Annotated in this window: 47 protein-coding genes and 2 pseudogenes (2 of these 49 running past the window's edge); 34 read left to right on the top strand and 15 right to left on the bottom strand. The window is 63.9% G+C overall.

Features of this window, described 5'->3' with window-relative positions; genetic code table 11:
• Positions 1-2048, top strand: the 3' portion of a protein-coding gene (locus SBP01_RS17395) for an FdhF/YdeP family oxidoreductase (RefSeq protein ID WP_320536693.1). 328 nt of this gene lie to the left of the window's left edge; 2048 of the gene's 2376 nt are visible here — the last part of the coding sequence; the start codon falls outside the window, past its left edge; it ends in the stop codon at positions 2046-2048.
• 82 nt (positions 2049-2130) lie between these two features.
• Here the strand turns inward: SBP01_RS17395 and SBP01_RS17390 are convergent, their stop codons facing one another.
• A complete protein-coding gene (locus SBP01_RS17390; RefSeq protein WP_320536692.1) occupies positions 2131-3399 on the bottom strand; it encodes a LuxR C-terminal-related transcriptional regulator in 1269 nt (422 codons plus the stop codon).
• Between the two features lie 202 nt (positions 3400-3601).
• On the opposite strand from SBP01_RS17390, the gene tkt reads away from it, so the two are divergent.
• From tkt to SBP01_RS17360, 6 genes are all read left to right on the top strand, one after another.
• Positions 3602-5755: a transketolase gene (tkt, locus tag SBP01_RS17385; protein ID WP_320536691.1), complete on the top strand. Its 2154-nt coding sequence runs from the start codon at positions 3602-3604 to the stop codon at positions 5753-5755.
• Positions 5756-5864: 109 nt separating this feature from the next.
• Complete coding sequence (gene tal / locus SBP01_RS17380) at positions 5865-6986, top strand: transaldolase (RefSeq protein ID WP_320536690.1); 1122 nt, start codon at positions 5865-5867, stop codon at positions 6984-6986.
• A gap of 35 nt (positions 6987-7021) precedes the next feature.
• Positions 7022-7741: a ribulose-phosphate 3-epimerase gene (rpe, locus tag SBP01_RS17375; protein ID WP_320536689.1), complete on the top strand. Its 720-nt coding sequence runs from the start codon at positions 7022-7024 to the stop codon at positions 7739-7741.
• 10 nt (positions 7742-7751) lie between these two features.
• Positions 7752-8225, top strand: coding sequence for a ribose-5-phosphate isomerase (locus SBP01_RS17370; protein ID WP_320536688.1), 474 nt, complete (start codon positions 7752-7754; stop codon positions 8223-8225).
• Between the two features lie 89 nt (positions 8226-8314).
• Positions 8315-9334, top strand: coding sequence for a class II fructose-bisphosphate aldolase (gene fbaA, locus SBP01_RS17365; RefSeq protein WP_320536687.1), 1020 nt, complete (start codon positions 8315-8317; stop codon positions 9332-9334).
• Between the two features lie 33 nt (positions 9335-9367).
• Positions 9368-10360, top strand: a complete 993-nt coding sequence (locus SBP01_RS17360; RefSeq protein WP_320536686.1) for a Gfo/Idh/MocA family oxidoreductase — start codon at positions 9368-9370, stop codon at positions 10358-10360.
• Positions 10361-10390: 30 nt separating this feature from the next.
• Here the strand turns inward: SBP01_RS17360 and SBP01_RS17355 are convergent, their stop codons facing one another.
• The 3 genes from SBP01_RS17355 to SBP01_RS17345 form a co-directional block, all read right to left on the bottom strand.
• Positions 10391-11416 carry an ATP-dependent 6-phosphofructokinase gene (locus SBP01_RS17355; RefSeq protein WP_320536685.1) on the bottom strand — a complete coding sequence of 342 codons (1026 nt, stop codon included), beginning with the start codon at positions 11414-11416 and terminating at the stop codon, positions 10391-10393.
• A gap of 147 nt (positions 11417-11563) precedes the next feature.
• Positions 11564-11797 (bottom strand): hypothetical protein, encoded by a 234-nt coding sequence (locus SBP01_RS17350; protein ID WP_320536684.1) that lies wholly within the window; start codon positions 11795-11797, stop codon positions 11564-11566.
• A gap of 14 nt (positions 11798-11811) precedes the next feature.
• The gene (locus SBP01_RS17345) at positions 11812-13269 is read right to left on the bottom strand and encodes a glyceraldehyde-3-phosphate dehydrogenase (RefSeq protein ID WP_320538377.1); all 1458 of its coding nucleotides are present in this window, start codon (positions 13267-13269) and stop codon (positions 11812-11814) included.
• Between the two features lie 283 nt (positions 13270-13552).
• On the opposite strand from SBP01_RS17345, the gene SBP01_RS17340 reads away from it, so the two are divergent.
• Entirely contained in the window at positions 13553-13915 is a 363-nt protein-coding gene (locus SBP01_RS17340) for a cupin domain-containing protein (protein WP_320536683.1), read from the top strand.
• Positions 13916-14048: 133 nt separating this feature from the next.
• Here the strand turns inward: SBP01_RS17340 and SBP01_RS17335 are convergent, their stop codons facing one another.
• Complete coding sequence (locus tag SBP01_RS17335; protein ID WP_320536682.1) at positions 14049-14285, bottom strand: hypothetical protein; 237 nt, start codon at positions 14283-14285, stop codon at positions 14049-14051.
• A gap of 10 nt (positions 14286-14295) precedes the next feature.
• Complete coding sequence (locus SBP01_RS17330; RefSeq protein WP_320536681.1) at positions 14296-15162, bottom strand: sugar phosphate isomerase/epimerase family protein; 867 nt, start codon at positions 15160-15162, stop codon at positions 14296-14298.
• Between the two features lie 277 nt (positions 15163-15439).
• Between SBP01_RS17330 and SBP01_RS17325 the strand changes: the two genes are divergently transcribed.
• The 14 genes from SBP01_RS17325 (at position 15440) to SBP01_RS17260 (ending at position 31242) form a co-directional block, all read left to right on the top strand.
• Positions 15440-16402, top strand: a complete 963-nt coding sequence (locus SBP01_RS17325) for a substrate-binding domain-containing protein (RefSeq protein WP_414004308.1) — start codon at positions 15440-15442, stop codon at positions 16400-16402.
• A gap of 54 nt (positions 16403-16456) precedes the next feature.
• Positions 16457-17518, top strand: coding sequence for an ABC transporter permease (locus tag SBP01_RS17320; protein ID WP_320536679.1), 1062 nt, complete (start codon positions 16457-16459; stop codon positions 17516-17518).
• 14 nt (positions 17519-17532) lie between these two features.
• Entirely contained in the window at positions 17533-18459 is a 927-nt protein-coding gene (locus SBP01_RS17315) for an ATP-binding cassette domain-containing protein (RefSeq protein ID WP_320536678.1), read from the top strand.
• A 31-nt stretch (positions 18460-18490) separates the two neighbouring features.
• Positions 18491-19921, top strand: coding sequence for an aldehyde dehydrogenase family protein (locus tag SBP01_RS17310; protein WP_320536677.1), 1431 nt, complete (start codon positions 18491-18493; stop codon positions 19919-19921).
• A 26-nt stretch (positions 19922-19947) separates the two neighbouring features.
• Positions 19948-21897, top strand: coding sequence for a 3D-(3,5/4)-trihydroxycyclohexane-1,2-dione acylhydrolase (decyclizing) (gene iolD, locus SBP01_RS17305; protein ID WP_320536676.1), 1950 nt, complete (start codon positions 19948-19950; stop codon positions 21895-21897).
• On the top strand, positions 21894-22682 hold the full coding sequence (locus tag SBP01_RS17300) for an HpcH/HpaI aldolase family protein (RefSeq protein WP_320536675.1): 789 nt from the start codon (positions 21894-21896) through the stop codon (positions 22680-22682). The genes iolD and SBP01_RS17300 overlap by 4 nt, the downstream gene beginning before the upstream one ends.
• Before the next feature lie 28 nt (positions 22683-22710).
• A complete protein-coding gene (locus tag SBP01_RS17295) occupies positions 22711-23922 on the top strand; it encodes a Gfo/Idh/MocA family oxidoreductase (RefSeq protein ID WP_320536674.1) in 1212 nt (403 codons plus the stop codon).
• A 2-nt stretch (positions 23923-23924) separates the two neighbouring features.
• Positions 23925-24950, top strand: coding sequence for a LacI family DNA-binding transcriptional regulator (locus SBP01_RS17290; RefSeq protein WP_320536673.1), 1026 nt, complete (start codon positions 23925-23927; stop codon positions 24948-24950).
• Between the two features lie 71 nt (positions 24951-25021).
• Positions 25022-25954: an NAD(P)-dependent oxidoreductase gene (locus SBP01_RS17285; protein WP_320536672.1), complete on the top strand. Its 933-nt coding sequence runs from the start codon at positions 25022-25024 to the stop codon at positions 25952-25954.
• An 83-nt stretch (positions 25955-26037) separates the two neighbouring features.
• Positions 26038-27051, top strand: coding sequence for an inositol 2-dehydrogenase (iolG, locus tag SBP01_RS17280; RefSeq protein WP_320536671.1), 1014 nt, complete (start codon positions 26038-26040; stop codon positions 27049-27051).
• 3 nt (positions 27052-27054) lie between these two features.
• A complete protein-coding gene (locus SBP01_RS17275) occupies positions 27055-27840 on the top strand; it encodes an SDR family oxidoreductase (RefSeq protein ID WP_320536670.1) in 786 nt (261 codons plus the stop codon).
• The gene (locus tag SBP01_RS17270) at positions 27837-28724 is read left to right on the top strand and encodes a sugar phosphate isomerase/epimerase (RefSeq protein WP_320536669.1); all 888 of its coding nucleotides are present in this window, start codon (positions 27837-27839) and stop codon (positions 28722-28724) included. Before SBP01_RS17275 ends, SBP01_RS17270 begins: the two co-directional genes overlap by 4 nt.
• A complete protein-coding gene (locus tag SBP01_RS17265; protein ID WP_320536668.1) occupies positions 28721-29746 on the top strand; it encodes a Gfo/Idh/MocA family oxidoreductase in 1026 nt (341 codons plus the stop codon). Before SBP01_RS17270 ends, SBP01_RS17265 begins: the two co-directional genes overlap by 4 nt.
• Positions 29747-29748: 2 nt before the next feature.
• The gene (locus SBP01_RS17260) at positions 29749-31242 is read left to right on the top strand and encodes a CoA-acylating methylmalonate-semialdehyde dehydrogenase (RefSeq protein ID WP_320536667.1); all 1494 of its coding nucleotides are present in this window, start codon (positions 29749-29751) and stop codon (positions 31240-31242) included.
• A 94-nt stretch (positions 31243-31336) separates the two neighbouring features.
• Here SBP01_RS17260 and SBP01_RS17255 read toward each other — a convergent pair whose 3' ends face one another.
• Positions 31337-32785, bottom strand: coding sequence for an SLC13 family permease (locus SBP01_RS17255; RefSeq protein ID WP_275214888.1), 1449 nt, complete (start codon positions 32783-32785; stop codon positions 31337-31339).
• A 12-nt stretch (positions 32786-32797) separates the two neighbouring features.
• Complete coding sequence (locus tag SBP01_RS17250; RefSeq protein WP_275214889.1) at positions 32798-33916, bottom strand: PrpF domain-containing protein; 1119 nt, start codon at positions 33914-33916, stop codon at positions 32798-32800.
• A gap of 240 nt (positions 33917-34156) precedes the next feature.
• On the opposite strand from SBP01_RS17250, the gene SBP01_RS17245 reads away from it, so the two are divergent.
• Positions 34157-35095, top strand: coding sequence for a LysR family transcriptional regulator (locus SBP01_RS17245; RefSeq protein WP_320536666.1), 939 nt, complete (start codon positions 34157-34159; stop codon positions 35093-35095).
• A gap of 48 nt (positions 35096-35143) precedes the next feature.
• Here the strand turns inward: SBP01_RS17245 and SBP01_RS17240 are convergent, their stop codons facing one another.
• From SBP01_RS17240 to SBP01_RS17225, 4 genes are all read right to left on the bottom strand, one after another.
• Positions 35144-36328, bottom strand: coding sequence for a cation:proton antiporter (locus SBP01_RS17240; RefSeq protein ID WP_320536664.1), 1185 nt, complete (start codon positions 36326-36328; stop codon positions 35144-35146).
• A 61-nt stretch (positions 36329-36389) separates the two neighbouring features.
• Positions 36390-37064 (bottom strand): DUF5134 domain-containing protein, encoded by a 675-nt coding sequence (locus SBP01_RS17235; RefSeq protein ID WP_320536663.1) that lies wholly within the window; start codon positions 37062-37064, stop codon positions 36390-36392.
• 128 nt (positions 37065-37192) lie between these two features.
• Entirely contained in the window at positions 37193-38680 is a 1488-nt protein-coding gene (locus SBP01_RS17230; RefSeq protein ID WP_320536662.1) for an APC family permease, read from the bottom strand.
• 201 nt (positions 38681-38881) lie between these two features.
• A complete protein-coding gene (locus tag SBP01_RS17225) occupies positions 38882-40822 on the bottom strand; it encodes a primary-amine oxidase (protein ID WP_320536661.1) in 1941 nt (646 codons plus the stop codon).
• A gap of 629 nt (positions 40823-41451) precedes the next feature.
• Between SBP01_RS17225 and SBP01_RS17220 the strand changes: the two genes are divergently transcribed.
• The 5 genes from SBP01_RS17220 (at position 41452) to SBP01_RS17200 (ending at position 48045) form a co-directional block, all read left to right on the top strand.
• Positions 41452-42924 (top strand): APC family permease, encoded by a 1473-nt coding sequence (locus tag SBP01_RS17220; protein ID WP_320536660.1) that lies wholly within the window; start codon positions 41452-41454, stop codon positions 42922-42924.
• Positions 42925-42986: 62 nt separating this feature from the next.
• Positions 42987-43664, top strand: a complete 678-nt coding sequence (locus SBP01_RS17215) for an IclR family transcriptional regulator (RefSeq protein ID WP_320536659.1) — start codon at positions 42987-42989, stop codon at positions 43662-43664.
• A gap of 95 nt (positions 43665-43759) precedes the next feature.
• A complete protein-coding gene (locus tag SBP01_RS17210; RefSeq protein ID WP_275214891.1) occupies positions 43760-44152 on the top strand; it encodes a nuclear transport factor 2 family protein in 393 nt (130 codons plus the stop codon).
• 123 nt (positions 44153-44275) lie between these two features.
• Positions 44276-46024, top strand: coding sequence for an ABC transporter ATP-binding protein (locus tag SBP01_RS17205; RefSeq protein WP_275214892.1), 1749 nt, complete (start codon positions 44276-44278; stop codon positions 46022-46024).
• Positions 46021-48045: an ABC transporter ATP-binding protein gene (locus SBP01_RS17200; protein ID WP_320536658.1), complete on the top strand. Its 2025-nt coding sequence runs from the start codon at positions 46021-46023 to the stop codon at positions 48043-48045. The genes SBP01_RS17205 and SBP01_RS17200 overlap by 4 nt, the downstream gene beginning before the upstream one ends.
• Before the next feature lie 69 nt (positions 48046-48114).
• Here SBP01_RS17200 and SBP01_RS17195 read toward each other — a convergent pair whose 3' ends face one another.
• From SBP01_RS17195 to SBP01_RS17185, 3 genes and pseudogenes are all read right to left on the bottom strand, one after another.
• The gene (locus SBP01_RS17195) at positions 48115-49227 is read right to left on the bottom strand and encodes a low specificity L-threonine aldolase (protein WP_320536657.1); all 1113 of its coding nucleotides are present in this window, start codon (positions 49225-49227) and stop codon (positions 48115-48117) included.
• Complete coding sequence (locus tag SBP01_RS17190) at positions 49224-49982, bottom strand: SDR family oxidoreductase (protein ID WP_320536656.1); 759 nt, start codon at positions 49980-49982, stop codon at positions 49224-49226. The genes SBP01_RS17195 and SBP01_RS17190 overlap by 4 nt, the downstream gene beginning before the upstream one ends.
• Positions 49979-50674: pseudogene (locus tag SBP01_RS17185) on the bottom strand (DUF6421 family protein); the annotation flags it as partial. The pseudogene SBP01_RS17185 and the gene SBP01_RS17190, both read right to left, overlap by 4 nt.
• Between SBP01_RS17185 and SBP01_RS17180 the strand changes: the two are divergent.
• From SBP01_RS17180 to SBP01_RS17155, 6 genes and pseudogenes are all read left to right on the top strand, one after another.
• Positions 50648-52072 carry a PucR family transcriptional regulator gene (locus tag SBP01_RS17180; protein ID WP_320536655.1) on the top strand — a complete coding sequence of 475 codons (1425 nt, stop codon included), beginning with the start codon at positions 50648-50650 and terminating at the stop codon, positions 52070-52072. The pseudogene SBP01_RS17185 and the gene SBP01_RS17180 overlap by 27 nt on opposite strands.
• A 1-nt stretch (position 52073) precedes the next feature.
• A pseudogene (locus tag SBP01_RS17175) lies at positions 52074-52828 on the top strand (ABC transporter ATP-binding protein); the annotation flags it as partial.
• Positions 52829-52933: 105 nt separating this feature from the next.
• A complete protein-coding gene (locus tag SBP01_RS17170; RefSeq protein ID WP_320536654.1) occupies positions 52934-53641 on the top strand; it encodes a hypothetical protein in 708 nt (235 codons plus the stop codon).
• Entirely contained in the window at positions 53638-54156 is a 519-nt protein-coding gene (locus SBP01_RS17165) for a hypothetical protein (RefSeq protein ID WP_320536653.1), read from the top strand. The genes SBP01_RS17170 and SBP01_RS17165 overlap by 4 nt, the downstream gene beginning before the upstream one ends.
• Complete coding sequence (locus tag SBP01_RS17160) at positions 54153-56567, top strand: hypothetical protein (RefSeq protein ID WP_320536652.1); 2415 nt, start codon at positions 54153-54155, stop codon at positions 56565-56567. Before SBP01_RS17165 ends, SBP01_RS17160 begins: the two co-directional genes overlap by 4 nt.
• 143 nt (positions 56568-56710) lie before the next feature.
• Positions 56711-57671, top strand: the 5' end (the start) of a protein-coding gene (locus SBP01_RS17155) for a P-loop NTPase fold protein (RefSeq protein ID WP_320536651.1). It continues 1097 nt past the right edge of the window; the window shows 961 of its 2058 coding nt (coding positions 1-961); its start codon is at positions 56711-56713; its stop codon lies beyond the right edge, outside the window.

The following is a 57671-nucleotide window of genomic DNA, read 5'->3' as shown; positions in this document are numbered from 1 at the left end:
AACTCTCAACCAAGACCGAATACTGGCTGGGTAACCAGGGACGGATCAGCGAACCGGTAGTGATCCGGGAGGGGGAGTCCCACTATTCGCCGATCTCCTGGGCCGAAGCCTTCGACCTGATCGGCGAACACATCCGGGCCTCCACCCCGGACCGCTGTGTTTTTTATACCTCCGGGCGGACCGCGAACGAGACCGCGTTTATGTACCAGCTCTTCGCCCGCGCCCTGGGCACCAACAACCTGCCGGACTGCTCCAACATGTGCCACGAGTCCTCCGGTTCGGCTCTGAACCCGACCATCGGCATCGGCAAGGGCACCGTTTCCTTGGAGGACATCCACGATTCCGAACTCATCTTCGTGGTGGGGCAGAACCCGGGAACCAACCACCCCCGCATGCTGTCCGCGCTGAAGGAATGCAAGGACAAGGGCGGCAAGGTTGTGGCCGTTAACCCGCTCCCGGAAGCCGGCCTGTTCAATTTCAAGGACCCCCAGACCGTCTCGGGCGTGGTGGGCGGCGGCACGCCGCTGGCCGATGAATACCTGCAGATCAAGGTAGGTGGTGACCTCGCACTCTTCCAGGCACTGGGCCACCTGCTCCTGGCGGAGGAGGAACGCAACCCGGGCACCGTCGTCGACCGTTCCTTCATTGACGCACAAACCGATGGGTTCGACGCCTACACCGACGCCCGCAAAGAATTGGACTGGGATGAGACGGAGAAGGCCACCGGGCTGTCCCGCGGACAGATCGAAACCGTGGCCGGAATGCTCATCAAGTCCAAGGCCACCATCTTCTGCTGGGCCCTGGGCGTGACCCAACAGCCGCACTCGGTGGACACCATCAAGGAAATGGTCAACGTCCTGCTCCTGCAGGGCAACTTCGGCAAGCCCGGCGCCGGTGCCTGCCCCGTCCGCGGACACTCCAACGTCCAGGGTGACCGGACCATGGGTATCTGGGAAAAGCCCAAGGAATGGCTCCTCGACGCACTGGACGCCGAGTTCGGAATCCAGTCGCCGCGGCATCACGGCCACGACGCCGTCGAGTCCATGGAGGCTTTTGAGCGCGACGAGGTGGACGTTTTTGTGTCCATGGGCGGCAACTTCTCGCTGGCCTGCTCGGATACCGAAACCCTGGAAGCGGGCATGCAGCGGATCGGCCTGACCGTGCACATCTCCACCAAACCCAACCGGTCCCACATCGTGCATGGCCGCACCTCGCTGATCCTGCCCACCCTGGGCCGGACAGACAAGGACGACAAGCACCCCAAGGGCGCCCAGTTCCTGTCCGTGGAGGACTCCATGTCCGTGGTCCACTCCACCCAGGGCAGGCTCCAGCCGGTCTCGGACCACCTGCTTGCCGAGCCCGTCATTGTGGCGCGGATGGCCGAGGCGACCTTCGGGCCGGACCACCCGGTGGACTGGAAAGCCATGGCCGAGGACTACGACGTGGTCCGTGACCACATTTCCCGGGTCCTGCCCGGGTTCGAAGACTTCAACACCAGGGTCCGCACCAAGAACGGGTTTGTGCTGCCCAACCCGCCGCGCGATACCCGCTCCTTCAAGACGGACATCGGCCGCGGCCGCTTCACCGTGAGTCCGCTGGAATACCTGACCCCGCCGGACGGCCACCTGGTGCTCCAGACCATCCGCAGCCACGACCAGTACAACACCACCTTCTACGGCCTGGACGACCGGTACCGCGGCATCTCGGGCGGCCGCCGGGTGATCCTGGTGCACCCCGAAGACCTTGCCGAACTCGGCTTCGAGGACCGGGACCTCGTGGACGTGGTCAGCACCTTCCGCGGCCACGACCGGCAGGCCGACAAGTTCCGCCTGGTGGCCTACCCGACGGCGAAGGGCTGCGCCGCGGCGTACTTCCCCGAAGCCAATGCCCTGGTCCACAAAGAGAACGTGGCCCGGGAATCGAACACTCCGGGTTTCAAGGCGATGTTTGTCCGGTTTGTGCCGCACCTGGCGGAGCCGGACGGAACAGAGTCGGACGCAGCGGGGGCGGAAGCAGCCCATTCTGCTGCGCTGGCCGCTGCCGGCTGAACCAATAACGCAACGGCCCCGTCTCCCAGTGAATCAGGGAGGCGGGGCCGTTGCGCGTTGGCCGGTCAGCGGGCTTGCCTCGTCACCGGAGTCCGTGGCTGTGTGCCAGCGCGATCGCCTCGGTGCGGGAGCCGACGTCGAGCTTCCTGAACAGGTTCCGCACATGGAACTTAACCGTGTTCTCGCTGATGCCCAAGGTGGAGGCGATGGTCCGGTTGCGGTGCCCGGCCACAAGGTGCTCGAGTACCTCGAGCTCCCGGGCGGCAAGGTCCCAGCCGGCCACATCCCCGGCCGGGCTTGTCTTCTTCAGGTCCAACGGGAGGGTGACAAAAACGTCCGCACCCCAGCCCGGCATCACGTCGATCCGCAGGGTTCCGGTGAGGGCCTGCACGCGGCGGTCCAGGCGGGCGATGCTCGGGGAGTCGGCCTTAAGTGCACCCCGGCCGTCGTCGCGGACGTTGATCAGCAGGTTGTCGCCGTCGCAGTCCCACTGCGTCCGCACCCTGCTGACATCCGGCTGCTCCGTCATGGCCAGCACCAGCCCGCGGACGATGGCCCGTGCCGCGTGCGCAACTTCGCCAGGCAGGGCCCTTCCGTTCAGCGGCGGTTCAATAAATTCGATCTCGATGCCGCTGTAGCGTGTGAGCGGCCGCAGGTCCTCCCGCAGGCGTTCGAAGGCCTTGGCGACGGGCTCCTTCACCAGGTCGGTGGTGCGGTCGCTATGCGTCCGCAGCCCGATCAACGCTTTGGCAGTGAGGTCGGTGACGGTGGTGCGCGCCGCCGCATCGTCCAGGGAGGATGACCTTAGGGCTGCCAGGAGGGTCTCCAGGGTGGTGGAGTGCACATCCGTCAGTTCCGCCGTCACCCGGAGGCGTTCGGCGGATGCCGCGCGCGATTCAAGCAAGTACGACGGCGGCGCATCGGCCACCTTCTCCTGGATGCGCCGCGCGGTGAGGCGCCACAGATACGTCACCAGTTCCAGCCCGTCGCTGCGCCCCGGATCGGCAGGGGGATCGGTGAGGATTAGGAGGGCGTTGCTTGCTGCGTGCTTCAGGGCGAGCACGGGGCGGGTCTTGCCGGCGAGCTCGGCTTCCCCGAACCATGGGCCCTCATCCTTAAGGGTGGCGCGGAGCGTGTCCAGCTCGGTGATGGAGACGCGGGAGATGATGTCCTCATCGCCCGCCTTCTTCTGCGGGCGCCCGGTGCAGTCTTCCGTGAAGATGACCAGGGCGCTGCTTCCCATGGAGGGCAGGGTTGCATCCCGAAGGCGTTCTGCAATCTGGGAAAGGGGGGCATCGGCCAAGGCTGCCACGCTCTGTAGCAGCGGCCACGGCAGGTCTGGAAGAGGCATGGTGAGTTCCTTCACGGGCTGATGGGCAACGTTGCCCATCCGGACAGACTACCCGGTCCGAAATGCCTGTCCAACCCAAAAGGGTAGGAAGAACCGTCAGAAAACAGTGTTACCCCTACCCCTTTGGTTCGCAATCATGGATATCAACCAGAAAACATCCGTCCGGCCGCTGTATGCCGACCAGATCCACAAAGGACACACCATGAATCCGACAACAAATGTGACGCTCCCGGGCGCTGCAACTGAAACAACACTTAACTGGACGCCCGTAGACGACCGCGCGGTTGATACCGCCCGCGTTTTGGCCGCGGACGCCGTGGAGAAGGTCGGCAACGGCCACCCGGGCACGGCCATGAGCCTGGCCCCGGCCGCGTACCTTCTCTTTCAGAAGATGATGCGTCACGATCCCCGCGACCCGGACTGGCTGGGACGTGACCGGTTCATCCTCTCACCCGGCCACTCCTCGCTGACCCTGTACATCCAGCTGTTCCTCTCCGGCTACGGCCTGGAACTGGACGACCTCAAGGCACTGCGCACCTGGGATTCGCTGACCCCGGGCCACCCCGAGTACAAGCACACCGCCGGCGTGGAAATCACCACCGGCCCGCTGGGCCAGGGCCTGGCCTCCTCGGTGGGCTTCGCCTACTCCCAGCGCCGGATGCGCGGCCTGTTCGACGCCGACGCCGCCGAGGGAACCTCCCCGTTCGACCACACCATCTGGGTCATCGCCTCCGACGGCGACATCCAGGAAGGTGTCACGTCCGAGGCTTCCTCGCTGGCCGGGCACCAGGAGCTGGGCAACCTCGTGGTGGTCTACGACGAGAACCACATCTCCATCGAGGACGACACCGACATCTCCTTCACCGAGGATGTCCTGAAGCGCTACGAGGCCTACGGCTGGCACACCCAGCGCGTGGACTGGACCGAGACCGGCGAATACGTCGAAGACGTGCAGGAACTGTACTCCGCGCTGCTGGCCGCGAAGGCCGAGACGTCCAAGCCGTCCATCATTTCGCTGCGCACCATCATCGGTTACCCGGCCCCGAAGAAGCAGAACACCGGCAAGATCCACGGCTCGGCCCTGGGCGCCGACGAGGTTGCAGGCCTGAAGTCCGTGCTCGGCTTCGACCCGGAGAAGTCCTTCGACGTGGACCAGGACGTCCTGGCGCACGCCCGAGCCGTCGTTGACCGCGGAGCTGCCGCCCGCAGCGAATGGGACTCCTCGTTCCAGGCATGGCAGCAGGCCAACCCTGAGGGCGCTGCCCTGTTGGAGCGCATTGAGGCCCGCGAACTGCCCTCCGGTCTCGACGCCGTCCTTCCGGTCTTCGAAGCCGGCAAGGACGTCTCCACCCGCGCAGCCTCGGGCAAGGTCCTGAACTCACTCGGACCGGTCATGCCGGAACTCTGGGGCGGTTCGGCTGACCTCGCCGAGTCCAACAACACCACGATCGAGGGCTCGCCGTCCTTCATCCCGGTCTCCCGCTCCACCGATACGTGGAAGGGCAATCCCTACGGCCGTGTCCTGCACTTCGGCATCCGCGAGCACGCTGCGGCGTCGATCGTGAACGGCATTTCGCTGCACGGCCGCACCCGTGCGTTCTCCGGTACGTTCCTGATCTTCTCCGACTACCAGCGCCCGGCCATCCGCCTCTCCGCCCTGATGGGCGTCCCGTCCATCTACGTCTGGTCGCATGACTCCATCGGCCTCGGCGAGGACGGCCCCACCCACCAGCCGGTGGAGCAGCTCGCCACCCTGCGCGCCATCGTGGGCCTGGACGTGGTCCGCCCCGGTGACGCGAACGAGGTGGGCATCGCGTGGAAGACCATGCTGGAGAACCACTCCAACCCGGCCGGCATCGTCCTGACCCGTCAGAACGTCCCGACCTTCGCCCGCGGTAACGGTGCAGCACAGGGTGACACCTTTGCCTCACCGGCCGGCGTCGCGAAGGGCGGCTACGTCCTGGCCGAAGCGTCGAAGGACGGCGCCACCGTTCCGGCCGACGTTCTGCTGATCGCCACCGGTTCCGAGGTGCAGCTGGCCGTCCAGGCCCGCGAGGCGCTCCAGGCCGAAGGCATTGCCGCCCGTGTGGTTTCGATGCCGTGCGTTGAGTGGTTCACCAAGCAGGACGCTGCCTACCGCGAGTCCGTGCTGCCCGCCGCCGTCAAGGCCCGCGTCTCGGTCGAGGCCGGCCTGGCGCTGGGCTGGAGGGAGTTCGTCGGCGACGCCGGCCGCTCCATCTCGCTTGAGCACTATGGTGCATCGGCAGACTACAAGCGCCTGTTCCAGGAGTTCGGCATCACGGCTGAGGCAGTCACTGCCGCAGCCAAGGATTCCCTGGCCGCCGCCCGCAACTGACCTCCACCAGAGCTGCGGCCAGCGCCGCGGGACGGCCTCATGGGGGGACGTCCCGCGGCGCGGCCGCGAACTGTCACCCACCACAATTTTGAAGGAAGAAGCAAAAGTCATGACCAACGCAACCCCCACCGCCCAGCTGTCCGACGCCGGCGTGTCCATTTGGCTCGATGACCTCTCGCGTGAGCGTCTCGCCAGTGGCAGCCTGCAGAAGCTCATCGACGAAAAGAACGTGGTGGGCGTGACCACCAACCCCTCGATCTTCCAGGCCGCGATCACCTCCGGCTCGGACTATGACGCCAAGATCGCCGAACTTGCCGCGCAGGGTGCGGGCGTCGAGGAGACCATCTTCGAAATCACCACCACCGACGTCGCCGACGCCTGCGACCTGTTCGCTCCGATCGCGGCCGCCACCAAGGGTGTTGATGGCCGGGTGTCCATTGAAGTTGATCCCCGGCTGGCCTGGGACACGGCCGGCACCATCGCGGAGGCCAAGAACCTCTACAAAAAGGTGGACAAGGACAACGTCCTTATCAAGATCCCCGCAACGCTCGAAGGCCTCGAAGCCATCACGGCAACCCTGGGCGAAGGCATCAGCGTCAACGTGACCCTGATCTTCTCCCTGGACCGCTACCGCGCCGTCATCAATGCCTTCCAGTCCGGCCTGGAACTGGCCAAGGAAAACGGCCACGACCTGTCCACGATCCACTCGGTGGCCTCCTTCTTCGTCTCCCGCGTGGACTCCGAGATCGACAAGCGCCTTGACGCCATCGGCACCGACGATGCCAAGGCGCTCAAGGGCAAGGCCGGCGTAGCCAACGCGCGCCTGGCCTACCAGATCTATGAGCAGCTGTTCTCCACCGACCGGTGGGAGGTCCTGGCCGAGGCGGGCGCACGTCCGCAGCGTCCCCTGTGGGCATCCACCGGCGTCAAGGACCCCGCCTACCCCGACACCCTGTACGTCACCGAACTGGTTGCTGCCGACGTGGTCAACACCATGCCGGAGAAGACCCTCGACGCCACGTTCGATCACGGCGTGGTCACGGGGGACACCATCACCGACGCGTATGCCAAGTCCAAGGCCGTCCTGTATGCGCTGGACGCGCTGGGCGTCTCCTACAACGACGTGGTGGCCCTCCTCGAATCCGAGGGCCTGGACAAGTTCGTGGCCAGCTGGAAAGAACTGCTGGCCGACGTCGAAGGCGCCCTCGCCGCGGCACGGAAGGCGTCCTAACCCGAGCTCCGACTGCTAATCGAAAGGCAGACATCATGTCCGCTTCACCTCTTAACTGCTGCATCAACCCCAGCATCCTCTCGGCCGACTTCGTCAACCTTGAGGCCGAACTCGCCCGCATCAGCAACGCCGATGCCGTGCACGTGGATGTTATGGACAACCACTTCGTGCCAAACCTGACTATCGGCCTGCCGGTAGTGGAGCGGCTGCAGAAAGTCAGTCCCGTGCCCTTGGACGCCCACTTGATGATTGCCAATGTGGACCGCTGGGCGCCGCAGTATGCCGACGCCGGCCTGAGTTCGGTGACCTTCCACGTGGAGGCGTCAGATGCTCCCATCAAACTCGCCCGCGAACTCCGGGCACGCGGGGCAAAGGCGGGCATGGCGCTCCGCCCGGCCACCCCGGTGGAACCGTACCTGGACATGCTTCCCGAGCTGGACATGCTGCTGATCATGACGGTGGAGCCGGGCTTTGGCGGCCAGGCGTTCCTGGACGTTATGCTGCCGAAGATCCGCCGTGCCCGCGCTGCGGTTGACGGTTCAGGGGTGAACGTGGCCATTCAGGTGGACGGCGGCATCACTGAGGAGACCATCACCCGTGCAGCTGAAGCCGGCGCCAACGTTTTCGTGGCCGGATCGGCCGTTTACGGCAAGCCCTCCCCTGAGGACGCCATCGAGTCACTGCGCGCGAACGGGCAACTCGCCTTCGGCCCGCGTGGTGTCCACCGCAACAACACCGCATCCCAACCAGCCTGAAGGACCAAACATGCGCGTTCACATCGCAACCGACCATGCCGGGATGGAGCTAAGCTCCCACCTTATTACTGCCCTCTCTGCCAGCGGCTACGAGATGGTGGACCACGGTCCGGCCGTCTATGACGCCGAGGATGATTACCCGTCGTTCTGCATCAATGCCGCGGCCGCCGTTGTGGCTGACCAGGCCGAGGGAGTGGACGCGTTGGGGATTGTCCTGGGCGGCTCGGGGAACGGTGAACAGATCGCCGCGAACAAGGTCAGGGGCGTCCGCGCCGCCTTGGCCTGGAACCTCGACACGGCGAAACTTGCCCGCGAACACAACAACGCCAACGTGGTCGCAGTGGGCGGCCGGCAACACACCGTTGAGGAGGCCACGGAGCTGATCAAAGCGTTCCTGGCAGAACCCTTCACCAAAGCTGAGCGGCACGAACGCCGCATCGGTAAGATCGCCATTTACGAAACCACCGGCGAGGTAGCCGAATAGTAACTCCGGCCACGTCATAGCCCCGTCCCCTGCGGCGAGGCTATGACGTGGTCGCCTTCTTTTTAACAAAACTCACCATAGGAGTCAGCATGCCCATTGCAACCCCAGAGATCTACTCCGAAATGATCGACCGCGCCAAGGCCGGCGGCTATGCGTTCCCGGCCGTCAACGTCACCTCTTCGCAGACGCTGAACGCGGCACTGCGTGGCTTCGCCGAGGCGGAGTCCGATGGCATTGTCCAGGTTTCCACCGGCGGTGCGGCCTACTGGTCCGGCGCTACCACCAAGGACATGGTGGCCGGCTCGCTCGGCTTCGCGGCGTTCGCCCGCGAAGTGGCCAAGAACTATGGCGTCAACATCGCACTCCACACGGACCATTGCCCGAAGGACAAGCTGGACGGCTTTGTCCTGCCGCTGCTGGCGGCCTCGGAGGCCGAGGTCAAGGCCGGCCGGAACCCGCTGTTCAGCTCGCACATGTGGGACGGTTCCGCCGAGACCCTGCAGGAGAACCTGAAGATCGCCCGCGACCTGCTGGCCCGCACCGCTGCCGCCAAGATGATCCTCGAGGTGGAGATCGGCACCGTCGGCGGCGAGGAGGACGGCGTGGAGAACGCCATCAACGACAAGCTCTACACCACGGTGGAGGATGCCCTGGCCACCATCGAGGCCCTTGGCGCCGGCGAAAACGGCCGCTACATCACCGCCCTGACCTTCGGCAACGTGCACGGCGTCTACAAGCCCGGCGGGGTGAAGCTGCGCCCGGAGATCCTCAAGGACATCCAGGCCCAGGTGGGTGCGAAAATCGGTAAGGACAACCCGTTCGACCTCGTGTTCCACGGCGGCTCCGGCTCCTCGGACCAGGAAATCGCCGACGCCGTCTCCTATGGTGTGATCAAGATGAACATCGACACCGACACCCAGTACGCCTACACGCGTCCGGTGGCGGATCACATGTTCAAGAACTACGACGGTGTGCTGAAGGTCGACGGCGAAGTGGGCAACAAGAAGACCTACGACCCCCGCGTCTGGGGCGCGTCCGCCGAAGCCGGCCTGTCCGCCCGCGTGGCTGAGGCCACCAAGCAGCTCGGCTCCGCCGGAAAGACGTTCTAAGATGTCCGACGAGTTCCGCAAAAGGAGTGTTCGATGAGCGACAAACTGCGTTGGGGCGTTCTAGGTACCGCCCGGATCGTCCGCAAGACCATTCCGGCGTTGCAAGAGACAAAAAACGGTGAAGTCCTCGCCATAGCTTCGCGGAGCCCGGAGAAAGCCGCGGAGTATGCCCATAAGCATGGCCTCCCGCAGGCATATGGCTCATACGAGTCGTTGCTTGCCGCCCCCGACATCGACGCCGTCTACATCGCGCTGCCAAACGCGCTGCACCTCGAATGGATCCTCAAATCCTTGGATGCAGGCAAGCACGTCCTCTCCGAAAAACCCCTGGCGATGAGCGCCGCCGAGTGCCGGGAGATTGCCCGCAAATCCGCCGAGACCGGGCGCAAAGTCCTGGAAGGCTTTATGTACCGCTTTCACCCGCGTTTCGAGAAGCTGCAGGAACTGCTCGCCGCAAATATGGTGGGCACCTTGACGTTTGTCCATGTGGCGCATTCATTCGATGCGGGGGACGAGGACAACATCCGCTGGTACACCGGACTCGGCGGCGGCGCCCTCTTCGATACGGGGTGCTACTGCGTCAACATAAGCCGTATGGTCACCGCGCAGGAGCCGGCTCAGGTCGCCGCCTTTGGCAACTACCGGGATGCCAAGGACGGAGGCCGCATCGACACCAGCATTGCGGGCATGCTGCGCTTTCCCGGCGGCGCCACGGCTCTCTTTGACACCGGAGTAAACCTCGAGCGCCGCAACTATCTGGAGATTAACGGCACCCAGGGCCGGCTCTACCTCGACAATCCTCTTGGACTCCTGGAGGAGGACTCGGTCCTGGAGGAGCATCATTTCGGGCAGGAGACCATCTATCACAAGATCAAGGGCGAAAATCACTTTGTCCGGATGGGCGAACACTTCGCTGACAGTATCCTCAACGGTAGGCCGCTCCGCTACGACCTCACGGATGCGACAAACAACGCGCAGGTGTTGGAAGCGCTCGACAAGGCAGCACGGACACCGGAAAGCGTCTGAAGAAGGAGATCGTTTTCGGCGCCCGACCGGTCAGCCGAACAGGACCGCTGCTTCGTCGTAGCGGTCCTGGGGGACCGTCTTGAGCTTGCCCAAGGCTTCCTGGAAGTTCACGTGCCTGATATCAGTGCCCTTGAGCGCCACCATGGTGCCCCAGTAACCTTCCACCACCGAATCGATGGCGGCCATGCCCAGCCGGGTGGCCAGGACGCGGTCGAAGGCGGAGGGAACGCCGCCGCGCTGGATGTGGCCGAGGATGGTGGCTCTGGTTTCGATGCCGGTGCGGGCTTCCAGTTCCGGGGCGAGCCGGTCAGCGATGCCGCCCAGGCGGGGCCGGCCGAAGGTGTCCAGGCCGCGCTCGGAGTGGGGGGATTCCATGTGTTCGGGAACAAAGCCCTCGGCCACCACCACCAGCGGTGCGCGGCCGCGGGCATGGGCTTCCTTCACCCACTGGGCGATCTGTTCGATGCTGACTTTCTGTTCCGGGATCAGGATGGCGTGGGCGCCGGCGGCCATGCCCGCGTGCAGGGCGATCCAGCCCACGTGCCGGCCCATGACCTCGGCGATCATGCAGCGGTGGTGGGACTCGCCGGTGGTGCGGAGCCGGTCGATGGCTTCGGTGGCGATCTGGACGGCGGTGTCGAAGCCGAAGGTGTAGTCGGTGGCGTCGAGGTCGTTGTCCACGGTCTTGGGGACGCCCACGATCTTGAGGCCGGCGTCGGTGAGGCGTTTTGCCGCGGCCAGGGTTCCTTCGCCGCCGATGGCGATGATGGCGTCAACGCCGAGGCGGTCCATGTGGGCCTTGATGACTTCGGGGCCGCCGCCGTTTTCGAAGGGGTTGGTGCGGGAGGTGCCCAAGATGGTGCCGCCCTGCTTGGCGATGCCGCGGACCATGGTGCGGGGGATGTTGATGATGTCGCCTTCAACCACGCCGCGCCAGCCGTCCAGGAAGCCCACGAATTCGTGGCCGTGGATGGCGATGCCTTTGAGGACCGCGCCGCGGATCACGGCGTTCAGCCCGGGGCAGTCCCCACCGCTGGTGAGAATTCCAATTTTCATGTTTGGCTCAAATTCTGGGAGAAGGTTTGCACGCAGAGCGCCACACTGAGGCGCCCGGAAGTGTTGTGGAAGTCAGGTGGCAGGGCGCGAATCGGTTGCAGAGCCTGGGTGCGCTGCACCTGACAAGGCGGGGCTGCACGTGCCGCTTCACGGCGAAACTCCTGTGGCGGAGTGCCCTCCGGTGACCTGCTGACTGTGCTGCGCCGCGAGGACGGCGAGATCGTGGATGAGCTGCTGCATCTCCCGGTCACGGCCCCGGACGGGCCGGACCTGGGTGAGGGGGACCGGCTTCCTGACGGGCGGAGCGGGCACGGGGTTCCTGTCTGCCGGTGGCGGCGCGGCAGGCAGTTCTTTTCCCCCGGAGGGGTCAATGAAGAGCATTGAGTCTCCTTCAGCTAGGCCGATTTCAACGCGGCAAGCACTGACATGGCCTCCTGAACCACATCCCTTGCGGGGAACGAGGGCCGGTTGACGCCGGCCATTTCCTCCATGACCCGGACAACCTGGCAGCTGTAGCCGAACTCGTTGTCGTACCAGACGTACAGGACAAGGTTCTTGCCGTTGGAGATGGTGGCAAGGCCATCCACGACGCCGGCATGGCGGGAACCGACGAAGTCCGTCGACACAACCTCGGGCGAATCGATGTAGTCGATCTGCTTGCGCAGGTCCGAATGCAGGGACATGTCGCGGAGGAAGCCGTTCACCTCATCCTTGGTGGTGCCGTTTTCCAGGCTCAGGTTCAGGATGGCCAGGGAGACGTCCGGGGTGGGGACGCGGATGGAACTGCCGGAGAGCTTGCCCTGAAGTTCCGGGAGCGCCTTCGCGACGGCGGTGGCGGCACCGGTCTCGGTGATGACCATGTTCAGTGCCGCGGACCGGCCGCGACGGTCACCCTTGTGGAAGTTGTCGATCAGGTTCTGGTCATTGGTGAAGGAGTGGACGGTCTCGACGTGGCCGTGAATCACGCCGAATCTGTCGTTGATGGCCTTCAGGACGGGGGTGATGGCGTTGGTGGTGCAGGAGGCCGCCGAGACGATCCGGTCGGTGTCCTCGATGCTGCCGTGGTTGATGCCGTGCACAATGTTCTTCAGCGCGCCCTTGCCCGGAGCAGTCAGCAGGACCCGGGCAACGCCCTTGCTCTGCAGGTGCTGGGACAGGCCCTCGGCGTCGCGCCAGCGGCCGGTGTTGTCCACCACCAGGGCATCCTTGATGCCGTAGGCGGTGTAGTCGATCGTGGCCGGGTCGTCCGAGTAGATGACCTGGACCTGCACACCGTTGGCGGTGATGGTGTTGGCGTCCTCGTCCACCCGGATGGTGCCCTCGAACGGGCCGTGGACCGAGTCGCGGCGCAGCAGGCTGGCACGCTTGGTAAGGTCCTTGTCCGATCCGCGGCGCACCACGATGGCACGCAGGCGCAGGCCGTGGCCGCCGCCGGCCTTTTCGATCAGGAGGCGGGCCAGCAGGCGGCCGATCCGGCCAAAGCCGTAGAGCACAACGTCGGTGCTGGTCCGGTCGTCGGCGCCGCGCTTGCCCACGACATCGGCCAGCTCGGCGCGGAGGAACTCCTCCAGGGACGCGCCGTTGCCTTCTTCCTTGAACTTCTGGCTGAGGCGGGCGATGTCTATCGCTGCCGCACCCAGTTCCAGGCCGGCGAGGGTGTCCAGCAGCGGTGCCGTCTCCTCGAGGAGCAGCTCGTCTTTGCTGACACGGCGGGCAAACCGGTGTGCCTTCAGGATGTTCATGGTGGACTTATTGATCAGGCTGCGGCCGTGGATGCTGGTCACCACGTTGTTTTCGCGGTACAGCCGGCCAATCACCGGAATCATCGCCTCAGCGAGGGCCTCCCGGCCCATCCACGTCGCAAGGCAGGAATCTGAAGGTTGTAGCATGGGGCGTCCTTTCGCGATGGGCGGATCTCGTGGAGCTGGCTTAGCCTCCATCGTCCTGTCATTCGCGGATAGGTGAAACGCCATTTCAGGATGGTTTTGACTATCCCAACGGGTAGTCAAGGCGGCGCGCCCGGACGGCATATGGTCGCTTCCCCACCCGAACGGGCTGGGCTACAGTGCCTCTAACTGGTCATCCACCAGCCCGCCGGAGACGTTGCCGGCGAGTAGAAGCAGAAAGGCAAAACCCATGAGCATAACTTTCCAGCCCACCGAACTCTTCGCCGGCGACCTCGACGCATCCCCGCTGGGCCCTCCGTTGGCCGAGGTGCTCGGCGACGAGATACCAACACGGATTGCCATTCCCTTCACCAGTGAGGACTCGCGCATCCTCTCGGGAGTCTGGGAGGCCGACCCGGGCCTCTCCCGGTGGGAGTTCCTGGAGCGCGGGGAGGCTATTCATGTCCTGGAAGGCCGCATGGTGGTCACCCGGGACGGCGAAGAACCGATCACCCTGGAAGCCGGAACCGCCGCCATCTTCCCGATCGGCTGGCAGGGAACTTGGGAGATCCAGGAGCGGATCAGGAAATTCTTTGTTATTTTCGCTGCCTGACCGCGGTACCGCTGTCCTGTCGGGCCCGGGTAGTGCCCGGGCCTGACGGAGACGGTCCGGGGCTACCGCAAAAGGTCCCGCGGCGTGAACTACAAGAGCGCTGTGAACCGGTTACTCGGCAGTGCACTGTGTATCACCGGGCCGAAGGTGCCGTTTCCCAGCTGTATTCCATCCAGACTGAATAGCCCCGGGAACGTTCAAACATCGACCGGGCGTCGGCCCCGTGGGTAGCAACCCAGAGGATCTGACCGTCAAAAGTCACGCTGTCCACCTTGCCTCGGCGGACAAGTTGGTTGTGCAGGCGGATCTCGACGACCTCACCCACCACCGGCAGCCACTCGGCTTGAAAGTGCAGTTTGGTTGCGCCCATAATCGCGGGCCTACTCTGGGGATTCCGCAGGGAAGCAGGCCAGGGTTGTGGCATAAGCCGCTTGCAGCGCCTCCCCAAGGGGAAGGGCGCGATGCTCCGCGGACAGGATTTCCACGCCCCATGGGCCCTGGAAGCCAAGGGTGTTCAGGGCCCGGATGAACCCCGTGACATCCTGGTCGCCCTCGCCGCACAGGCGACGGTTGTCCCGCGTGTCCTCAAAAAGAGTGCCGCGGACTTCCGCTGCCGCGTCGTTGAGTTCGACGCCGAAAATCTGGTCCGCCTGAAGGCTCGCTGAGAGCTGCTCCAGCGTTGTCCCCGCACGGAAGACGTGCCAGTAGTCCACCACCAGGCCGCATCCTGGCATGTCCACCTTCCGCATGAGGTCAGCAGCCGTGGGAACGTTCCCCACCATCGAAAAGGGCATTGGTTCGAGGGCAATGCGCGTACCCCGCGACGCGGCTTCAGCCGTCAGCCGCCGGAGGGGCTCCACCAGGAAATCGAGGTCGTCCAGAGGTTCGCCAATGGTGGTACCCACTTTGATGAAGCGCGCGCCGAGCACCTCCGCCGCCTCAAGGAGGAGGTCGAACTGCGGCCGCCACCGCGGAGCGAGGCCCTCGTCCCACCAGTCCGTGAGGAGCTCAACTTCTACATGGCGGAGCCCTGCGTCATCAATAAGGCTTCGGAGCGCCGGAAGACCCAGGGTGGCCCGCGCGGCGGCCAGATCGTCATGGGCGAGCCCGAAGCCGGCCCACCCGGTGGATGCGATGGCTGCAAGGCGTTCGGCGATGGGCACGGGACTGGTCTCGGGCTTTGTCAGCGGGGCCACATTGCCGGCGCTGGTCCAGCATGACGCGACGAGTCCGGGGGTGGGGGTCATTGTTCTCCTTCGAAGCACATGAGGTCCGCCTCGCGAGGTAAATGAAGGCGCACAATCATGAAATCACAGATTATTGGAACGGTCTATTGACTTCTGCAAACGGCGCATTCTAGAGTTGGACCGTTCCACAAAGCGATGTGGATCACAGCCGTTCATGATCAACGACCTCCGTTTTCGCGCCACTCAGAACCATGGGCCCGAAGCGTTCCCGACGGTCGAATATTGCGCGAATCGAAGGAGATTTCACGTGGCAAAAATTAACTGGCACCGGGGCGCTATGGCCCTCGCCATTGTTCCGCTTCTGACGCTGGCGGCATGCTCGGCCGGTGGCGGCAAGACCGAACCGGCATCGACCGGGGGCGGCGGCCAGGTCGCCGGCACGGACCGCATCAAGGTGGCCCTCATTACCCATGCCGAGGCGGGCGATACGTTCTGGGATATCGTGCGCAAGGGTGCGGAGGAAGCCGCGGCGAAGGACAACGTCGAGATTCTGTACACAAATGATTCCGAGGCCGGCCGGCAGGCGCAGCTGGTCCAGCAGGCCATCGACCAGAAGGTTGACGGCATCGCGGTCACCATCGCCAACCCGGGCGCTATGAAGGACGTGATGAAGAAGGCTGCTGACGCGGGCATACCGCTGGTCAGCTTCAACGCCGGCGGGGATGTCTCTGCACAGTTGGGCGCCTTTACCCACTTTGGCTCCAACGAGAACCTGGCCGGTGAAGCGGTGGGTTCCAAGCTGGCCGCAGACGGTTACAAGCATCCGATCTGCGTCATCATGGCGCAGGGTCAGGTGCAGCTTGAACAGCGGTGCGCGGGCGTGAAGGCCAAGGTCCCGGCCACCGAAATTCTCTACGTTGACGGCAAGGACATGACCTCGGTCCAGTCCACTGCGACGGCTAAGCTCCAGGCCTCCAAGGACGCCGATGTGATCATCGGTCTCGGCGCCCCGTACACAGTCACGCTGCTGAAAGCAGTGACAGACGCGAACAGCTCGATCAAAGTGGCGAGCTTCGACCTTAACCCTGCACTGGCTCAGGCGATCAACGACGGCAAGGTTCTCTTCACGGTGGATCAGCAGCCCTACTTGCAGGGTTACCTGGCAGTGGATGCGGTGTGGCAGAACAAGCGCGGTGGCTTCAAAGTTGGCGGCGGACAAGCGGTTCTGACCGGCCCCGCCATCGTGGACAAGTCCAACATCTCCGACGTGCTCAAGTACGTCCAACAGGGCATTCGCTAACAATCCCGCTGGCCGGGCCGGCCCCGCGCCGGTCCGGCAGCAAGGAGAATTATTATGACCATCACCCAGACAAAAACTAAGACAACGACCAAAACACCGGCGCCCGATGAGCGCGTGGGGCAACGTAGCCCGTTCCAGAAGCTTTTGGGCCGTCCGGAGGTGGGGGCGCTCGTAGGAGCTGTGGTTCTTTTTATCTTCTTCGCGTTGGTGTCGCAGACCTTCACCCAGCCGAACGCGTTGGCGACCATCCTGTATGGCAGTTCCACGATCGGGATCATGGCGGTGGGGGTATCGCTGCTGATGATCGGCGGCGAGTTCGACCTTTCGACCGGCGTCGCGGTGATTTCCTCGGCTCTGACGGCGTCCCTGTTTAGCTGGAATTTCTCGATGAATGCGTGGGTCGGTGTGGTGCTGGCGCTCGTCGTTTCGCTCGGGATCGGGTTTATTAACGGCTGGATCCTGATCAAAACGAAGCTGCCCAGCTTCATCGTGACCCTGGCGACGTTCCTAATGCTGACCGGCCTGAACCTGGCCCTGACCCGGCTGATCGGCGGCTCGGTCTCTTCCCCGTCGATTTCGAAGCTGGACGGTTTCGACTCGGCCCGGGCGGTGTTTGCTTCCTCGATCAGTGTGGGTGGCGTCGAGGTCAAGATCACCGTGTTTTTCTGGATCATCCTGGTCGCGGTGGCCTCGTGGGTGCTGCTGCGCACGAAGGTGGGCAACTGGATCTTCGCGGCCGGCGGCGACGCGAACGCTGCCCGCGCCGTGGGCGTCCCCGTCACCAAGACCAAGATCGGCCTGTTCATGGCAGTGGGTTTTTGCGGCTGGATCCTGGGCATGCACAACCTCTTCGCCTTCGATGCGGTGCAGTCAGGTGAGGGTGTGGGCAACGAGTTCCTGTACATCATCGCCGCGGTGATCGGCGGCTGCCTGCTGACCGGCGGCTACGGCTCGGCGGTGGGCGGCGCGATCGGCGCGTTCATCTTCGGCATGGCCAACAAGGGCATCGTGTATGCGCAGTGGAACCCGGACTGGTTCAAGTTCTTCCTGGGCCTGATGCTGCTGCTGGCCACCATCGTGAACCTCATCGTCAAGCGCCGCGCGGAACTCAAGTAAAGGGGCCGGAGAGAATGAACGCCAATCAGATCGACCAGCAGACCCTGCTGCACAATGAAACGGATCCGCTGACCCACACCCCGGTCCACCTGCTCTCCCTGGAGGGCGTGGGCAAGCACTACGGGAATATCATCGCCTTGAGTGATGTGACCATGGCGGTGGATAACGGCCGTGTCACCTGCGTGCTGGGAGATAACGGCGCCGGGAAGTCCACGCTGATCAAAATCATCGCCGGCTTGCACCAGCATGACGAGGGCGTGCTGAACATTATGGGTGAGGAACGGAAGTTCAGTTCGCCCCGTGATGCCCTCGACGTCGGGATCGCCACGGTCTACCAGGACCTGGCCGTGGTGCCCCTGATGCCGATCTGGCGGAACTTCTTCCTCGGTTCGGAACTGACTTCCGGGTTCGGGCCGTTCAAGAGCCTGGATGTCCAGCAGATGAAGGACATCACCAAGAAGGAACTCGCGGACATGGGCATTGACCTGCGGGATGTGGAGCAGCCCATCGGGCAGCTCTCCGGCGGTGAGCGCCAGTGTGTGGCGATTGCCCGGGCCGTGTACTTCGGTGCGAAGGTCCTGATCCTGGACGAGCCGACGGCGGCCCTGGGTGTGAAGCAGTCCGGCGTGGTCCTGCGCTACATCCTGCAGGCCCGCGACCGGGGCCTCGGGGTCATCTTCATCACCCACAACCCGCACCACGCCTTTCCCGTGGGGGACCGGTTCCTGCTGCTCAAGCGCGGCAAGTCAATCGGCTACTACGACAAAAAAGACATCACCCTGGACGAACTCACCGCCCAGATGGCCGGCGGTGCCGAACTCGCCGAACTCGCCCACGAACTCGAACAACTCGGCGGCCACAACGAGGCACTCAAGGAAGTCCAGGCCGAAGTCGCCGACGTCACCGACGCCAGCCACGAAAGCACCACCAAGCGCCACTGAGCGCCAACGTCTACAACCAGATGGAGCAACCATGCACATGCTAATCGCCGGAACCTGGCGCGGCGCCGCCGACGGCAGGATCGAGGACGTCCGGTCACCCTTCGACGGCCGGATCATTGACACGGTTCCTGTCGCCACGGTCCAGGACGCCCAGGCCGCCCTCGACCGGGCCGAGATCGGCGCCCACCTCCAGCGGTCCACGCCGGCGCATCAGCGGGTGGACATTCTCCTGCGGGCGGCTGCCCTGGCCGATGAGCGTGCCGAGGACATCGCCCAGGCCATCAGCGCGGAAACCGGGAAACCGATCACGGAGGCCCGGGGTGAAGCCGGGAGGTCGGGAAACATCATCCGCCTTGCCGCCTACGAGGGAAGCCAGCTGTACGGCTCCACTCTTCCGCTGGATGCCAACGCCGGCACCGGGCTGGACAAGATCGGCTTCACCCTGCGCCAGCCCGTGGGCATCGTTGTTGCCATCACCCCGTTCAACTACCCCGCCCTGTTGGTGCTGCACAAAATCGCACCGGCGCTGGCCGCCGGTAACGCCGTTGTGCTTAAGCCAGCCCGTTCCACGCCGCTGACGGCGCTGAAACTGGCGGAGTGCTTTGTCGACGCCGGCCTGCCGCCGGAAGCCCTGTCCGTGCTGACCGGCCCCGGCAGCACCCTGGGCGATGTGCTGGTGACCGATCCCCGGGTGCGGAAGGTCTCCTTCACCGGATCCACCGCTACCGGCACCCGGATCAGCTCCATCGCCGGAATCAAGAAACTGTCCCTGGAGCTCGGCGCTTCCTGCCCCGTGATCATCCTTCCGGACGCGGACCTTGAACTGGCCTCCAGCGCAGTGGCGGCGGGAGGCTTCATCAACGCCGGCCAGGTCTGCATCTCAGTGCAGCGGGTCATCGTTGACCGCCGCGTCGAAGCGGACTTCCTGGACGCGCTGGTGCCGAAGGTGGAAGCCATCGCTGTCGGAAACCCGAAGGAAGCCGATACCCGGCTCGGGTCGCTGATCTCCGAAGAGGAAGCAATCCGCGTCCACACCTCCATCGGCGAGGCGCGGAACTCGGGCGCCAAAGTGCTGACCGGCGGAGACCGCGATGGCGCCGTACTCACCCCTGCCGTTGTTGCCGGCGTCGACCCCCGCTCCCCGCTGAGCCGGAACGAACTGTTTGGTCCCGCCGTCGCGGTTTCCTCTGCAACGGACATCGAGTCGGCCATCGCCATGGCCAACGACAACGAGTACGGGCTCGGCGCCGGGATCTTCACCAGCGATGTCTCCGGCAGCATCCGGGCCATGCGCCAGATCGACGCCGGGAACATCCACATCAACTGGACGCCCCTGTGGCGGGCCGACCTGATGCCCTATGGAGGACTCAAGGGCAGCGGCATCGGCAAGGAAGGCGTCCGCTCCGCAGTGACTGAAATGACCGAAGAAAAGACGGTCATTCTGCACGGACGCCCCTGGTAACCCACCACCCGACTTGGAATAAGGCAATGACCACTAACTCACAGACCATCAGGCTCACCACAGCCCAGGCCCTCATCAAATACCTGTCGGTCCAGCACTCCGTTGCGGACGGCGTCAGGCGCCGTCTGGTGCCGGCCGCCCTGGGCATCTTCGGGCACGGCAACGTGGCCGGCCTCGGTCAGGCATTCGACGAACTGGCCAATGACATGCCCTTCATCCAGGGCCGCCACGAACAGTACATGGCCCACATTTCCACGGCCTACGCCAAGGCCAGCCGGCGCCAGGCCGTCCTCGCCGTGACCGCCTCCATCGGCCCGGGTGCCCTCAACCTTGTCACCGCTGCCGGGCTGGCAACAGTGAACAGGCTCCCGCTTCTGCTCCTTCCCGGAGACACGTATGCAACGCGGCATCAGGGCCCCGTTCTGCAGCAACTCGAGCACCCCATCGAGGCTGATGCCACCGTCAACGACGCGTTCCGGCCCGTGTCACGCTTCTTCGACAGGATCACCCGCCCGGAGCAGCTCCTGACCGCGCTGCCCCAGGCCATGCGTGTGCTGACCAGCCCCACCGATACCGGTGCCGTGGTCATTTCGTTGCCCCAGGACGTGCAGTCCCACGCCTACGACTTCCCGGCCGAATTCTTCGAACCGCGCGACTGGAAGATCCGCCGGCCACTGCCGGATCCTGAAGAGGTCGACGACGTCGCGCGGCTCATCCGCTCGGCTGAACGTCCGGTGATTATCGCCGGCGGCGGGATCCACTACTCCGACGCCCACGCGGCGCTTGAAGCGCTGGCCGGACAGGTGGGAATTCCCGTAGTGGAAACCTTCGGCGGCAAGGGTGCGGTCACCAAGGACGAATGGTGGCAGGTGGGCGGTGTGGGACTGGAAGGCAACTTCGCCTCCAACACGCTCGTCAAGCAGGCTGACCTGGTCCTGAACGTCGGAACCAGGCTCACCGACTTCGCCACCGGCTCGCAGTCCATCTTCGAGAACCCCGAGGTCCGGTTCGCGTCCTTGAACATCGTGGACGCCGACACCCGCAAGCAGGGCGCCACCGGGATCCTCGCCGACGCGCGGCTCGGACTCGAAGCCCTGGCCCAGGCATTGGAGGGACACAGCACCAGCGAAGCCTGGCAGGACACCGTCCAGGCCGAGAAGGCCGCGTGGGCACCCATCCGGTCCGAATGGCTCGACGCCGACACCGCCTACAGCCCCGAGGCCCACCCGGACGCGCCCATCACCGAAGCCGTACTCACCCAGCCGCAGCTGATCGGGCTGATGCAGGAACACGCACGCTCCGGCGACACCGTGATCGCCGCTGCCGGCGGTGCGCCCGGGGACCTGCAGAAGGTCTGGGACGCCACCGGCAACCGCAACTGCCACCTGGAATTCGGGTTCTCCTGCATGGGCTACGAAATCGCCGCGGGCATGGGCGTCCGCCTGGCCGAAGGCAACAACGACAACCGGGTGGTCACCTTCATCGGCGACGGCACGTTCCTGATGGCACCCACGGAGATCCTCACCGCGGCACAGGAAGGCCTGAACGTCACCATCATCGTCTCGGAGAACCACGGCTACCAGGTCATCCACCGGCTCCAGATGAACCGCACGGGCAAGGAATTCGGCAACGAGTTCCGCTACCGCACCACCGGCGGCAGCGTTGCGGCCGCGGACGCGCCCAAGGCACGGCTCGACGGCGACTACCTCAAGGTGGACCTGCGGCAGATCGCCGAAGGCCTCGGTGCGCTGGCCATCCGCGCCACCTCCGCGGCCGAAGTCCGGGAGGCACTGTCCTCGACCAGGGAAACTCAGGGCCCGGTAGTGATTGTGGTACCCACGGTGCCCCACGTGGACCTGCCCGGCGGCGACGTCTGGTGGGACGTTGCCCCCGCGGAAGTCTCCGGGCAGGAATGGGTCCGCACGCTCCGTTCCGACTATGAGAAGGCACGCGGCAGCCAGCGGTGGTTCGGATGAGCAACGAGCCCATGATTTCAGGACCCCTGGACGCAGGTCAGCTTCGCCGCCGGCTTTCCGCCGGTGACACCACCATCGGCACTTTCGTCGGAATGTCATCGGCGACGGCGGCAGAGGTCTGTGCCGCGGCCGGCGCCGACTGGATCCTGATCGACCTCGAACACGGCTCCGGAGGCGAAGACGCAGTCCGCGACGGTGTTGTTGCCGCCGGCAGCTACGGCGTCCCCACCATTGTGCGGGTCGAATCCGGTGACCGCATCCGCATCGGCAGGGTATTGGACCAGGGCGCCGCCGGGGTCATGGTGCCGCGGCTGGACACCGTGGACCAGGCAGCGGAATCGGTGAAGCACATGCTGTATCCGCCGCAGGGGGACCGTGGCGTGGCCACCTACAACCGCTCCTGCCGCTGGGGGATGGACCGGCGGACGCTGACCGAACCGCAGCAGGAAAGCCTGGGAGTCATCCAGATCGAAACCCTGGCGGCGCTGGAATCAGTTGAAGAGATCGCCGCCCAGGACGGCGTCGACGTCCTCTTCGTCGGACCCCTGGATCTGTCCTACGCCCTCGGGGTCCCGCTGCAGCTGGACAGCAGCGTCTTCCAGGAGGCCCTGCAACGGGTCGTCGCGGCGGCCCAACTGCACAACAAAGCGGCCGGAATCCTTGCCGTGGACGGCATGGGAGCCGCCAAATACGTCCGCCAGGGCTTCCGGTTCGTGGCCATCGGCTCGGACTCCACCATCATGGCGGCGGCGTTCCGCGACGCCTTCGACACCGCCCGCAACTGACTCATTACCAGCAAAGGAAAGCAAGAACGTGAACGCAGAATCCCGCACCATCGGCGTCGGCCTTATCAGTGTCGGCTGGATGGGTAAGCTCCACTCCCGTGCCTACCAAACCGTCCCGTACGCCTACCCGGAACTTGGCCTGAAGACCAAGCTCGTCATTGCTGCCGACACGGCGCCCGGACGCGTGGACTATGCCCGCGATGTCCTGGGCTTCGCGGAAGGCACCACCGACTACCACGATGTCCTGAACCACCCCGATGTGGACGTTGTCTCCATCTGCGCCCCCAACTTCCTGCACGCTGAAATCGGCATCGCCGCCGCCAAAGCAGGAAAGCACTTCTGGATCGAAAAGCCCGTCGGACGCGGCTACCAGGAAACCGCAGCCGTTGAGGAAGCCGCCGTTGAAGCCGGCGTCGTCACGTCCATCGGCTATAACTACCGCCACGCCCCGGCAGTGGAGCATGCGCGGAAGCTGGTTGCCGAGGGCCGCCTGGGCCGGATCACCAACGTCCGCGCCGTATTCTTCTCCGGCTACGCCTCCGAGCCCAACGGTGCCCTGTCCTGGCGCTTCGACCGGAAACTCGCCGGGACCGGCGTGCTGGCCGACCTGTTCAGCCACGCCACCGACCTGTGCCAGTATGTAGTCGGACCCATCGCCGAGGTGACCGCGCTGACCAGCACCGTCTACACGCAGCGGCCCAAACTGGCCATGGGATCCGGCACGCACTTCGCGGTGATTGAAAACGGTGAGATGGGGGAGGTCGAGAATGAAGACTACGCTGCAGCGCTGGTCCGCTTCGGCCCGTCCGCCGTCGGCGCAGGCGCCGTCGGCACCATCGAGTCATCCCGCGTGGCCGTCGGCCCCGAGTGCGGTTACCAGATTGAGGTCTACGGCACCGAAGGCTCCCTCAAATGGGACTTTGAGCGCATGAACGAACTCAAAGTCTGCCTGGGACGCAACAACGAGGAGCAGGGCTACACCACGGTCAACGCCAGCCCCCGCCACGGTGACTATGCCTACTTCCAGCCGGGACCCGGCAACAGCATGGGCTTTGACGACCTCAAAGTGATCGAGGCCAAGAAGTTCCTCGTCGCCGTCGCCGGCGGGGCCCAGGAAAACTCCAATATCCACGATGCCGCCTCCGCAGCCGCGATCGTCAGCGCCGCCGAAACATCCTCGCTCTCCGGCCAGTGGCAGAAGATCGAGGAAATCCACGGCACCACGGCAGCGCGGGCGTAGCGATGACCACCGCATCCGCCCGTCGGCCCACGATCAAGGACGTGGCCGAACGCGCCGGCGTCTCCAAATCCTTGGTCTCCCTCGTCCTGCGCGACTCACCCCGCGTCAGTGACGAACGCCGTCAGCGGGTGCTCGAAGTTGTCGAGGAGATGGGCTATGAGCTGAACCTCGCAGCCCGCTCCCTGGCAACCCGGGACAACGGAACCATCGGCGTCCTGGTCAGCGACATGCACAACCCGTGGGCCTTTGATGTGGCCGACGCCGCCCGGACCGTCCTCGAAGAAGCCGGCCACACTGTCCTCTTCAGCGCCGTCACCGCCGCCGGCAGGGGAGTGGACCAGTCCATCCTCCAGGCCTTCAGGGATCTTCGCGTGGCGGGCCTGCTGGTGGTGGGATCCGTGCCGGACAAGGCCCCGTTCAACCGCGCGGTGTCCGGCGGCGCGGTCGTCTTTGCCGGCGGGGGACCGGACTACATCGACACTGCGGACGTGGTCCGCAGCGACGATACCCTCGGCATGAGCCTGGTGGTGGAGCACCTGATCGCCCAGGGGCACGAGAACATCGCGCACCTGGGCGGGCTGGGCGGCTCGGTTGGCCGGGCACGTGTGGACGGATATTCCGCCGCCATGGAAGAACACGGGCTGGCCCGCCACATCCACATTGTCGAAGCCGACTTCTTCCAGGAGTCCGGCTACGTCGCCGCCCAACGGGCGCTGGGTTCCTCGCGGTCCAAACACCAGCGCCCCACGGCGCTGGCGTGCATCAACGACCTCGCCGCCCTCGGCGCGATGACCGCTGCCGATGAACGCGGCGTAGAAGTCGCCGTCACCGGCTACGACAACATCGCGCTCGGCGCCATGCCCCGCCTCGGCCTGACCACGGTTGATCCGGACAGTTCCGGCATCGGCGTCGCGGGGGCCACAACGCTCCTGCACCGTATTGAGGACCCTGACTTCAACGGCGGCTTCGTTCACCAGCCGATCGTCCCGCACCTGGTCATACGCACGTCCAGCCTGCTGGGCCTCTAACCTCCCACCCGTTCCGTCACCCCGGGCTTCCCCAGCCCCGGGAGTGCACCCCCACATCATCAAGGATGACGATGGCTTCCTTAAGCACACCCCAAATACTCGTAGCCCTTGGCAGCGTCGAGGCCGGCCTGGTGGAACCTGAACTGGGTCCGCACCAGCAAATCATCCACAACCCCACCGACGCGGACCTTGCCCGGGCCGACGCCGCCATTGTCCGCGCCGCCTACCGGGTGGACCGTGAACTCCTGGACCGCATGCCCGCCCTGAAGGTCATTGCCAGGACCGGTGTCGGCACCGACCTCGTGGACGTGGCAGAGGCGAACCGGCGCGGCATCCCCGTGGTCATCACGCCCGGGAGCAACACGGCCTCCGTCGCCGAAGGCGTGTTCGCCCACCTCCTGGCACTGGTGAAGAAACTCCCCACCCTGACGTCGATCGTCCGGGACGGCCGCTGGGAGGAACGCTCCGGGGTGGCCGTGGGGGACCTGGAGGGATTCACCCTGGGCATCGTCGGCTACGGGCGCATCGGGCGCCGTGTTGCCCGGATCGCCGAGGCCTTCGACCTCAAGGTCCTGGCCTTTGACCCGTTCGCCGACGTCCCCGCCGGCATCCGCTGCGAAACCGTCGAAGAACTGCTGGGCCGCAGCAACTTCATCACGCTGCACGTGCCGTTGACGCCGGAAAACCGCAACCTCCTCAACGCCGAACGCCTCGCCCTGCTGCCCGCAGGAGCCCTCCTCATCAACTGCAGCAGGGGCGGACTCGTGGATCTGGACGCCGCCCATCAGGCTCTGCTCTCCGGGCAGTTGGGCGGCCTCGGCCTGGACGTCTACGATCCCGAGCCGCCGGCCCACCACGCCATCTTTGACCACGCGAATGTTGTGCTGACGCCCCACCTCATGGGGTTCACCCGCCAAGGCATGGCCCATACGGTCCGGGACGCCGCCAAAGGCGCCGTCGATGTCCTGGCCGGACGTTCGCCGGCTGCCGTGGCAAGCCCGTGACCAACAACCCCATCCCACCCAGCCAGGCTCACTCAGCCGCAGCGGATCAGCCGCCCGCGGCACACAGGAAAGGACCTTCAAACATGTCCCATGACCAGCCCCTCAAGGTTGCCCTCTTCGGATCCGGCCGCATCGGCCAGGTCCACGCCCGGAACATCGCCGACCACCCCGACCTGGAGCTGGCTTGGATCGCCGACCCGTTCATCAAGGGCGCCCAGGACCTCGCCGCCATTACCGGGGCGCAGGCCGTGGAAACCGCCGATGAAGTTTTCGCCAACGCCGACCTGGATGCCGTGATCATCGGCTCACCCACCAGCACCCACGTTGACCTGATCGCACGGGCCGCGGCCGCCGGCGTCGCCGCCCTCTGCGAAAAGCCCATCGACCTGGACATCGACCGGGTCCGCGAATGCCGGGACCAGCTCCGCGGCACCAGCAGCCCCCTGATGCTCGGCTTCAACCGCCGCTTCGACCCGAACTTCGCCTCGCTCCGTTCACGGGTTGAGGCCGGCGAGATCGGACGCCTGGAGCAGCTGACCATCATCAGCCGCGACCCCGCCCCCGCACCCAAGGCCTACATCGAGACCTCCGGCGGAATCTTCCGCGACCAGAGCATCCATGACCTGGACATGGCCCGGTTCTTCGTCCCGGACATCATCGAAGTCTCCGCCACCGGTTCGAACCTGTTCTGCGACTACATCGAAGAAGCCGGCGATTTCGACTCGGTGGTCATCAACCTGCGCGGACGCGGCGGCGAGCAGATCACCATCATCAATTCCCGCCACAGCGCCTACGGCCACGACCAGCGGCTGGAAGCCTTCGGCAGCGAGGGCCTGCTGACCGCCGGGAACATGGCCCCCACCACTGTCCGCAAGTACAGTGCGGGCGGCACCGAGGAGTCCGACGCCTACCTGCCGTTCTTCCTGGAACGCTACGCCCAGGCTTACCGCAGCGAACTGGACAGCTTCGTGAAGGCCATCCGCGGCGGCACCAGCTGCAGCCCCGGCTTCGACGACGGCGTCATGGCCCTCATCCTGGCCAACGCCGCAGACGAATCCGCCAGGTCCGGCCGCGTTGTCACCATCGGAAAGGAGTAGGGAATGAACAGCCCGCTCCTGGCTGACAAGGTGGTCCTTGTCAGCGGCGGCACCCAGGGCCTCGGCGCCGGCATCGCCCGCCGGGCGGCAGCCGAAGGCGCGGCCGGTGTGGCCGTCACCGGCCGCAATGCGGACTCCGGCGAAAGGCTCGCCGCCGAGCTGGAGAAGTCCGGCGTCAAGGCCCGTTTCATCAAAACCGATCTGGCCGACGTCGAGCAGGCACGAAACTCGGTGCTGGAAACCATCTCCGTGTTCGGGCAGCTCGACTGCGCCGTGAATGCCGCCGGGCTCACTACCCGCGGAACCATGCTGGACACTACGCCGGAACTGTTCGATGCGCACATCGCCGTCAACCTGAAGTCGCCGTTTTTCATCATGGCGGAAACGATCAAGCACCTGCGGGAGCGCGGAGCTCCAGGCAGCATCCTGAACATCATCTCCATCGCCGAACTCGGCGGCCAGCCCTACCTGGCGCCCTACGTTGCGGCGAAGGCAGGGCTGGCCGGTGCCACCCGGAACGCCGCCCACGCACACCGCTGGGACAAGATCAGGATCAACGGCCTGGACATCGGCTGGACGGCCACCGACGGCGAAGCCGACACCCAAAAGAGGTTCCACGGCGCAGGAGACGACTGGTTGGAGAAGGCCAACGCCTCGGTGCCGATGGGCAAGCTCGGACAAGTGGACGAGATCGCCGAATTTGCAGTTTTTCTCCTCTCCACCAGGAGCGGAGTGGTCACGGGCTCGGTCATTGACTGGGATCAAAACGTACTTGGAGGATCAGATTGAGCATCATCACCAGCCGCCTTGCCGCCGCCCCCATCTCCTGGGGCGTGTGCGAAGTCCCCGGGTGGGGGCACCAGCTTGAAGCAGACCGTGTCCTGTCCGAGATGACGGCCCTGGGCATCGCCGCCACCGAATTCGGCCCGGCAGGCTTCCTGCCCGAGGAGGCCAAAGCACGCGCCGAGGTCCTGCGGCGGCACAACCTGCAGGCCATCGGCGGGTTCTTCCCCATCATCCTGCATGATGCCACCAAGGACCCGCTCAAGGCAGTGGCGGCGGAACTGGACGCCTACCAGGCCGCGGGCGCCAGCATCATGGTGCTGGCCGCGGAAACCGGCGTGGCCGGGTATGACCAGCGGCACGAGCTCGACGCCGACGGCTGGCACCTGTTCGGCCGGAACCTGGACACCATCGTCAAGGCAGCCGCCGATCAAGGCATCCAGGCAGTGGTGCACCCGCACGTGGGCACCATGATCGAGACGACGTCGGATGTTAACCGGGTCCTGAACGACACCGCCGCCAACCTCTGCCTGGACACCGGCCACCTCCTCATCGGCGGCACGGACCCGGGCCAGCTCGCCCGGGACTACGCCTCGCGCATCGGCCACACGCACCTCAAGGATGTGCGCAAGGCCGTTGCCGAGCGGGTCCAAAAGGGTGAAATCTCCTATACCGACGGCGTCAAGACCGGAATGTACGTCCCCCTCGGACAGGGCGACGTGGGAATCGCCGATATTGTCCTGAACCTGCTTGAGGCCGGTTACGTCGGCTGGTTCACGATGGAACAGGACACCATCCTGGACGCGGCACCGGACGGCGACGGACCCGTCCGCGATGTCCGGCAGTCCGTGGCGTTCCTCCGGGACCTGGAAGCCGGACTCGCCCCATGAGCGCGGTGCGCTGGGGCGTCCTCACCACCGCCCGCATCGCCCAGGACAGGTTCCTGCCGGCCATGCAGAAGGCCCGCAACGCCACCGCCGCGGCCATCAGCAGCCCCAACGGCCGCGCCGCCGAGGTCGCCGCCCGCTTCGGCATCCCGGCCGTCTACTCATCGCATGAGGAACTGCTGGCTGATCCTGCCATCGAAGCCGTCTACCTGCCCTTCCCCAACGGACTGCACGCGGAATGGATCATCGCGGCGGCGGAGGCGGGCAAGGACATCCTGTGCGAGAAGCCACTGGTGGGCAGCCTTGAGGACTACGCCCGCGTCGTCGAAGCGTGCGCGCGGAACGGGGTGGGCCTGATGGAGGCCTTTATGTACCGTTTCCATCCGCAGCACCAGAAAGTCCGCGAGTTCATCGACGCGGGCCGGATCGGCCAGATCGTCTCGATGCATGCGCGCTTCCACTTTGTGATGGACCGCAGCCCGGGGGAAGTCCGGCTGCAGCCGGGCCTCGAAGGCGGCGCGGTCAATGACGTCGGCTGCTACGCCGTGGACATCATGAACATGGTGATGGGACGGGCACCCGCCAGCGTCTATGCCAAGGGAACCAGCCCGGCGGACCTCGTGGAGACCACCGTCGCCGCGGTCCTGGATTACGACGGCGTCCTCGGAACCTTGGACTGTGGCTTCGAAGGACCCCGCGTGAACACGTTCCAGATCATCGGCACGAAGGGGCAGATCACCCTCGACAACGCCTTTGACCCGCTTCCGGGTGAGGCGGCCCGCGTGACCGTTTCTCTGCGGGACGGCAGCACCGAGGTCTTCGATGTCATCGAAGACCCCTTCAAGGTCGAAATCGAACGGTTCAGCGTCTGGGCCCGCAGTGCCGGGCGGGAGGTGGTCCACCAGGAACTGACCGAGCAAAACCTGGCCGTCCGCCTCGCCCTCCATGAATCCCTCGCCGCAGGACTTCCACGGAACGTCGAGCCGGTGCACACCGTGGAACACCACTTACTACAGGAGCAGTAACCATGACCTTCATCAACCACTTCATCAGCGGATCCGAGGCTTCAGGTTCCGGGACCGACACCAAGCCCGTCTACAACCCCGCCACCGGCGCCGTCACCGCAGAGCTGCGGCTGGCCAACCAGGCGGACCTTGACGCCACCGTGGCTGCGGCGAAGGCCGCCGCCGCAAGCTGGGGCGATATTTCCCTGGCCAAGCGCACCGCGGTGCTGTTCAAGTTCCGCGAACTGGTCGCGGCCCACGTGGATGAGCTGGCGCAGCTGATCACCGCCGAGCACGGCAAGGTCCTCTCCGACGCGAAGGGCGAGATCGGCCGCGGCCTGGAGGTCATCGAGTTCGCGTGCGGCATCCCGCAGCTGCTCAAGGGGGAATACTCGGACCAGGTTTCCACCGGCATCGACGTCTTCTCCTTCAGGGAGCCGATCGGCGTCGTCGCCGGTATCACGCCGTTCAACTTCCCGGTCATGGTTCCGCTGTGGATGGCGCCGATGGCGATCGCCACGGGCAACGCCTTCATCCTCAAGCCCTCCCACCGGGTCCCGTCCGCGGCCATGCTGCTCGCTGACCTGTTCAAGCAGGCGGGACTGCCCGACGGCGTGTTCCAGGTCCTGCACGGCGACCGTGAGGTGGTCTCCGGCCTCCTCACCCACCCGGACGTGGACGGCATCTCCTTCGTCGGTTCCACCCCGGTGGCCAAGCACATCAACGAGGTGGCGACGGCGCACGGCAAGCGGGTCCAGGCTTTGGGCGGGGCGAAGAACCACGCCATCGTGCTGCCCGACGCCGACCTGGACAACGCCGCCGACCACCTGGCCGCCGCCGCGTTTGGCTCCGCCGGCCAGCGCTGCATGGCCATCTCCGTCGCCGTCGCCGTCGGGGACGCCGCTGACCTGCTGGTCAAGAAGGTCGAGGAGCGCGCCGTAGCCGTCCGGGTCAAGAACGGCACCGAACCCGACGCCGACATGGGCCCGGTCATCAGTGCGGACTCCAGGAACTTCATTGTGAAGACCATTGGCGAGGCGGAAGCCGCGGGTGCCGCGATGGTGGTGGACGGCCGCGACCTGGTGGTGCCCGGCCATGAGGAAGGCTTCTGGGTTGGCCCCACGGTCATCGACCACGTCAAGACCGAAATGAGCGCGTACACCGAGGAGATTTTCGGTCCGGTTCTCGTGGTGGTGCGGGTGGAGGACCTCGACGCCGGAATCGCCCTGATCAACGCCAACCCCTTCGGTAACGGCACGGCCATCTTCACCTCGTCCGGCGCCGCCGCCCGGAAGTTCCAGCGGTCCGTCGATGTGGGCATGATCGGCATCAACGTGCCCCTGCCGGTCCCGGTGGCGTACTACTCCTTCGGCGGCTGGAAGGCGTCGCTCTTCGGTGACAAGCACATCTACGGTCCAGAAGGTGTGTCCTTCTACACCCGCGGCAAGGTGGTCACGTCACGCTGGCCCGAGGCCAGCCACGCGTCCGGGGCGTCGTACAACTTCCCGTCCAACTGACACGGACCGCCGGACCCGGAAACCTGTGAATGCACGTAGTGGTCCGCCGGCTGGTGCCGGCGGACCACTTTGCGCTGTCGACGACGCGTATCTATTACATGATGCCGGTAGGCACCAGCAGGGCCCAGGCGAGGGCCGGGGCTACCAGCACAACACCGCCGGCGTAGGCCATCAGCTGCTTGTAGACGCGCTGCCGGTCGTCGGGGCGGGCGTTGGCGACCACCAGTGCGCCGTCGGTGGAGAACGGCGAGACGTCAACCACGGTGGCGGCGATGGCGAGGGCGGCAACGGTGCCGGATGCACTGAGGGAACTGGTGGCCAGCAGCGGGCCGGCCAGGGGAATGAATGCGGTGAGCAGTGCGGTGGAGGACGCGAAGGCCGAGCCGACGCCGATCACGTAGCAGAGGACCAGGGCGATCAGCAGGGGTGCGCCCAACGCCAGGGCCTGCTCGGCCAGGGTGTCGATGACGCCGACGTGCTGGAGCAGGGAGACGTAGGTGATCATGCCGGCCACCAGCAGGACGGTGGACCAGGAGATTCCGCCGATGAAGGTCTGGTGTTCCTTGATGTTCACGAAGGCCAGCAGGAGGCCGGCGGCGAGGGCCACAAAGCCGATCGGCATGTGGAAGCCCAGCGTGCACACCAGCATGATGGCGATCAGGGCCAGGGTGAGGATCTGCTGGCCGTGGGGACGGCCTGTCCGGGAGGTGTCCACGTCGGCGTGCTGGCCGCCGTGGCTGTCGCGCAGCTTGCCCAGGAGGGCGAACAGTGCCACGGTGAGGGCGGAGAGGATGAGGTTCAGGGCGAAGCTGGCCACGAACAGCGAGCCCTGGTCGATGGCGAAGCCGTTCTTGACCGAGATGTCGTGGACCAGCACGCCGGCGACGGAGAGCGGGGAGAAACCGCCGGCGTGGGCGCCGTTGATGATGAAGGCGCCCATCAGGACGGGGTGGATGCGGGACTCGTAGGCGAATCCGATGGCCGCGGGGGCCAGGAGTGCGATGGCTGCCGGGGAGAAGGTGCCCAGCGAGGTCAGGGCGGCAGCGATCAGGAAGAACACCCAGGGGAGCAGCATGGTCTTACCCCTCACCAGCCGCACGCACGTCTGGACGATGATGTTGATGGTGCCGTTCCGCTGGGCCATGCTGAAGAAGTAGGTGACGCCGATGATGGTCAGGACGATGCTGGCGGGGAACTCGTCGAGGATCTGCTTGTCGCTCATGCCCAGCATGAAGTATCCGACGCCGAAGGAGGCCACCAGGCCCATGACCCCGATGTTCAGGGGCCATTTGGTGGCGACGACAAACATCACCACCAGGATGACCAGGGGAATGATCTGCGTTGCGGTCATGCTCGGCTCCGATTCCGGGGTGGCTGCCGGGTTGAAGACGGCACCCCCGAACACGAGGGCAATCAGACCCAGGATCGCGGCCGCGGCTACCGCTACCAGCAGGATACGGCGGCGGCGGTTGGGACGCGTGGCAGGGGTTTCGCGGATGTCGCTCTTTGCTTCGGAAGCAGGCTCGTAAATGGTTTTAGTCATGATCTTGACTCCTCATTGAGTGGCTGATGCGAGTGAGGTTTCGACGGCGCTGCCGAGGGCCTCGGGGACGTGGATGATGGTGGTGGCGATGGTGCGGGCAGTGCGTTCGACGCCGATCAGCAGGGACGCGTCGTCCTCCTCGCTCCAGGTCTCGAGCACCCCTGCGGGGGTGCGGAGCCGAAGCCTGCTCCGCGGGGCGTCGCCGGTGATGCTGCTCAGGACAGTGCCCGGTGTCCGGGCGGCGAGAGTCAGTGCGATGCTTCCGGTGATGGCCAGGGCCGGGTGCGGCTTGCCCATGGAGAGCATCATGACGCTGACATCGGAGTCCGGGTCCGGCTGGGCCGGGGAGGCAACGATGGCGAGTTTGGGGATGGCGCGGGCGGCGGCGGCAACCGTTGACGCGAGCCCCATCCGGACCGCAGCCTGGCGACGGATCTGCTCCAGCGTTTCCAGCTGCAGTTCCACCCCTGACGCCCAGCTCCCGTACCGGGAGGGGTCCAGCCCCAGCTGTTCGGCGCGGACGATCACCACCGGTGCTCCGGCGTCGACCATTGATACTGTCCACCGCGTTCCGCCGGCGGTGATGGTGTCGGTTGCGGAGCCGGTGGGCAGCAGCTTTCCGGTCGTCTTGCCGGCCGGGTCCTGAAAGCCGAGGCCCACCCGGTAGCCGGGAAAGGCTACGCCCGGCATCTGGGCATCCGGAACGATCGGCAGCGCCCCCGCGGGGGTGGCCACGCGCTGGATGATGATCTGGCCGGTGTTGGTGTTGCGGGTGACGATCCGGGTGACGTCTCCGCGGGGGACCACCCAGCCTTTTTCGATGGCGTAAAGCCCCACCACCGCGGAGCAGTTCCCGCAGTTGCTGCCCCAGTCCACCGCTGCCTCTTCGATGCCCACCTGGGCAAAGGTGAATTCGACGTCGACCTCCGCGTCCGCGGGGCGCCGCAGGATCATCGCCTTGCTGGTGGTCGAGGTTGCCCCGCCGACGCCATCAATCTGCCGGTAATCAGGGCTCCCGAACAGCCGCGGCAGCAGCTCATCCAGGCTGGTGCGGGTCTGGTCCAGGTGCTCCGTTTCGAAGACCCAGCACTTGCTGGTGCCTCCGCGCATCCATTCAGCTTCTATCTTCATTGTCTTCCCACATCTCTCGGGTCATGCATTCTGTTCAGGGCGCCTGATAAGAGAATGAGCCGGATCACATATGAAGACAATGTTCAATATCTGAGGGACTATGAAGCATTGCTTCAATCATTGTGTCTACGATGCCTGAGATCCCATTGCCGGTCGATTACGCCCTGCGAATGGCCGTGCGAACGCCCCAATCCGTGCGCAGCTGCATAGAATGAACCAACGAAACAGAAGGGTGAAGTTTTGCTTCACGATGAGACCCAAGATTTATTCGACATCCGCCGCTTGGCCCTGCTGGTTGAGGTCGTGGAGCAGGGGTCCATCACCGCTGCGGCTGACCTGATGATGTACACGCCGTCGGCCGTTTCCCAGCAGCTGCGGAAACTGGAACAGGAAGTGGGGCAGCCGCTCCTCAACCGCCGCTCCCGGGGTGTGGTGCCCACCGAGGCGGGCCAGGTGCTGGCCGGGCATGCCCGCAGGATCATCGGCCAGATGCGGGCGGCGCAGTCCGATCTTGACCAGATCGCCGGGCTGCGGCGCGGCTCCCTGACCGTAGGTACGTTCCCCACGATTGCCGGTTCCTTCCTGCCGGTGGTCATCCGCGCCTTCAAGAAGCGGTACCCCGCCATCGGACTCTCGGTGCGCAGCGCCCGCTTTGACGAACTCGTGTCCGACCTCGAGTCCGGCGTCACCGGACTGTGCCTGCTCTGGGACTATCCCTGGAACCGGTTCCAGGATGATTCCATCCGGATCACCGAGGTCTTCCAGGAGAGCACCGTCATCCTCGTAGCCCGCGGCCATCCGCTCGCCGGCCGGGACGAGGTGAAGATGGAGGAACTGCGGAAGGAGTCCTGGATAGTCCGCGCGGAGGCCCACCCCGTGGTCGAAGTCCTGCAGCGTTCAGCGCACGACGCCGGGTTCGAGCCCACCATCGGCTTCCTCGCCAATGACTACCAGGAGGCCCAGGCCATGGTCAGCGTGGGCATGGGCGTGGCACTGGTGCCCAAGACCGCCGTCGCCCTCCAGCACCCGGACGTGCGGGTCATCAGCCTCGGGGGAGCCGCGCCCATGCGCCGGGTGCTGCTCGCTCAACGCCAGGACAAGGTGTACGCCCCGGCCGAGGTCGCCTTCCACTCCACCCTCCTGGAAATCGCCCGCGAGCACGCTGGGGACTATCTGTAGGGGTCAGAGCGGCGGATGGAAGGGGGCCCTCCGCGGCCTGAACGCTCATCACCCCGCTTTTGTGACGATGCCTACCAAGGGAACCACCCTCTCTACCAACGGTTCGATGTACCGCGCGGTCAAGGGTCCAATGACTGCCATGACCAGCACGTAGGCAGTCGCCATTGCTGCCAGTTCCTGAGTGACCGCGCCGGAGGCCACGGCCAGTCCCGCAATCACGATCGAGAATTCGCCGCGGGCGATGAGCGCTGCCCCCGCCCGGAGACGGCCCGGGCGCTCAATGCCGGCACGTCTGGCGGCCCAGACGCCGGTGGCCATCTTGCTGCAGGCGGTGACAAGGGCGAGGACCAGGACCCAGCCAAGTACGGGCGGAATGGTTGCAGGATCGGTGTGCAGCCCGAAGGCCACAAAGAATATCCCGGCGAAGAGGTCCCGCAACGGTGTCAGGACACGCGTGGCCCTGTGCGACGTGGCACCGGAAATCGCGATGCCAAGCAGGAATGCGCCCACGGCCGCTGATACTTGCATGGATGATGCCACGCCGGCTACGAGCATCGCCGCACCAAGGACGTTCAGCAGGAACACCTCGGAGTTCTCGCTGTGGACGGCCTTGGAGACATGATGTCCATGGCGCAGCGCAACCGTGAGCACCACGCTGACCACAGCCAGCGCAATGCCCACCGTTGTGAGGCCGCCCAGGAAGCTGGCGCCGGCAAGAATGCTGGTCAGGACGGGAAGATACACCGCCATGGTCAGGTCTTCAAACACCAGGATGGAGATCACCACGCGGGTTTCGCGGTGGCCCAGCCACCCCAGATCAGTGATCACCTTCGCCGCGATCCCGGACGAGGAGATGTAGGTGACACCGCCCATCACCACCGCCCCCACAAAACCCCAGTTGAGGAACAGGGCGAGAGCTGCCCCCGGCAGGAAGTTCAGGACGAGGTCAAGGACACCGGCCTGCCACGATCGTCGGAGTCCGGTAAAAAGTTCCGACGCCGTGTATTCCAGCCCGAGCATCAGCAGCAGGAGAATAACGCCGATCTCCCCAAAGAGGTGCGCGGATTCTGTCATGCCTTCAAGCTCAACTATCCCGCCGGTGCCGAAGGCGAGGCCGCCAAGGAGATAGAGCGGGATGGGCGACATCCCGATCCGCCCGGCCAGCCGGGCCAGCAGGCCGAGGGAGAAGACCACTGCACCCAATTCGATGAGGCTCAAGGCTAGGGGACTCATGGCCACTTCCCGGCATGGGGCGGGTTGCTCTCCGAAGCCTTCATCACGGCAAGAGAGTCCGTTAGGCCGACATGGTGGCAAACATCAGCGCCATGACAGCAGCGCCCAGAGCTTCAAGCCCGAATTCGAGCCGGACGGAGTGCCTTGACGTGGACTGCTGGCCGTGGGTGGCTTTGGCAGCCCGGCTACGCACCAGAAGGACTATGAAAACTGCCGTCGCGGTTGCGAAGAAAACCGTCAGCGGGATCGCCAGGGCAGATAGCTGGTCCAACCCTGGTGCCGCCGCACCGTGGGCGACGGTGGCGGATGCCGGTGCGGCTGCGTGATGTGCGTGCGACGACGTTGACAGTGCCGCTGCCGGCGCGACATGATTGCCGGCGCTGGCAGCAGGACCCATCATCGTCATCATGAGGGCTGCACCGGCCATGGTAAGGCTGTGATAAACACATTTCAGCCGGTCCTGACTGCCGTCGCAAAGGATTTTGAATTCCGGCCGGGCCACCGCCTGGATGACAAACCACAAAGCCGCGCCCGCAAGGACGGCGATCTGGGCCAGCGTTGTTGATGGAACAAGGTTCCAAAGCATGCCGGCCATGAGGACGTTCATGAGGGCATGGAGGCTTTTATTGGCCTGGTCCGTCAGATGCCGGGACCGTGCGGCCTGCAGCAGGTAAAAGCAGCCACTGAGTAGCAGGATGACTGTGAGGGCCCACGTAATTGCAGGGGAATTGAACACGCGAATCACGCTCTTACTAGGAGATGGATTAGGTGGTTCGGTCCCCGGCGCCGCTTTCATCGACGCCGGGGACCGCCTTCTGGGGCTGCTCCGTCTCCAGTTCCCTGGAGCCGCAGGGGCGGCCGCTGCTAGGTGAGGTCCAGGACTTTCTCCCGGACTTCGGCACCGTGCTCCGAAGCGGCAGCAGCGGCTTCTGCTTTGGCCTTCTCGCGGCGCGTTTCATGCAGGGAGAACAGCCAGATGGGCAGGTAAAGGGCCAGGACGAGGAAGCCCACCCAGGTTGAGGTCCAGCCGATCTCGAGGCTGTTTAGGTAGACCACGCCGATCAGGCAAAGGGGTACGTTGAACAGGCCGAAGACCATGGCCACGTGCTTCCAGCCCTTGGGGGCCTTGAAGGGCCGTTCCAGGTTTTTAAAGGCGGGGTGCTTTTTGGCCCTGACGTACGCGAACAGGCTGATGCCGTTGGCGCAGGTGTAGCCGATGGCCGAGGCTGCAAGGATCGCCGCGGCGTTTCCCATGGAGATCAGCACGAGGTTGAAGGCGCCGATGACCAGCATGGCAATGAACGGGGTGCCGTGGCGGTTGGTTTTGCCGAACACCCTCGGCAGGTTGCCTTCGGTGGACATGGAGTGCATGGCGCGGGAGGAGCCCAGGTAGGCCGTCTGGATGATCAGGACCATGGCGGCGATCAGCATGATGATGGTGATGACTGAGCCGGCCTGGCCGAAGACGGCCTGGGCCACGGGGATCAGGGGCGAGACAGCCTCGGCCTGAACGCCCTCCACACCGAGCACACCGATGACTGCACTCTGCAGCATGACGTAGAGGCCGAAACAGATGAGGCCACAGGCCAGCAGCGCCTTGGGGAGGTCCTTGGACGGTTTTTTGTATTCGGGGCCGTAGATCGCCGCCGTTTCCCAGGCGCAGGCACTCCATTGGGCAATCCCGAAGATACCGAACAGCATCAGGATGTGGTGCAGGTCCCAGGTCCAGTCGGAGGGCCACCAGTTGCCGGTGATGTTGGCCATATCGACGTGTCCGGTGGCAAACGGTGCCACGGCCAGGATGACCAGGGGGATCAGGGAAATCGCGGCTAGGACGTATCCCAGCATGGCGCCGTCCTTGAGGCCGAACCAGTTCACGATGAACAGCCCGCTGAAGATCACTACGCCGGAGATCAGTGCGAGCTGGTACTGGGTGAACGTCTCGCTCAGGACGGGAAACATGCCGTGGAGGTAACTGCCGGCCGTGATGGCAAAGATCGCAAGGATGGGGTTCCAGCCGAACCAGTAGCTCCAGGCGGTGAAGCCGCCGATCAGCTTGCCCTTGTCGTACTTGCCTTTGTAGTTCTCCGTACGGAACACATGCTGCGCGAAGCCTGGCAGGCCGGAGGCCTTGGGAAAGGTGGTGGCCATCTCGGCGTAAGCAGCGTTCTGCATAAAGCCTTGCAGTACGGATATGCCCCAGATGAGGATTGCCGCGGCGGATACATACATTGGCAGGTAGCCCAGCGAGGGCAGAATCAGCATGGGAACACCCAGCGCAATGGCCGCGCCCTGCTTCCAGTTGATTGACCTTTTCAGGTCACCCACTTCATCCAAATGCTTGTCACTCATAACATCTCCTTCGATGTACTGAACGTCTGTGATCTTTACTGTCCGGACGCCCTTTGGCGGCCAGCGAGTATGGGACGGACCCCGATGCGCGAACGACCAGGCACGTAGGAAGGTCCGAGAGGATTTCGCCGTTGTGGCGAGGCGGCTCCGCGGGAGCGCCGTGAAGAATCACTGCGCCCCCGCGGAGTCGGTAAAGGACTGTTAGTCCTTGGTGCAGCAGGTTTCGGTGGTGGTGGTGGTGCGGTTTTCGTTGGTGGGGAGGTTGAGGGTGGGGTTTTGGTCGAAGAAGCCGTGGGGTTCGAGCATGAAGCCGATGTTTTGGCGGGGCATGATGGGCCAGTCTTCGAGGCGGACGACGTGGTGCATGCCGAAGGTGTACCAGACGACGAGGTCTTGGTCGACGATGTTGCGGTCGGCTTTGGTCCAGATGTGGAGGCCGTCGTCTTCGCCGGTGGCTTGGTTGGGGAATTCGCCGGCGGCGAAGCGTTCGGTGCGGTCGTAGGCGGTGACCCAGAGGTTGTTCCGGGCGAATTGTGCGCGTTTGGAGACGTAGGATTCGTCGCCGGCGGCGAGTTGGATGCCGTCGGTGGGGATCAGGCGGTAGGCGACGGGTTCGTTGACGATGTTGCGGCTGTCGCGGTTGGCGATTTTCCAGAAGCGGTGTTTGGAGGTGTCGGTTTTGCGGATGGCGGCTTGTTCGGTTTCCAGGAGCCGGTCCACGGCCATGAAGGCGGTGTGGGTGGGGTTGTGTTCGGGGATTTCCATGTCGACTTCGTAGACGGCGTTCTTCGGGCCGTCGATTTCGAAGTCCATGCGGACGTTGAACATGTGTTGGTGGATGGGGGCGTAGAGTCCGTCGTTGTTCAGGTTCTGGCCGTAGGGGCTGTTCTCGCCGGGTTTCTGGCCGGCGGTGGAGAGGATGCCGGTGGCTTTGACGAGGAATTCGATGGATCCGTCGAGGAAGAGGTGCCAGTAGAAGGCGTATTCGTAGTTCGCGACGGTGGCGATGAAGGAGATGACGAGTTTGCGGGAGCGGCGGGTTTCGGTGGTGCCTTCGCGGAAGTCGAAGTGTTTCCAGAGGATTGAGTCGTCTTCTTCGTGCATGCAGATGGCGTTTTCGATGGTGAGGGGGTTGCCGTGGCTGTCGGCGGTGATCCCGTCGAAGTATTTGATTTCGCCGAGGCAGTCACAGCCCAGGGTGAGGGAGTTGGCCATGTTGCCGATGTTGTATTCGCCGGAGTCGAAGGCGTTCTTTTTGGCCTGGACGGGGGCGGTGTCGCCGTAGGGGACGACCATTTCGGAGAGGGAGGCGCGGTTGATGACGGGGCGTTCGACGCCTTTGTTGCGGAATTTGAGCTGGTGCAGGACCAGGCCTTCGCGGGGGGTGAAGCCGACGCGGAAGGACCAGTCGGCCCACTGGACGTGGTTGCCGGTGACGGTGAAGGATGCGCCTTCGGGCTGGGTGATGCTGATGGGTTTGAGGTCGGTGCGGGGTTCGCCGACGTATTTGGGCAGGTAGTTCCCGGACGCGGAGGGCACGGGGATGGCCTGGTCGTCGTTGACGGTGACGACCTGCCCGGAGTTCAGGTCCACGATGACGACGAAGTTCTCGATCGGGTGGGCGTAGGGGGAGTCGTCGGCTTCTTCGCGGACGAAGACCAGGGCGCGCATGAGGCGTCGGCCCTGGTCGTCTTCGCCGAAGTAGCCTACGGACCAGGGTTCGAAGCAGACCAGGGACATGTCGGTGATGCCGCGTTTGGCCAGGGCGGCCTGGACTTCGGGGTTGGTCCGGCAGGACTCTTCGCCTTCGGCGAATTCGTCGAGCATGAACGGGGGGTGGATGTGGGCGGGCAGCTGGGTCCAGGAGGAGACGATGCCGGAGTCGAGGTCCACGATCGCTTCGTAGGAGCGGGCCTCGGCCCGGTTGACCAGGACCGCGTCGGCCTCACGGGTGGTGGGGGCGCCGGTGCGGAGCAGTTCCTTGTCGGGTTCGCGCAGTTCAATGCTGATGAAGCGGAACGACTCAGCGGCGGCGGGGCCCTCCTTCAGGATCGACGCGGCCCGGGAGATCTCCTCGCGGGAGAGCGGATCGAGCGGGTGGGATACCCCTACCCCGGTGTGGATTTCAGTGTTGAGAGTCATGGTTTTCTCCTTGGTTCTTTTCAAAGGGGAGGCTCACTGGCCTGTCGCCGGGATGGTTTTCCTGGCCGACGCCGGTGGAATTGCCATTGCGGAATATACAAACGCCAAGATCTGCGGAATCACAGAATTATTTGTCCATTAAATTTCGGAACTGCTAATTCATAGGTCCATATGCGGCTGCGCTATAGGTCATTCTCGAGCCCGTTTGAGGCCGAAGAAATAAACCCGTTGCGATCAACATCCTCTATTTCCTGAGTGCCGGCCCGGCCCCACGCTGGGCCCTGTCGGCGTGATGCAGATCACTTGTATTCCGTCTGTGTAAGAAAAGCTACGTCATGCAGTTCGCTCGGGGCGAGCCTTTTCGGGATATTGACGTGAGAACTTCGCGGAGGTTTTTTCCCACCCCTGTTAACATGTTGGAAACATATGGGAGCGGGCCTGGAGGCGTTGGGAAGTGAGAAAATCCGGGTGAACTTTTCCCACCGCAGTTAACATGCCGGAAACATTCACAAAGGCGTTCGCTGCCGTCATTGAGGGGCGGGAATGCTAATGTTTTGCTCCTCTGGCCGGTGACCTGTGTCACGCGAAATCAAAGACGAGCCTGCGCGCCGGAGGGAAAGTTGGTTCCAGTGTCTGCCCGCGGTGATCGCTTCATCAGTCCCCGCTCTCCGGTGGAGGGCCTGAGGCGCCGGAAGCTTTCCTTCCTTCCGGTTTTCGCGCAGTCAGTAGCCAACGTGGCGCCCGCAGGGGCCATGACCGTCATCCCGGCCCTGATTTTTCCCGGTCTTGTCTTTGGATCCGGCGGGACGAATCTCCTGCTGACTTTTGGCGCAGCCATGGCCGTCATGGTTCTGGTTGCCTTCTGCCTGAGACCGATGGCAAAGCGCATGGCCGCTGTTAGTGGCCTCTACAGCTACACCGCCAAAGGGCTCGGCCAACGAACGGCAATCACGGCCGGCTGGTCAGCCATTTTCGGGTACGGCCTTGTTGCCATGGCAAGCCTGCTGGCCGTTGGCACCTATGTGGTGGAACTGTTCGTCAACCTGGGACTCCCCGCCGCGGATCCGAGAGCTGTCACGGTGCTGGTCATTCTTGCCGCATCCGGCGCCGCCTCGTTCCTCATGGTGAGGGGGATCCAGCTGTCCGCTTGGTCAACCCTGTTGATGGAAACCATCTCCATCGCTATCCTCGCCGTCCTGATGGTCGTCTACTTTGCCGTCAATGGGCCGGCGCTCAATTTCACGAGTGTGTTCGCCTGGAACGGGCATCTTGACTCGCTGTCGATCGGCATCGTGGTGGCAGTTAGTGCCTTTGTCGGCTTCGAGAGCCCAACCACTCTTGGCGGGGAGGCGCAAAAACCCTTTGTCAGCGTGCCTCGCGCCATTACCTGGACCCCCATTCTGGCCGGCGTCCTCTATCTCCTCGCCGCCACCGCACAGGACGTGGCTCTCAGGGGTGCGCCGCCGGGCATAACGGCCAGCTCCACACCGCTGTCCGACTTGTTTTCGCAGACGTCCCCTGTGTTCGCGGCCCTCCTCGATCTGGGAATCGCGGCATCGTGGTTTGCGTGCGCCATCGCCTCCGTAAACGCCCTGGCCCGGATATTTTTCTGCATGGGCCGGGAAGGCGTTGCCCCGCGGGCAATCGGCCGGACGCATTCCCTCTTTCGGACGCCCTCGACGGCCATCCTGGCGGTGATGCCTGTTGTTGCGCTCGTTCCCATCACGATGATCATCTCCGGGGCCAGCCCTGAACAGGGCCTGGCGAACCTCTTTACGTTGGGCGCCTATGGATACCTGGGGTCCTACATCCTTGCCAGCGCGTCCATGCCCTTTTTCCTGCGCAGGATCGGAGAGAACACGTACGCCAGCTGGATGCTTGGGGCGGCAACATCGCTGGTTCTCGGGGCGGTGCTGTGGACGGCTGCAGCCGCGTCGATAGGGACGGGGAACCTGCAGACCCTGATCTACGGCGGTGTCCTCCTTGCCAGCGTCCTGTATGCCATGTACCTTCACCGCCGGCGGCCCTTGCGCCTGGCATCGGTGGGCATCTACGACGAAACCCGGGAGTCGGACCTCTTTCATGGCGGGCCGATCAAGTGAGCTACAGGCCATCTCACGCCGGTTCAGGACCGGCCACAAACTCGCTCAGGATCCTTGAGACCGTGGCTCGGTTCGGGACGGGGACAACAGCGAAAGAGATCACCGATGCGCTGCGCATGCCTCCGGCGACCGCCTACCGGCTGCTGAATGCGCTGGTGGGGGACGAATATCTGGTCCGCACATCTGATCTCCGAGGCTTCGCCCTCGGGCACGCCCTGTCGGGTCTGGTTGCGGCAGCGACGCCGCCAACCGTATGCACTGCAGCCCGCACCACCATCGACGAGTTCAGGCAGGGGGTTCGTTTCGCCGTCCACCTCATGATGTTCAAGAGTGCGTCCCTCAGGGTGGCCGAAGAAGATCCTGATTATCCGCTCCATTCAGTATTCGAGCTGCTGCGGTATCCCCACGCTTCGGCGGCGGGCAAACTGATGCTCGCCGAACTTGATGACCCGGCCTCGGCGATTCCGGGTGGGCAGCTGGTGAAACTAACGGAGAACACCATCACGGACAGCGGCCGGCTGAAAGAACAACTGGCGGACATCCGGGCCAAGGGCCAGGCCTCGGAGGTGAACGAACTCGAAGTAGGATCCGCCAGCCTGGCACTTCCCGTCCGGCAGGCCGATGGCTCAGTGGGAGCGGCCGTGTGCCTCACCGGACCTGCGGAAAGGTTCTCGGCAATCGCAGAACACACGGAGGCGGCCAGCGACCTGACAGTACGCCTGTCGCCGCTCCTGTTCTGATTCGGACCGGACCCGCACGCCATGGACAACCCCCGGCGCCAGGCTTAAAATTGCTGGGCTGGGGACCCCGACAATGGCGTTGGAAAGGGTTCGCAATGGGCGTTCAGGAAGACGCCGCAGTGGTGCGGCGCGGCTATGAAGCATTCAATTCGGGCGATATTGAAACGCTCAAGGACCTCTTCGCCCCTGATGCGGTCTGGCGCGTCGGCGGAAGCGGTGGCCTCGCCGGGGTCAAACAGGGGAAAGAGGAGATTCTGGCCTATTTCGGCGAGCTGTTTTCACGGTCAGGCGGCACGGTAAAAGCTGAGCTTCAGGATGTCATCGCCGGCGAGAGCCATACGGTGGCCCTGCAGACCGCCCAGGCTGAACGGAATGGCCAGTCCCTGTCTCAGCACGGCGCCTTCGTCTTCACGCTCAGGGACGGCAAAGTCACCGAGGTCAACGAGTTCCAGGAGGACACGGCCAAGACCTCGGAATTCTGGGCCTAAGGGCCAAAATCCGCCCTCCGAGAACTGGCCACTTTTCCCCGGCGGGAACAGGCCCACTTCCCAGCCTCCGGACGTAAACTGACCTCCGCACCACAAATCGCGGGACGGAACGTTTGGGGTCTGATGCTCTGGAAACTGCTTGTTGAATACCTGCGGCCGCACCGGCAGCTGCTGATCGCCGTCGTGGTTTTCCAGCTGGCGCAGTCCATCGCGTCCCTGTACCTGCCCACGCTGAACGCGGACATTATTGATGAAGGTGTGGCCAAGGGCGATACCGGCGTCATCCTCAACCTGGGCACCCTGATGCTGGGCATCACCCTGCTGCAGATCATCTGCGCCACCATTGCCGTCTACTTCGGGGCGAAGGCCGCGATGGGCCTGGGCCGGGACCTGCGCGGCGCGATCTTCGGACGGGTGGGTGAATTCTCGGAACAGGAGGTCACCAAGTTCGGGGCTCCCAGCCTCATCACGCGTTCCACCAACGACGTCCAGCAGGTCCAGCAGCTGGTGCTGATGTCCGCCACCCTGATGGTGTCCGCTCCGATGCTGGCCATTGGCGGGGTGATCATGGCGGTCCGGCAGGACGTTCAGCTGTCCTGGCTGATCGCGGTGGCCGTGCCCGCGCTGCTGGTGGGCATCGGCCTGATCATTACCCGCATGGTGCCGCTGTTCCGGAAGATGCAGAAGCGGATCGACACCGTGAACCGCGTCCTGCGCGAACAGCTGACCGGCATCCGCGTGGTGCGGGCGTTTGTGCGCGAGGACATCGAGACGGCCCGGTTCGGCCGCGCCAACGAGGATGTTACGGACACCGCGCTGCGTGCCGGCCGGCTGATGGCGCTCGCGTTCCCCGTGGTGATGCTGGTGCTGAACATCTCCAGCGTGGCCGTGATCTGGTTCGGCTCGTTCCGGATTGAGGACGGCTCCATGCAGGTGGGCACCCTGATCGCGTTCCTGAGCTACCTGCTGCAGATCCTGATGTCCGTCATGATGGCCACCTTCATGGCGGTGATGATCCCGCGCGCCTCGGTGTCCGCGGACCGGATAGGGGAGGTGCTGAACACCGAATCAAGTGTGCGGCCGCCGAAAAACCCCGTCACCAGTGCCGTGTCACCGGACGGCCGGCGCCGCGGCACGCTGGAAATGCGCGACGTCGGATTCGCCTACCCGGGTGCCGATCAGCCGGTCCTGTCCGGCATCAGTTTCACGGCCAAGGCGGGGCAGACGACGGCGATCATCGGCAGCACCGGCTCCGGCAAGACCACGCTGGTGAACCTCATGCCGCGGCTGTTCGACGCCACCTCCGGTGCGGTGATGATGAACGGGGTGGACGTGCGGGAGCTGCACCCGGACCTGCTCTGGGGCCACATCGGGCTCGTCCCGCAGAAGCCGTACCTGTTCTCCGGGACCGTCCGCAGCAACCTGCAGTACGGCAAGCCGGACGCCAGCGAGGACGAACTCTGGACGGCGCTGGAGATCGCCCAGGCCCGGGATTTCGTGGAAGAGATGGAGGGCGGCCTGGATGCGGAGATCTCACAGGGCGGCACCAACGTCTCCGGCGGGCAGCGGCAGCGGCTGGCCATCGCCCGGGCCCTGGTGAAACGGCCCGAGCTCTACATCTTTGACGACTCCTTCTCCTCCCTGGACACCGGCACGGACGCCCGGCTCCGCCAGGCGCTCAAGCGCAACACCGCCGGCGCCACCCTGGTGATCATCGCCCAGCGCGTCTCCAGCATCGTGGACGCGGACCAGATCCTGGTGCTCGACAACGGCAGGATCGTGGCGCACGGAACGCACCACGAACTGCTGGACACATCCGAAACCTACCGGGAGATCGTCTCCTCCCAGCTGTCAGCGGAGGAAACGGTATGAGCTCAACCCACCGGCCGCCGTCGTCCGCTGCTCCCGGAACAGCAGGTGCCCCGAAAACCGGCAGCGCCGAGGTGATTCGCATTCCGCGCCCGCGCGGCGGTCCAGGGCACGGCGGCCCGTTCGCGGGAATGAACGTCCCGGCGGAGAAGGCGATGGACTTCTGGCCGTCCGCGCGGCGGCTGCTGGGCACGCTGCGGCCGGAATGGCCCTGGCTGATCCTGGTGCTGGTGATGGGCGTTGGGAGCGTGACGCTCTCGGTGATCGGGCCGCGGCTGCTGGGGGAGGGCACCAACCTGATTTTCGCGGGCGTGGTGTCCAAGCAGCTGCCGCCCGGCCTGAGCAAGGAGCAGCTGATTGCGCAGCTGCGGGCGGCGGGTGAGAACCAGAAGGCGGACATGCTCACGCCCATGGCACTGACCCCGGGGCACGGGATCGATTTCGCGGCGCTGTCCAGCGTGCTGGCGTGGGCGCTGGTGCTGTATGTGCTGGCGTCGGTGTTCATGTGGGTGCAGGCATATGTGCTGAACGGCGTGGTGCAGCGGACCGTGTACGGGCTGCGGGAAAAGATCGAGGCGAAGATCAACCGGCTGCCGCTGCGGTATTTCGATTCCGTCCAGCGCGGTGAACTGCTGAGCCGGGTGACGAACGACGTCGACAACATCTCCCAGAGCCTGCAGCAGTCCATCAGCCAGGCGGTCACGTCGGTGCTCACCGTGGTGGGGGTGCTGGTGATGATGGTGATCCTCTCGCCCACGCTGGCGCTGATTGCGCTGGTGACCATCCCGCTGACGCTGGGCATCACGGCGCTGATCGCCAAGCGCTCGCAGAAGCTGTTCGTGGCGCAGTGGAAGAACACCGGCGAGCTGAACGGGCAGATCGAGGAGACCTACACCGGGCACGCCCTGGTGAAGGTGTTCGGCCGGCAGCGCGAGGTGGAGGAGCGGTTCCGGCAGAAGAACGTGGAGCTGTATGACGCGAGCTTCGGCGCGCAGTTCATTTCCGGGCTGATCATGCCGGCCATGACGTTCATCGGGAACCTGGTGTACGTGGGGATCGCGGTGGTGGGCGGCCTGCAGGTGGCGTCCGGGGCGATGCAGCTGGGCGATGTGCAGGCGTTCATCCAGTACTCGCGGCAGTTCACCCAGCCGCTGGCGCAGCTGGGGTCCATGGCCAACCTGCTGCAGTCCGGGGTGGCGAGCGCCGAGCGGGTGTTCTCGCTGCTGGATGAGGAAGAGGAGTCGGCGGAGCCTTTGCCGTCTGCCGGGCCGGTGTTTGGGCGGGGGCGGCTGGTGTTCGAGGACGTGTCCTTCTCGTATTCGCCGGACAAGCCGCTGATCTCATCACTTTCTCTCGTGGCGGAGCCGGGGCAGACGGTGGCGATTGTGGGGCCGACCGGGGCGGGGAAGACCACTTTGGTGAACCTGATGATGCGGTTCTATGAGCTGGATGCGGGGCGGATAACGCTCGACGGCGTGGACGTCACCTCGGTGCCGCGGCGGGAGCTGCGCTCGCGGCTGGGGATGGTGCTGCAGGATACGTGGCTGTTCGGCGGGACCATTCGGGACAACATTGCGTATGGCCGGCCTTCTGCATCTGAGGACGAGATCCTGGAGGCGGCGCGGGCGACGTACGTGGACCGGTTCGTGCGGTCACTGCCGGAGGGGTACGACACGGTGCTGGAGGACGAGGGTTCCAACGTGTCCGCCGGCGAGAAGCAGCTGCTGACGATTGCGCGGGCGTTCCTTGCGCGGCCGTCGGGGCTGATTCTGGACGAGGCGACGTCGTCGGTGGACACCCGGACCGAGGTGCTGGTGCAGAAGGCGATGAGTGCCCTGCGGTCCGACCGGACGTCGTTTGTGATTGCGCACCGGCTGTCCACGATCCGCGATGCCGACCTCATCCTGGTGATGGAGGCCGGGCAGATCGTGGAGCAGGGGACGCACGCTTCACTGCTGGCCGCGGGAGGGGCTTATGCGCGGCTGTATGAGGCGCAGTTCGCGGCTCCCGCGGCGGAGGTTTGAGGAACGGGCGCGGCCTCTTGAGACCGCGCCCGCCGGAAAACACCGCCACCGGATGGCAGTTACGTCTCCCTATTTAGGCGTTTCGTTGGCTGGAGAGCCTGCGGCGGCCTTCACTGCAGCCACGAGAGAGCGGACGTCGGTCTCGGTGGTGTCCCACGAGCACATCCACCGGACTTCCCCGCGTGCTTGGTCCCAGTCATAAAAGCGGAAGGATTCCCGGACTTTCGCCGCTGCCCCGGTTGGCAGGACGGCGAAGACGCCATTGGACTGGGTTGGTTGCGTCAGCGAGACGCCGTCAATGGCCGAGACTCCTTCGCTGAGACGTTGGGCCATTTCGTTGGCCTGAGAGGCGGACCGCAGCCACAGCCCATCCGTGAGCAGGGCTATGAGTTGCGCAGAGACGAAACGCATCTTTGAGGCCAGCTGCATGTTCATCTTGCGCAGGTAGCTCATGCCTGGGTCGGACTGTGAGCTGAGCCAGACAACGGCTTCGCCGAACAGCAGCCCGTTTTTGGTGCCGCCAAAAGAGAGGACGTCCACACCGGCGTCGGTGGTGAATGCCCGCAAGGGTAGCCCGAGATGTGCTGCAGCGTTGGCCAGCCGTGCTCCGTCCAGGTGCAGTTTCATGCCCTTCGCATGGACGTGCTCAGCAATCCGTCGGATTTCGTCCGGCGTGTAGCAGGTGCCCAGTTCGGTGGTTTGGGTGATTGATACCACCAGCGGTTGCGCCCGATGCTCATCTCCCCATCCCCAGGCTTCGGCGTCGATCAATTCCGGGGTGAGTTTGCCGTCCGGTGTGGGGACAGGGAGGAGCTTTATGCCGCCAATCCGTTCCGGGGCGCCATTTTCGTCGGTATTGATATGCGCTGTTGCTGCGCAGATGACAGCGCCCCAACGCGGGAGCAGGGCTTGCAGTGCAAGGACATTGGCCCCTGTTCCGTTGAAGACCGGAAATGCGGTGGCAGCTGCCCCGAAGTGGGACTTGATGACCTCTTGAAGCGCTGCCGTGTAGGCATCCTCGCCGTACGCGGTGACGTGGCCTTCGTTGGCTGCCTGAACTGCTTCGATGATTTCGGGGTGAGCCCCGGCGTAGTTATCCGAGGCGAAGCCCCGGTAGGTCGGATCGTGCAGGCGCGTCGACAGCTGCCGGACGCCTGCTTGGGCATCAACGCTGACGCTCATGCCGGGAGGCCCACGAGCTGGCCGGCGGTGAGGGGCAAACGCTGCCCGTTGATCCTTTTTGCCTCTATGCCAAAGATCTGCTGAACAGCGTCGGCAAGGACACTGACATCGGTGTAGCCCGGAAATTTCCGTTCCGGCTGGGCTGCACGCATCCGGTCATCGACCAGGGCCTTGACCACGAAGACCACGGCGGCTGAGTGCTGAGCGGAGCGGGGGCTGTCATCTCCTTCCTGGAGGTGCCGGAATCCGTCGGCTACTGCCAGGGTCCATGCCTCAGCGGCGGACTTGACGGCGGCGTAGGCGGCGCCGTCCGCTGTCGGCGAGGAGGCGGACTGTGCGGACACGACGGCCAGGCGACCCACAGGGGAGGCAGCCAAATCCTCGTAAAAAACGCGGCTGGTGTTCCTCAGTGTTGTGAGGACGCTGGAGTGCAGGAATTCCCAGTCGTCATCTGACTGGCCGGTAATTCCGGTGCCGCCCCGCCACCCTCCTACAAGATGGATCAGGCCGTCCACCGGACCCAGATCGTTCCGGACAGACGTCGCCAAGTCCTCAACGGCTTGCAGGTCCGCGAGGTTGCAGGCATAGCCCGTGACGTTGTTGTACCCCACCGCGAGCTCCTGCACCCGGTCCTCAAGGATGTCCACCGCGGCCACGCGTGCCCCCGCTTGCGAGAGGGCACGGACTACCGCGACGCCTGCGGCGCTTGTCGAACCGGCGACGACGACCGTACGCCCCGAGAAATCCTGGCTCATGCGCCCGTCTCGCTCTCAGTCTTCACAGGGCTCTTCCCGGTGATCCCGGCAGTTGATTCAATGACCGAGGACATCTTCTTCTGCAGCGCCTCATAGAACATCGACAGGGGGAATTCGTCATCAAGGATCTGGTCCGTCAGATTCCGGAGAGGTCCGTTCAGCGGAAGGGCCTCCGGTCCCATGGCCCACACGGAGACGGGGTGGGGGGTGAGGGTTTCGGAGACGAGCTCGTAGGCAGCGAGCCAGTGTGCGATCTTCGGCCGGTCGATTGAACGCCAGTAGAGTTCCTCGATGCGGAGACCCAACTCGATCACCACGCCGGCGACGTCCGTCCAGTCGATGCTCAACTTTCCATCGGTCCAGTGCAGGACCCGGTGCTGGTGCATCCAGGCGAACAGCAACTGGCCGCCCACGGCGTCGTAGTTACGGACCCGGTTCCCTGTAATCGCGAAACGGAAAATGCGGTCGAAAATCACGGCGTACTGGACCAGCTTGGCGTGCTTGCGGGCGTCGTCGGAGGCCGTTTCGTCCCGCTCGATGAGCACGGACTCGCGGAAGGCGGTCAGATCGCAGCGGAGTTCCTCCAGGGAGTACAGGAAATACGGCATCCGCTGCTTGATCATGAACGGGTCAAAGGGCAGGTCACCGCGCATGTGGGTCCGGTCATGGATCAGGTCCCACATCACGAAGGTCACACCTCGGACCTGCCCCGGCTGTGGGAATGGGTCACCGGTGGGGAACTCATGATGACCAATGGACTGTCCATCCCTGCTGATGCGGCCGGGCAGGTGGCGCTCGCGGAGGCCCTGATGGATTCGGGTGCCAGCGCCTTGGCCATCGGCGAGAAGATGCATGCGCCGCCGCTGCTTCCGGAGTTCCTTGAAGCGTGCGACCGGCTGCCGTTGCCCTTGATCAATATCCCGTACCCGTTGCCGTTCATCGCGATCGCCCGTTCGGTTGCCGAGTCTTCCCTGCTGGAAGAGTCCAGGCGCCTTCGACAGACAGCCCGGGTTTACGATCTGCTCAGAACGGCGGGGGCCTCCGAGGACCATTGGCAGAGCCTCGTCCAACGATTGGCGACAGAACTGGACGCTGAACTCTTCGTGGTGGATCGTCGCTGCCTGCATCCGTGGCATCCTGACGGGCAAGCCCTGCCGGTGTTCCTCTCCGACGAGTGGGCTCCGCTGTCCGGGCAGGTGTCCCTGGCGGGCAAGAACTTCCAGTGGCATCGGATCAGGGGCCACCACGTGTTGACCATGGATATCCCGACCCACGCTAACGCGCTCCTCGTGGTGCTGCCCAGGAGCGAACCGCACCCGGACGCCGTCGTACTTTTGCACGCGGCAACCGTGCTGGGACTCCAGCTTTCGCGCGTAGTCCTGTCGCTGGAAGGGCAGCATCGGCTGGCTGGTGAGTTCCTGCTGCAGGCAATTGACGGCCGGCTGGGGACGGCGGAGATGGAAAGCCGGTTGGCGTCTTTCGACGTCCCGGCGCAGGATTGCATGGTCGCCTCCATCGCAGCGAACGACGGCGAACAGCTGGCTAACGTCCACATCGAACTTTGGCGTCACGGAGTTTCAGCCGCCTCCTTGAGGCGGAACAACAGGCTTCACGTAGTGATTCCGGCGGACGTCGCCGATGACGTGCTGGTCCATTGTGCCGGGTCCGGCGCCGCGATCGGCATCAGTGCCCCTACTACGGTTGCCGGCATTCAACGGGCATTGCAGGAGTCCCTCTGGGCGCTGGGATCGGCCCGGGCCAACAAGCTGGGCCTAGCCCGTTACGCGCAAGGTCCATCGTGGCTGGGGCTGACCGGCTTTGAGGAGGGAACTGCCCTGGTCCGTCGGCTCCTGGGCCCGATTTTTGAATACGAGCAGAGCCAGGAAGGCGATCTGATAGTCACGTTGAGGACGTATTTGGACTCGCAGCGTTCATGGCAAAAGACTGCTGCTGCCCTATTCGCGCACCGGCAAACCATCATCTACCGGATACGGAAGATCGGTGAGTTGACGGGGTTGGACATGGGTGAAACGTCCACGGTTGCGCAGTTGTGGTTCGCCCTGCAGATTCACGAGGCGATGCGGCGCTGATCCGGCGCGAGGCGGGGGGCGGCTGGTGTTTGAGTCTGTGTCGTTCTCGTACTCGCCGGACCAGCCTCTGATTTCCCCTTTGAGTCTGGTGGCGGAGCCGGGGCAGACGGTGGCGATGGTGGGGCCCACCAGGGCGGGTAAGACCACGCTGGTGAACCTGATGATGCGGTTCTTCGAGCTGGATGCAGGGCGGATAACGCTCGACGGCGTGGACGTCACCTCGGTGCCGCGGCGTGAGCTGCGCTCGCGGCTGGGGATGGTGCTGCAGGATACGTGGCTGTTCGGCGGGACCATCAGGGACAACATCGCGTACGGCCGGCCTTCTGCATCTGAGGACGAGATTCTGGAAGCCGCCCGGTCGACGTATGTGGACCGGTTCGTGCGGTCCCTGCCGGAGGGGTATGACACGGTTTTGGAGGACGAGGGTTCAAATGTTTCGGCGGGTGAGAAGCAGTTGCTGACGATCGCGCGGGCGTTCCTGGCCCGGCCGTCGGTGCTGATCCTGGACGAGGCGACTTCTTCCGTGGACACGCGGACGGAGGTGCTGGTGCAGAAGGCGATGCGGCGCTGCGGTCAGACCGGACGTCGTTTGTGATTGCGCACCGGCTGTCCACGATCCGCGACGCCGACCTCATCCTGGTGATGGAGGCCGGGCAGATCGTGGAGCAGGGAACGCACGCGTCGCTATTTGCCGCGGGCGGGGCTTACGCGCGGCTGTATGAGGCGCAGTTCGCGGCTCCGGTGGCGGAGGTCTGAGCCTTTCCTCCACGCCCAGCCACCCTTATCCTCCTTCATTACCACCGTCTGAAATGAACCCACGTCCTTTCGGAGCTATAGATCCCCCGGCAGTAGGCTGTTGTGGTGCCTGCCGCCGATCACTCCTCCGCTGACGATAAGAAGCTTCTTTATGCTATTGAAGGAGCCGAACGTTACAGGACACGTGCCCGCTCCGTCGCAACCATCACGGCGACAGGTGCAGGAGCGCTCGCCGCTGGACTCGTCCTGAATTCGACCTCAAATTTTTCCTCGTTCACAAAATTGTGGGGTCTTTCTTCCATTATCCTTTTGTTGCTTGCGACTGTGGTATTTGTCATCGCCTCGCTTGTGCACAGCCGGACTGCTACGACTGAAAAAAGAAAATGGCTCAGAATCTTTCTGCGGCCCTGGGAGACTCTGTATTCACCCCAAGCTGATTCCGGGGAATCCGGGCTACTGCAGCAATCAAATGCGGTACTGACGAGGATACTAAAATCGATGGATGCCGGCATGTGGTTAGCAGGTGCTGCAATTATCGCACTGGTTGTCGCCCTGGTTTCAATTTCGATTTCCTCACCCACGACTCTCCCAGTGGAACTAACAATTTTAAAAGAGCGACCTCAGTTTGCAACCTGCCCCACCTTGCCGCAATCATTTTCGGGGACTGCGCTAAAGGCTGATCTGGATAGGGGCACAACGTCTATTCTCGTAACCGTGGCTGCGGAAATTTGTGGCAAGGCTGAGAGTGAAGAGGTTTCCCTGTACCTAAACCGAGAAAAACTCCAAATAGTGATCGGCAAAAACGCCCTGTGAGTAGGCAACTCATTATTGGTTGGCGGGCTGTGCTGCCTATTAATGATCTCGGATGGCGGGATGCGGTCGATTATGTTGTCGACGATCTTCAGCAGGAGCATGGTCGAGTCTTGCGGCCGGCATCGCACGCCGAAGACCATATTGATTTACTATTCGTAGCCTACGTTGCCGTTGATCACGAGCGAATTGTCGAGGAGGAACTCTTGATCAAATGCCTCTCAAAGGTCGGTGCAAATGTTGGCACCGTGATACTCGTGGCCTGCGACAAAACAAAACGCGGAGCTGACGTTGATAACCATGGTGTCCGGGAACTTCTCATAAGTCAGGGGTCGGCTTTAGGGGCCGATCAGCTTGCTTTTCGACTGCCGACTATAGAGCTCTTTCAAGACCAGGCAAGAGCTTGCATTGCTAGTCATGTCCGGCGCATTGGTCTGATTGGCTACTACGAGGAAGGGCCCGAGAATCCAACCACGACCAGCGATTCGGCAAGTCTTATCAGAGCGGAGTATTTATGAGTGACGTCAATCATGACATTGAGTGGGTGGTGGCAGCGCTGGCACCTTGGACTATCTCACCGCATCCGAATTTCAAGGAGAATACGATCACTCGGGTTTCCGAGTTGGCACTTGTTACCGAGCGGCGTGACCAACGTGAGCTCGATCGTTATGAAGTTGAGGAAATTCGCAAGGGTCACGAATGGCAGAATGAGTTAGTTGAGGCCGCCCGAGGATCATTATTCGTGGAAACCCAAGACGCGTCCACAGATACCCTTTGGCGATTGGCTCTAAAAGCCAGCCTTCCACTCGGTGCCCGAATCTCCGCTGCCCTTTATGGAAGCCTTGGCCTGACCGAATTGGAACGGCCAGATATTGCAGCCTCGCGCCTCATGGAATTGTTTGATCATTTGAGTGCCGGATCCAATCCTCGCGAGCATTCATCCAGTGTCCGACTTGGAATTGCAGCAGTTCTCCAGCAGCGCGTTGCCCGCCTCGAAGATGCCTGCGCTTACAAGGAGGCGCGTGTAGCAGTGGAGAGCGTGCTGAAGTGGCTTCCTTCGGATACCGATACCTACGACTATGACTTTCCGGTCTCGCAAGGTATTAGCTGGTCCGCGCCGAAGGTTCAAGCAGACATTGCGGCATCATTGCGGTACCACGCGCTTGCGTCTAAAGCGCACCTTGAACAGTTGAGTGGCGACACCTGGGTACAAGTTGTCACGGGCCGTGGTAGCTGGGTGGATGAGCGTCTTAGCTCCCGTGCCGCAGAGCGGGACGGCATGATGCTTCGTGATTCTTTCGAGAAATTCTTTGAGTCCACTTCCGGTACGCGTTATCTGATGCGGGATGAAGCATCAGAGAAAGGTTATGCGGCTCTGCTGGTGGCAGAGTTGGCAGGGCACACCAGTCGCGTGCGTAATTGCCGAGAAGCTTTGGCAAAAGTGATTCTTCTCGAAGAACACGAAGATGTCCATAATGCTCGTGAGGCGTTACGACTTCTGCGCCAAAGCAGAGCCACAAAGTCGCTGCAGTCGGTTTTGAAGTGGATCAGAAGTCAAGGCCCTACCGCAGCGCTAAAAGCGGATGCCGAGAGAGTGATTAATAGAGCCAGTGATGCCAAGTGGGTCACTGAAGCGGATCTTTCAGTGATGGAGGCCGCTTCTGATTTCTTGAGCCCTACAGATTTGAGTCGGGCCATCAGCGCGACCTTCCTCCTCTCGGAAACGGAGCAACTTTCGGGGCGCGCAAATTGGGCCGTCCAAGAGAAGATGTGGAAGACAATTGCTCGCCTGGTCCCGGGCAGTGGAGAAGACGATCTTATCGCAACACGTGCTGCCCAGCATCTGACCGACCCCAAGATCTTGTCTCAACCCTTTTCAAGTACCTTGGCAAAAGTCGTGGAGGCCGTCGATTGGACGTCAGTCGGTCCTGAGACGCTCAAATCATGGAAAGCTTGGATCGCCTCGGATGCGGAAGCTGAACCCGATGAGGAAGAACTGCGGCGTATTTCTGCCCACTTCATTCTTGGAAACGTTCCAAATATCGAATCGGTTCAGGGCATAGAGCGGGCCGCATTTCTCGCTGATAATGGCCTCCCGAATGGCGATGACCCTGAGGTCGTTGAGGAGGCTCGTTCTAGCATTGTCACTGCCTTAGCGGCTGAGGCTGAGGCTGCGCGGACAGGGGTCCTTTCATTCGGAGGCCTCTCAACGAGCAACGTTGCTGCCGCCTTCGCCTTCAGATTTTCGGATACTGAGGTGTGGATAGCGCTATCGAATTTTTTGACCGATCCCCTTGTAGACGCGGTTTTCAAGGATCGGGCGTTGGATCGTTTAGCGAGCCGGCCTGATGACGTTCCCGCTCCCGTGCGAAAAGCACTGAAGCTTCAGTGGACTTCCGTCATCAGCGGGGCACGCAGCGACCATTTTTTCGGGCCCAAGCCTCTACCCGTTTTCGCTGCGGCGGTGCGGTTGGGGAGCGCACTCGAAATAATGTCTCACACTGAGTCACTGAGTTCGGTTCTTCAACTAGCAGCATCTGATGACCCCGCTCGCGTTGAAGCCGCTAGGACTATACCGTTCGTGCTGTCGTCAAGCGATGCGACTTGGGGGCACACCATGCTGCTCCAACTCGCACGAGACAAGAACCCGGAAGTCCGCGCCGAGGCAGGCCACTCCCTGGTCCTATCTTTGCGTCAGCACTCTGAGGTCATCCCTGCTGTAAGGGCTCGCATCACTGAACTCATTGAATCTGACGGAATTCGGGTGCCGCTGAGAATTCTCCACGCCATTCAGAGGCTCGCTCCGGATCAGGAGGAATTGGTTCACTTCACGAGACCAAAGCTTGATGGCCTCAACCAAGATGGGCATCCGAGGATTATCCGATCGGCGGTACGTGAAGCTCTTGCTCGAATGGAGGGTGAGAGCTAGGAAAACCATCCCGAACAAAGTCACCTTCGAGGGAGGCTCGACGGTCCAGATGCGATGGCTAAACGGCCTTTCCTGAGTTCCGTTCGCAGTAGAGGCAGCCTTAACTTGCGTGGCAGCGGACAATGGATGGTTGACTGTCTTCCATGACTGAAGAGTGGACCTCCCCGCCGCCGTGGAGCGATGAATCGCTGTCAAAAACTGACATTGCGGGCCGCAGCGAATTTGCTAAGGCTGTCGCCGCGCGCATTGACTCTTGTGCCGACGGCCAAGGCTCAACAGTTTTTGGGCTTGTAGGTTCGTGGGGGAGCGGCAAGACCACGCTCTTGAAGGACATAGTTGGGCAACTGGACGACTGGAAAAGTGTTTGGTTCAGTCCGTGGTCGGTCGCAGATGTCGGCTCGATTACAGCAGAGTTTGTGTCCGCCCTCTCGGAAGCTTTCCCAAAGTCGCCGTCAGTGAAAGATAGACTCGCGTCATATTCGCGCTTCGGCACCCCCGTGCTCAAGATGATCCCGGTAGTAGGGGACGTAATGGCCTCTGTCACCACAGAGGCCATTACTGCGCTGACAAAAAGACCAGCCTGGCATTCGGAGTTCGGCGCGCTCAGCGAAGAGATTGCAGGGCAGCACCATCGGGTGCTGGTGATAGTCGACGATGTTGACCGGCTCGACGGTGACGAACTGCGCTCACTGTTGCGAGTGGTGCGGCTCCTAGGGAGATTCGTTAATGTGCATTACCTCATGGCCTATGATCAGGCCACGATTGAAACCGTCCTCGCTTCAGCGGGTGCGAAGGGCGAAAGCTCTGACTTCATGGAGAAGATCGTTCAATACCCATTCGAGGTTCCGCCAACACCGATGGTCGTGCGCCGTCGTTGGAGTAGGCAGATTCTGGACGAAGTCAGCCCAGCAGATGAAACCATAGCTGGCCTGCACGCTGAGCATCGCGAGGAGCTCGTCAGAATACTTGCGTCCGGACTGGAAACTCCCCGAGCAGCAGAGCGACTACGTGAGCAGATGCTTAGTCTTTCCGGTCTCGTTGCCGATGCAGAGGTAGATGCCTTCGATTTCACTGCTTTGACCTGGCTTCGTATTGCACATCACC

The sequence above is a fragment of the Pseudarthrobacter sp. IC2-21 genome (assembly GCF_034048115.1).
GTDB lineage: Bacteria > Actinomycetota > Actinomycetes > Actinomycetales > Micrococcaceae > Arthrobacter > Arthrobacter naphthalenicus.
Note: the sequence above shows the minus strand (reverse complement) of the source record. Positions and strands in the feature narration are given on the sequence as shown.

What these genes read in the sequence shown, in the direction of transcription:
- SBP01_RS17390 (WP_320536692.1), bottom strand. Translation starts at nt 3,399, where the DNA reads ATGCCTCTTCCAGACCTGCCGTGGCCGCTGCTACAGAGCGTGGCAGCC.
- tkt (WP_320536691.1), top strand. Translation starts at nt 3,602, where the DNA reads ATGAATCCGACAACAAATGTGACGCTCCCGGGCGCTGCAACTGAAACA.
- tal (WP_320536690.1), top strand. Translation starts at nt 5,865, where the DNA reads ATGACCAACGCAACCCCCACCGCCCAGCTGTCCGACGCCGGCGTGTCC.
- rpe (WP_320536689.1), top strand. Translation starts at nt 7,022, where the DNA reads ATGTCCGCTTCACCTCTTAACTGCTGCATCAACCCCAGCATCCTCTCG.
- SBP01_RS17370 (WP_320536688.1), top strand. Translation starts at nt 7,752, where the DNA reads ATGCGCGTTCACATCGCAACCGACCATGCCGGGATGGAGCTAAGCTCC.
- fbaA (WP_320536687.1), top strand. Translation starts at nt 8,315, where the DNA reads ATGCCCATTGCAACCCCAGAGATCTACTCCGAAATGATCGACCGCGCC.
- SBP01_RS17360 (WP_320536686.1), top strand. Translation starts at nt 9,368, where the DNA reads ATGAGCGACAAACTGCGTTGGGGCGTTCTAGGTACCGCCCGGATCGTC.
- SBP01_RS17355 (WP_320536685.1), bottom strand. Translation starts at nt 11,416, where the DNA reads ATGAAAATTGGAATTCTCACCAGCGGTGGGGACTGCCCCGGGCTGAAC.
- SBP01_RS17350 (WP_320536684.1), bottom strand. Translation starts at nt 11,797, where the DNA reads ATGCTCTTCATTGACCCCTCCGGGGGAAAAGAACTGCCTGCCGCGCCG.
- SBP01_RS17345 (WP_320538377.1), bottom strand. Translation starts at nt 13,269, where the DNA reads ATGGGCCGGGAGGCCCTCGCTGAGGCGATGATTCCGGTGATTGGCCGG.
- SBP01_RS17340 (WP_320536683.1), top strand. Translation starts at nt 13,553, where the DNA reads ATGAGCATAACTTTCCAGCCCACCGAACTCTTCGCCGGCGACCTCGAC.
- SBP01_RS17335 (WP_320536682.1), bottom strand. Translation starts at nt 14,285, where the DNA reads ATGGGCGCAACCAAACTGCACTTTCAAGCCGAGTGGCTGCCGGTGGTG.
- SBP01_RS17330 (WP_320536681.1), bottom strand. Translation starts at nt 15,162, where the DNA reads ATGACCCCCACCCCCGGACTCGTCGCGTCATGCTGGACCAGCGCCGGC.
- SBP01_RS17325 (WP_414004308.1), top strand. Translation starts at nt 15,440, where the DNA reads ATGGCCCTCGCCATTGTTCCGCTTCTGACGCTGGCGGCATGCTCGGCC.
- SBP01_RS17320 (WP_320536679.1), top strand. Translation starts at nt 16,457, where the DNA reads ATGACCATCACCCAGACAAAAACTAAGACAACGACCAAAACACCGGCG.
- SBP01_RS17315 (WP_320536678.1), top strand. Translation starts at nt 17,533, where the DNA reads ATGAACGCCAATCAGATCGACCAGCAGACCCTGCTGCACAATGAAACG.
- SBP01_RS17310 (WP_320536677.1), top strand. Translation starts at nt 18,491, where the DNA reads ATGCACATGCTAATCGCCGGAACCTGGCGCGGCGCCGCCGACGGCAGG.
- iolD (WP_320536676.1), top strand. Translation starts at nt 19,948, where the DNA reads ATGACCACTAACTCACAGACCATCAGGCTCACCACAGCCCAGGCCCTC.
- SBP01_RS17300 (WP_320536675.1), top strand. Translation starts at nt 21,894, where the DNA reads ATGAGCAACGAGCCCATGATTTCAGGACCCCTGGACGCAGGTCAGCTT.
- SBP01_RS17290 (WP_320536673.1), top strand. Translation starts at nt 23,925, where the DNA reads ATGACCACCGCATCCGCCCGTCGGCCCACGATCAAGGACGTGGCCGAA.
- SBP01_RS17285 (WP_320536672.1), top strand. Translation starts at nt 25,022, where the DNA reads ATGGCTTCCTTAAGCACACCCCAAATACTCGTAGCCCTTGGCAGCGTC.
- iolG (WP_320536671.1), top strand. Translation starts at nt 26,038, where the DNA reads ATGTCCCATGACCAGCCCCTCAAGGTTGCCCTCTTCGGATCCGGCCGC.
- SBP01_RS17275 (WP_320536670.1), top strand. Translation starts at nt 27,055, where the DNA reads ATGAACAGCCCGCTCCTGGCTGACAAGGTGGTCCTTGTCAGCGGCGGC.
- SBP01_RS17265 (WP_320536668.1), top strand. Translation starts at nt 28,721, where the DNA reads ATGAGCGCGGTGCGCTGGGGCGTCCTCACCACCGCCCGCATCGCCCAG.
- SBP01_RS17260 (WP_320536667.1), top strand. Translation starts at nt 29,749, where the DNA reads ATGACCTTCATCAACCACTTCATCAGCGGATCCGAGGCTTCAGGTTCC.
- SBP01_RS17255 (WP_275214888.1), bottom strand. Translation starts at nt 32,785, where the DNA reads ATGACTAAAACCATTTACGAGCCTGCTTCCGAAGCAAAGAGCGACATC.
- SBP01_RS17250 (WP_275214889.1), bottom strand. Translation starts at nt 33,916, where the DNA reads ATGAAGATAGAAGCTGAATGGATGCGCGGAGGCACCAGCAAGTGCTGG.
- SBP01_RS17240 (WP_320536664.1), bottom strand. Translation starts at nt 36,328, where the DNA reads ATGAGTCCCCTAGCCTTGAGCCTCATCGAATTGGGTGCAGTGGTCTTC.
- SBP01_RS17230 (WP_320536662.1), bottom strand. Translation starts at nt 38,680, where the DNA reads ATGAGTGACAAGCATTTGGATGAAGTGGGTGACCTGAAAAGGTCAATC.
- SBP01_RS17225 (WP_320536661.1), bottom strand. Translation starts at nt 40,822, where the DNA reads ATGACTCTCAACACTGAAATCCACACCGGGGTAGGGGTATCCCACCCG.
- SBP01_RS17210 (WP_275214891.1), top strand. Translation starts at nt 43,760, where the DNA reads ATGGGCGTTCAGGAAGACGCCGCAGTGGTGCGGCGCGGCTATGAAGCA.
- SBP01_RS17205 (WP_275214892.1), top strand. Translation starts at nt 44,276, where the DNA reads ATGCTCTGGAAACTGCTTGTTGAATACCTGCGGCCGCACCGGCAGCTG.
- SBP01_RS17200 (WP_320536658.1), top strand. Translation starts at nt 46,021, where the DNA reads ATGAGCTCAACCCACCGGCCGCCGTCGTCCGCTGCTCCCGGAACAGCA.
- SBP01_RS17195 (WP_320536657.1), bottom strand. Translation starts at nt 49,227, where the DNA reads ATGAGCGTCAGCGTTGATGCCCAAGCAGGCGTCCGGCAGCTGTCGACG.
- SBP01_RS17190 (WP_320536656.1), bottom strand. Translation starts at nt 49,982, where the DNA reads ATGAGCCAGGATTTCTCGGGGCGTACGGTCGTCGTCGCCGGTTCGACA.
- SBP01_RS17180 (WP_320536655.1), top strand. Translation starts at nt 50,648, where the DNA reads ATGGATCAGGTCCCACATCACGAAGGTCACACCTCGGACCTGCCCCGG.
- SBP01_RS17160 (WP_320536652.1), top strand. Translation starts at nt 54,153, where the DNA reads ATGAGTGACGTCAATCATGACATTGAGTGGGTGGTGGCAGCGCTGGCA.